The sequence below is a fragment of the Rhodanobacter umsongensis genome, assembly GCF_042654965.1.
Classification (GTDB): domain Bacteria; phylum Pseudomonadota; class Gammaproteobacteria; order Xanthomonadales; family Rhodanobacteraceae; genus Rhodanobacter; species Rhodanobacter umsongensis.
In genome coordinates this window covers 53,801-109,827 of sequence record NZ_JBHSMK010000005.1, presented here as the reverse complement: position 1 = coordinate 109,827, position 56,027 = coordinate 53,801, and the positions used below count along the sequence as shown (strand labels likewise).

Below are 56,027 nucleotides of genomic sequence, written 5' to 3'. Positions count from 1 at the left end.
GAAGGGGCTGGACTTCTGTCTCGCGCATGCCTGGGGCACGACGTCGGCCTGCGCCATTTTGCTGGCCGCTTCGCTGCTGCTTGTTCCGCGCATCGGCGCCGAGTTCATGCCGCAACTTGACGAAGGCGCGCTGTGGGTGCGCGCAACGATGCCTTACACCATTTCATTCGACGAGTCGGCGAAGATCGTGCCCAAGGTGCGTGACATCCTGCGCTCGTTTCCCGAAGTCACCACGGTCGCCTCCGAACACGGCAGGCCGGACGACGGCACCGATTCGACCGGCTTCTTCAACGCCGAGTTCTACGTAGGCCTCAAACCGTATTCGCAATGGACCGGCAGCTACCACGACAAGGCCGAACTCATTGCTGCGATCAACCGGAAGCTGCAATCGTTTCCCGGCATCATCTTCAACTACACACAGCCGGCCGAAGATGCGGTGGACGAGGCCGAGACCGGTTTGAAGAGCGCGCTGGCGGTGAAGGTGTTCGGCCCTGACCTCGGCACGCTGCAGCAGAAGGGCAAGGCGATCAAGCGCGTGCTGGAGAATGTGCGCGGCATCCGCGACGTGACCCTGGTGAAGGAACTCGGACAACCCAGCCTGAGCATCACGATCGACCGCGCCGCGATCGCCAGATACGGCCTGAACGTCGCCGACATCAACGGCCTGATCAGTACCGCCATCGGCGGAAGTGTGGCTACGCAAGTGGTGCAGGGCGAGAAGCAGTTCGATCTGGTCGTCCGCCTCGAGAAGCGTTACCGCGACAATCCGGAGGAAATCGGCAACATCCTGGTCGCGACACCCGCCGGGCAGCAGATTCCGCTGAAGGAACTGGCGGACATCGGGGTGACCAACGGCGCTTCCTTCATTTACCGGCAGGATAATTCTCGCTACATCGGCGTCCAGTTCTCGGTGGATGGGCGCGATCTGGCCGGGGCCGTGGAGGACGCCATCGCGCAGGTCGGCAAGAAGGTCGGCCTGCCGCAGGGCTACCGGCTGGACTGGGGCGGCGAATATTCCGAGTACACCGCTTCGCGCGCGCAGATGAACGTGATCCTGCCGCTGACGCTGTCGCTGATCTTCCTGTTGTTGTTCACTCTCTACAGCAACTTCAAGTTTCCATTCATCACCGTGCTCGGCGTGCTGCTGTCGGCGCCGGTGGGTGGCATCGTGGCGCTGTGGGTCACCGGCACGCCGTTCTCGGTATCTTCCGGGATCGGCTTCCTTGCCCTGTTCGGCGTCTCGGTACAGACCGCCGTCGTCTACATCTCCTATGTCAACGAACTGCGCCGCGGCGGGACTGCCCTCAACGAGGCGATCCGGGAAGGCGCGATCCTGCGCCTGCGTCCGATCATGATGACCGCACTGGTCGCGGCGCTGGGTCTGTTGCCGGCAGCGTTGGCCACCGGCGTCGGCACCGACACGCAGCGGCCGTTTGCTCTGGTCATCGTCAGCGGGTTGTTCACCCGGCTGCTGATCAGCATCTTCCTGATGCCGGCGCTGTATGCCCTGGTGGCGCGGCCGGATGATCGACTGGAAGTCTGAGTGGCCCACCCCTGGTCCGCCGGGATTTTGACGGTGGACGCAGCGCGTGGAGGGCTTGACATGCGTTCCTGCCATTGCAGCGGCGGCGCAGGTGTAGGACTATCGGCGCAGTTCTTCGGGGTGGACTGCTTCGTCTATGACGTCGCAGTTTCGATACGGTTTCAGGGGCATGATCCGTATGGGTGGGTTCTCCCCGTCGTTCCTGCCGATAGGAACGCCTGATTGCCAGAGGGTCGCCGGATGAAAGACGGATCACGACGGAACGTATGGCTGCGGCACGGCGCGATAGCGCTGGCGTACGCACTCGGGTATGTATTGCTGCGTCAGGTGTCTTGGTCGCACTGGGTGCTCTTCTCGGGCTACCGTCTGGCGGTGCTGCTGCTGGTGCCTTACCGCTACTGGCCGGCCTTGGTGGTCGGCGAGTTGGGCCCGGTGGCCTACGTCAGCTTCTCGTGCATCGAGACGTTTGGCTGGGTCTGGTCCAGCCTGATGCTGGTGCCGCCGATTGCCCTCGCCATGCCTGTGGTCAGGGCCTGTCGCGACCGACTGAACATGATCCCGGCCCGTGGTCCGGTGCGCATGGGGGCCGTGCTGATATGCACGTTGGCGGTGTCCGCATTGTGGACTTTCATGAACATGGCTGCCCTTTCGGTGGCCAAGGCTCCTTCCGGTTTTCCGCCGATCAACTATAGCGTTGAGGCTGCGCGGTGGTTCATTGGCAACTATCTGGGCATCCTGACCTTGGTCCCCCTGGTGTTGATGGTGTGGGAGGGCAGGGCGAAGCGGGCCGCATCATGGCGTATGGGCCTGGAGCGTGCGTTGCGCGGCCGCTTGGCAATTGAGGTGGCGGCCTTTGTGGTGCCGGCGCTGGCGCTGCTGGTATGGATCGGGCTGGAGGCGTCGGGCGAAGGATCCCGCCAGGTTGCGCGGATGCTGATGTTCCTGCCGGTGGTCTGGCTTGCGCTACGCCATGGCTGGCACGGTGCCGCCATCGGTGGCACGGTCGCCAGCGTCGCGGTGGTGCTGACCATGCCGGAGCTCTACGACACGTCGACGTTGCAGGCGGAAGTGTTCGTGGCATTCGCCGCCACCTCGATGTTGCTGTTCGGAAGCCGGATCGCAGTGCTGCACCAGCAAAAGGGGCAGGGGAGCGAACTTGCCGGCAGATCCCTCGACCTGGCCCGCCGCATCCAGGCGCAGTGTGAAGCGCAGCTGCGCCAGACATCGGTCGGGATCGAGCTGATCAGTGAAACCATTCATGCGACCGAAGAACTGATGTTCGAACGGCTGCGGCAGACGCGGGTGACGGTTGACCCCCGCGAATTCCGGCGGCGGACGACGGTTACCCGGGAGCAATTGTTCCAGTTGGCGGACGGCCTGAACCCGGTAACCCTGCGTGAGCATGGCCTGGTCGCCGCGCTGCGGAGGGGCGGCATTGCACGCGCCCTGAATACCCAACGTATCGGCTACTGGTGCGCGGCGCGCGGCGGCATCGATCAATTGTCGAGTCCCGTGCAACTCGCTCTGCATCGGCTGGTATCCGAGGCGATCACCTACTTGTGTTCCATCCACAGCGTGGGCGACCTTACGGTTCGGCTGCGCAGCGGGCGACATGCCGGCCGACGCTGGGCTGTGGTGCGGATCGATGCATTGTTCTCGGCGGACCCCGGGTTACGCGTGCGCGGCGGTCCGCTGCTTCACCGGCTGGCCGCCACCGGCCTGGGCATCGATGCCATCAGGGACCGCGCGGCTCTCTACGAGGGAACCGTGAAGGTACACGCCAGCGCACACGGCGAATGCATCAGTGCCATGGTCTACGATGACGAGGCCCGCTCGAAGGAATGGGCGGTGCCGGTCGACAGCACCACCCCGGAACTCTTCAGTTTCCGTTGACGTGCGTGCTGCACTCGACCGGATTGGTGCAGGTCGATATGGCCTGGAACATGACCGCGCCGCTGGTCTGCGGTGTGGCGGTCATCATCATCGTATCGTCCTGATAGACCGTGGCGCCCGGTGAGGTGGTGACGGAAGCATCCTGCGGCATGCGGAGATCCTGCGCGGCACTGCCCATCGGCAGCGGCAGGAAAACGTCACCCGCATTGGCCAAAGCCACCAGGACCTGGCCCGAGTTGTCGTTGACCTGGACGTACTTCACGCCGGACTTCACCCACGTATAGACGTGGTAACCGGGCATGCTGCTAACGTCGGGCGTATCGGTGGGCCATGCGCTGCCCAATCCGGCATCGGGCTGCTGCTGCGCCAGGACGGGCCCGGCGAATGCGAGCATCAGGCCGGCGAGCAACGTCGATCGAACGGCGAATCCATTTCCTTTCATGCGGGTATCCCCTTCGTTGTGGATGGTTGCCGCCCGAATGTAGCACCGTTGATCGCCAGCGGAATGTGTCCAGCGACATATCATTCGACCCGACATCGCACCACGCGACCACCGGCGACTCAGGTCGAGACTGCACCCAAAAACATTGAGCCCACTCGCGAAAGTGGGCTCAATGTTTGCTGTACATGGTGGCCGGGGACGGAATCGAACCGCCGACACGGGGATTTTCAATCCCCTGCTCTACCAACTGAGCTACCCGGCCGGAAATCTGGGAAACCAAGGCGCAGCCGCGAGGGTTGCGGATGGTGCGTGGAGCCGCGCATTAGACCGAATGCGCGGCGTTTCGTCAAGACTCGCCGCCCGGGGCGGTGAAGCCGGCGGCCTTGGCGAAGTCGCCGCCGAACAGGAATTTCTCCATCTCCTCGCCGAGGTATTTGCGCGCCTTCGGGTCGAGCGGGTTCAGCCGGTACTCGTTGATCAACGTGGTCTGATGGGCCAGCCACTGCTGCCAGGCGGGCTTGGATATCTCGGCGTAGATGCGCTGGCCGAGCGGGCCGGGCCAGGGGGCGAAGTCGAGGCCTTCGGCGTCGACGCCGAGCTTGGCGCAATGGATCGTACGGCTCATGGTTCGTGTCCTTGTCTACTGTCACATTCGGCGCTGGATGCGAAGTTTGCGTCATGCCTTCACCCAGCGTCGTTGATCTGCAGCAACAATGTTCGCACGGGCGCAGGCAGGCCGAGTGCGCCGATTTCGTCGGCGCTGCACCAGCGCAGGTGCGGATCGTCGGCGATACCGCGTTGCGCCTTCGCTCGATCGAACAGCAGCGGCTCGATGTTCAACCGATAGTGGCTGAACACATGGGTGAACGGGGCGAGGGCTTGCGCGTCGTCGATCTGCGCGTGCTGTTGCGCGATGCGCCACGCACCTTCGGGATCGGCGGCTTCAGGCAGGCTCCACAGACCGGACCAGACGCCTTGCGGGCCGCGGCGCTCCAGCAGCACCTGGCCCTGGTTGTCGCGCAGGACAAGCATCACGGTGGCGCGGGTCGGGATGGTCTTGCCGGGCTTGCGGCTGGGCAGCAGCGCGGTGAGATCGTCGCGGTACGCGACGCAGTCGCCGGCCAGCGGGCAATCGCCACAGCGCGGGCGCGAGCGCACACAGAGGGTGGCACCCAGATCCATGATCGCCTGGGTGTAGTCGGCCACGCGGCTGGTCGGCGTATGCGTGTCGGCATGCAGCCAAAGCTGCCTTTCCACCGCGCTTTCGCCGGGATGGCCGTGAATGCCGTGGTAGCGGGCCAGCACGCGTTTGACGTTGCCGTCGAGGATCGCGAAACGCAGCCCGTGCGCCTGTGCCAGGATTGCGCCGGCAGTGGAGCGGCCGACGCCGGGCAATGCATTCAACGCCTCGAAATCGCGCGGCAGCTCACCGCCATGTTGTTCGGTGCAGATCTGCGCGGCGCGGTGCAGGAAGCGCGCGCGGCGGTAGTAGCCGAGCCCTGACCACAGCGCCAGCACGGTGTCTTCATCGGCGGCGGCGAGATCGCGAAGCGTCGGCAGCGTGCGGATGAAGCGTTCGAAGTAGGCGATGACCGTGGCGACCTGGGTCTGTTGCAGCATCACCTCGGACAACCATACGCGGTAAGCGTCGCGCGGGTGCTGCCATGGCAGGTCCTTGCGGCCGTACTGGTCGTACCAGTGCAGCAGTCGAGTGGCCAGTGTTGCGCTCATCGGTTCTCCCGGGGCGCGACGAACCGCGATAAGCCGTTGCGTTTCATCTGTTCACCCTGAGCCTAGTCCATCGGGATCGAAGGGCCACCCTTCGACCTCGGTGAACGGCCTGGTTCGGGGTGGTAGTGCACCGTCACTTTTGTCCGGACGGCTGTTCGTCGGCGGCGGTCCTTGCCGGTGCTGCGGAGGTGCCGGCTGCCGCAGGCACATCGTCGCCGGCCTGCACAGCGAGCCCCTCGATGCTGATGCCGCCGATTTCCACCTTGGCGATTTCCGCATGGCCGCTGATGGGCGGCACGGCCAGCTGCGGTGCTTGTTCGTCGCCGAGCTGGCTCCACCAATGAGCCAGGGCCAGCGGCGGCAGGCGCAGATCGGCGTGGTTGCCGGGGCCGTCGAGTTTCAGGGCGAGCAGCAGCGGGCTGCCCTGGTTGGCCGGGGTCAACGTCAGCGATATATCGTACTGACCGGCATCGGCCTGATCGAGCTTGCCGGCAAGGCTGGCGGCGGCATCGGCGGCGCCATGCCAATGCGCGGTGCCGGTGAGCGCCAGCGTCATCGCGCTGCCTTGCGAAAGGTGCAGCGTGATGTTGTCCAGTTGCAGCGCATTGCCCTCGATGCGCGGCGTGGCGGACAGCCGCAGCCGCAGCGGCGTATTCGCCGCCGTGGTGGCGGACAGGCTCAGCGGAAACGGCTGGCCCGAGACCAGGCTGCCCGCCTCGAGCGAGACGTTGTCGAGCAGCACTTCATTGCCGCGCACCAGGCTGCCGCGGCTGATGCTGACGCCGGTGTCGATGCGCGGGATGTTCGGCGGTGTGCCGGCAGGCTGCGCAGGCAAGCCGCTCAGCCATTCCTGCAAGGCGTCCAGATCGACGCGTGGCGATTCGATCTGCAATTGCGAAATGACGGTCGGCCCGCCGAACAGCGTGTGCCATGGCAGTGCCAGTTGCCCACGCGCCGCCAGCAGGATCGGCACGTTGGCGCCCTCCGCATTCAGCGTGATGCCGTTCAGGTCGAGCGCCGGACGCGGAAACAGCGTCGGGCTGGCCGGGCTGGCCAGGTTCAGCTCCAGTCCGGCGGCACGCGCCTGGGTCTGCAGCATCCGGGTGAAGCGTTCGGGCTGCAGCAGCAGATAGACGGCTATAACGGCGGCCAGCACGACGGCCAGGGCGAGGCCGCCAAGTATCAGAAGGGTCAACCGCAATCGGCGCGACATCGGCTCAGCCTCGTCGTGGAGATTCAGTCATGTGCATGCCCGTGCCCACCGAGGCTGTCGGGCAGCAGGCCATCGACAAACGCCTCGGCCGCGAACACGCGCAGATCGGTGGCGGTTTCACCCAGCCCGACATAGCGGATCGGCAGGCCGAACTCGCGCGCCAGCGCGAACACGACGCCGCCCTTGGCCGTGCCGTCGAGCTTGGTCACGACCAGGCCGGTGACGCCGACGATCTGGCGGAACTGGCGCACCTGATTGACCGCGTTCTGGCCGGTCGTGCCGTCGATCACCATCAGCACTTCGTGCGGCGCATCGTTGTCGATCTTTCTCAGCACGCGGGCGATCTTGCCCAGTTCGTCCATCAGGCCACCCTGGGTGTGCAGGCGGCCCGCCGTGTCGGCTATCAGCACGTCGATGCCGCGTGAGCGCGCGGCCTGCAGCGCATCGAAGATCACGCTGGCGGCATCGGCATCCTGGCCTTGGGAGATCACTGGCACCTGGTTGCGCTCGCCCCAGGTTTTCAGCTGCTCGACGGCAGCGGCACGGAACGTGTCGCCCGCGGCCAGCATCACGGCATGGCGTTCGTCGCGCCAGCGACGGGCGAGTTTTCCGATGGTGGTGGTCTTGCCTGCACCGTTGATGCCGACGACGAGAACCACAAACGGGTGCCTGCCGCGTATATCCAGCGGTTGCTCGACCGGCGTGAGCAGGGCGATCAGTGCCTGGCGCAACGCTGCCAGCAAGGCGCCGGCATCGGCGAACTCGCGCTTGTGCATGCGCCGGCGCAGGTCCTCGACCAGCTCGCTGCTGGCTTCGATACCGACGTCGGCGGTGATCAGGGTGGTTTCGAGTTCGTCGAGCAGGTCATCGTCGAGCCTGGGATGGCGCACGAACAGCGTGCTCAGGCCGCGTGCGAAGGCATTGCCGGAGAGCCGTTCACGCCAGCTGCGCCTGGTTGCCGGCGGCTCGGTGCTGGCGGCAGGCTCGATGGATGGCGCGACGAAGCGTTCGGTGTCGGGTTGCGTCTCCAGGAGCGCGGGAATCTCCGACAGCGCCTCATGCAGCAACGGATCACCGCTTTCCGGCACGGCGGCGCCGGCGGGGGAGTTGGCGGTAGGCGGCTGCGGAGCGGTGCCGGCGGGCCCCGCTTCGGCAGGCTTCTTCTTCCAGAACTTGAGCATTGCGGCCGTGATTCAAAGACAATGGCGGCATGCTAACACCCCAACCTTTACCGCCCGCTGAGGGTCTGGCCGCAACGGTTGCCGCGTCGTGAGCAGTCGCCGCGATGCATCGCCCGGGCGCATCCGCATCATCGGTGGCAGCCTGCGCAATTCACGGCTCGACGTGCCGGATTCGCCGGGCCTGCGGCCGACCGCCGAGCGCGTGCGCGAGACGCTGTTCAACTGGCTGGCCCCGATGATCGAGGGTGCGCGCTGCCTCGACCTGTGCGCCGGTACCGGCGCACTCGGTATCGAGGCGTTGTCGCGCGGCGCGGCTGGCGTGCAGTTTGTCGAGCGCGACGCGCGTGCGGCGCAGGCGCTGCGCGACAACCTCATGCGGTTGAAAGCCAGCGCCGGCCAGGTGTCCGTGCAGGACGCGGCGCAGTTTCTGCAAGGTGCGCCGCAGCAGAATGAGCTGGTATTCCTCGATCCGCCGTTCGCGCTGCAGTTGTGGTCGCCGCTGGCCCGGCAACTGGAGCAGGGCGGCTGGCTGACCGCGCGGGCGTGGATTTACGTGGAGTCGCCTCGCCACGGCCCGCCGGAGCTGCCAGCCCACTGGCAGCTGCATCGAGAAGGCCATGCCGGCGAGGTACGCTTTGCGCTCTATCGGCGCGCGCTTCCGTTAAGCTAGGGTCATATCCACTGCCGCTTTCGTCTTGTGAGAAAACCTTTGGGCAACCCACGCCTGGCCGTCTATCCGGGGACTTTCGATCCGATCACCAACGGTCACACCGACCTGGTGACGCGCGCCGCCCACTTGTTCGATCGGGTAGTGGTAGCAGTGGCTGACAGTTCGAGCAAGGGGCCGGGCTTCAGCATCGGAGAACGGATCACGCTGGCGCGCATGGCGCTGGCCGATCTGCCCAACGTGGAAGTGCGCGGCTTCGATTGCCTGCTGGCCACGTTCGTCGAGGACCTCGGTGCAGGCGTGATCATCCGAGGCCTGCGCGCCGTGTCGGATTTCGAATACGAGTTCCAGCTTGCCAGCATGAACCGGCATCTGATTCCGCAGGCCGAGACGCTGTTCCTGACCCCGGCCGAGCAATACAGCTTCATTTCATCCTCGCTGGTGCGCGAGATCGGTCGCCTTGGCGGCGACATCTCGGGTTTCGTGCATCCGGCGGTACAGCAGGCCATGCGGCAGCGCTGGCAGAAAAGCCGTTCCGGCTCCAACAAGCAACCCGAAACCGAAGGTGATAACCATGCGTAAATTCGTTCTCATCGCTGCCCTTGCTCTGATCGCCACGCTGGCCCTGAGCGCTTGCGGCAAACACGGAGATGACCAGCAGGACGGCCAGCAGGCGGCGCAGCAGGCGCCCAAGCCGACCGATCCGGCAGATTCGAAGGGCTGGAACACCTACCTCGGCCAGATCGTTCAGAAGAACATGCAGGGCATGAGCGCCAACCAGCCGTACGCCTACATGGTGACGGCCGGCACCACCGACGAAGCCAAGGCGCAGAACGACCGCCAGTTGCAGAGCGTGCAGGACACCGTGGCGCGCGGCGTATTGCCGGGCAACCTGCTGGCCTTCGGTGGCCCGGACTCCAGCAAGACCGCCGACCTGGTCGTGGCGGCGTTCAAGGATGCCAAGCCCGGTTCGTTCAAGGACGTGATCGTGCTGTTCATCGGCGACAAGGCCGACGAACAGCGAGTCACCGACGCGCTGAAGCCGACGGGTGCCACCATCCGTTTCGTCGTCATGTAATCGTGGATTTGCCGCGCCGGTGGCACCGGCGCGGCGTTGCACTCTCGCCATCCGGTCGACAGGATGATCGATGCGCGAGTCCGCCCGCCGTGAAAGTCACCAGCACGCCGGCGCGCGCTCCCCAGGCGCCATCCCCCAGCATGTAGTATCGAGTTCCATGTCCCTGAAAATCCTCGACACCTGCGTCAATTGCGACGTCTGTGAGCCCGCCTGTCCGAACAAGGCCATCACGCTGGGTGAGGAGTTTTATGTGATCGACCCGGCGTTGTGCACCGAATGCGTCGGTCATCATGACGAGCCGCAGTGTGTGGTGGTGTGCCCGGTCGAGTGCATCATCAGTGATCCTGAGCACGTGGAATCGCCGGCTCAGCTCGATCTGAAGTACCGCCACCTGATGGCGAAGGAGTCCGCGGCATGAGGTTTCCCCTGACCTGGCGGCTGTCGCTGTCGCCTGTGCTGTTGAGCCTGCTGCTGGTCGCCGGGTCGGCGTTCGCGGCCGACGGCACACCGAAAGCGGCGGCGACGGTTCATCCGTCCCCGATGCAGCAGCGCCCTGGCCGCGCCGCCATCGCCAGCGCCAATTTCCTCGCCACGAATGCCGGTCATGAAGTGCTGGCCAGGGGCGGCAACGCGTTCGACGCGGCAATTGCCGTGGCCGCGACGTTGTCGGTAGTGGAACCGGAGAGCTCCGGCATCGGCGGCGGCTTCATGGCCGTACTGCATCGGGCAAAGGACGGCCATGACGTGTTCATCGACGCCCGCGAGATCGCGCCGGCGGCGGTCGATCGCAAGGACTATCTCCATGCGGATGGCAGCCCGAACCGCGATGCCGCGCTGAAGGGGCCGCTGTCGGCCGGCATTCCCGGCGAGCCGGCCGGGCTGGTGCTGATCGCCAGGCGCTATGGCCGGCTGCCTCTGCAGCAATCGCTGGCGCCGGCGATCCGCATCGCGCGCGACGGTTTTTTGCCGGACGCGCGCCTGCGCAACGCGATCGCCGAGCAGCACAAGGACTTGCAGCGCTGGCCCGCCTCGGCCGCGAAGTACTTGTCGAACGACAAGCCGCCGGCGGAAGGTGTGCTGTGGCGCGACCCGGAGCAGGCACGCACGTTGCAGATGATCGCCGCGCACGGCGATGACGGCTTTTACCGCGGCGAGACGGCGGCCAGGCTGGTGGCAGCGGTGAAGGCGGCCGGTGGCAACTGGACGCTGGCCGACCTGGCCAGCTACGAGGCGAAGGAGCGCGCGCCGATCGTCGTCAACTATCGCGGCTACCGCATCGTCACCGCGCCGCCGCCGTCGTCCGGCGGCGTGGCGATCGCCGAGATCCTCAACATCCTGTCCGGTTTCGAGCTGACCAGGATGGACCCGGCACAGCGCGTGCATTACATCGTCGAGGCGATGCGCCGCGCGTTCCGCGATCACAACGACTATCTGGGCGACCCTGATTTCGTGCAGATGCCGCTGGACATGTTGCTGTCGCCGTTCTACGCCGACGGCTTGCGTCAAGGCATCCTGCCCGACAAGGCCACGCCATCGTCGATGCTGCCCCGCGCCGAGGCCGCGGAACCGGGCATGCATACCACTCATTTCTCCATCATCGACGCCGACGGCAACATGGCGGCCATCACCTCCACGGTGAACTACACGATGGGGTCCACCTTCGTCGCCGCAGGCACCGGCGTGCTGCTGAACGACGAGATGGACGATTTCGCGCTGGTGCCGAACAAGCCCAACGTCTACGGCCTGCTCGGCAGTGCCGCCAATGCGCCCGAGGGCGGCAAGCGCATGCTGTCGTCGATGTCGCCCAGCATCGTGATCGGCGCCGACCGCGTCGCGGTGATCGGCTCGCCGGGCGGTTCCACCATCATCACCCAGGTGCTCGAAGGCATCCTGCATTTCGTCGATGGCGAGAGCGCGCAGCAGATCACCGCTCATAAACGCTTCCACCACCAATACCTGCCGGATGTGGTGAATGTGGAAGACGGGGCGTTCGACCCCGCCACCAGCGCCGCGCTGACGAAGATGGGCTACAAGCTCGAGCCGCGCGAACCGTGGGGTTTCATGAACGTGGTCACCTGGGACCGCAAGACCAACAAGCTCGACGCCGCCAGCGATCCGCGCCGGCCGTCGGGGTTGGGCAAGGTGCAGTAAGGTCAGGCCATGGAACTGTTCTCGCTACTCGGCAACTCGCAGCGACTTGATGGCGGCGCCATGTTCGGCAATGCGCCGAAGGCGCTGTGGTCGCGCTGGATCGAGCCGGATGCGGAGAATCGCATTCCGCTGGCCTGCCGTTGCCTGCTGGTGAAGGATCTGGATGGGCGCAACGTGCTGTTCGAGACCGGCATCGGTGCGTTCTTCGAGCCGGCGCTGCGCGAACGCTATGGCGTGGTCGAATCGCGGCACGTGCTGCTGGACTCGCTGGCCGAGGCCGGCCTGACCGATGCGGACATCGACGTGGTGGTGCTGTCGCACCTGCACTTCGACCATGCCGGCGGCCTGCTGGCGGCATGGGAGGAAGGCAAGCCGCTGCGGCTGCTGTTCCCGAACGCACGCTTCGTGGCGGGCGCGGAGCATTGGCGCCGCGCGCTGAAACCGCATCCGCGCGACCGCGCCTCGTTCGTGCCGGAACTGCAGCCGTTGCTGGAAGCCAGCGGCCGGCTGGAACTGGTCGAGGGCGAGTATTCGCGGACGCTGGGCGAGTCGGTGCGCTTCTTCTTCTCGGACGGCCATACGCCGGGGCTGATGCTGGCCGAGGTCGGCGGTGTGGTGTTCTGCGCCGACCTGATCCCAGGTCGTTTCTGGGTGCATCTGCCGATCACGATGGGTTACGACCGCTGGCCGGAGAAGCTCATCGACGAGAAGCGCACATTTCTGGAAGACAAGCTGGCCCGCGGCGTGCGGCTGTTCTTCACGCACGACCACGAATGCGCGCTGGCACGGATCACCCGCGACGAACGCGGGCGCTTCGGGACCGCCGACGAGCAGCGCACGCTGCACGGCACGCCACCGCCTGCGGCAGGGGAGGCCTGATGGGCCGGCGCAGGAGCGCATCCGTGCGCGGGCTGGCATCGAACATCATCGGCGCCCTGCTGGTGCTGGCCGGAGTCGGGCTGGTGGCGATGACTTCGCGCGCCTTGCTCAACTATCGAGCGGCCGCCACCCGCCATGGCGGCGAACTGATCAACCTGGGCACCGATGCCCAGCCGGAGGCCGGACAACATGGCTACATGGCGCGCATCGTCGCCACGCCGAGGGTGGTGGAGGCGCCGCGGGATCCGGAGTTCAATCTGCGCGTGAATACGCCGGTACTGACACGCCGTGTGGAGATGTTCCAATGGCGCGAAGTACGCATCGGCGACGGGGTGCACTACGAGCTCGACTGGGTCGACCGGCCGCTGGATGCCAGCCGCTTCCGTGAGCCGGCCGGGCACACCAACCCGGCCAGCTTCCCGATCAGCGGCAGGCAGTTCGATGCGGGCCTGGTGCAGGTGGGCGGGTTCAAGCTCGGCCCGGTGCTGCTGCACGCGCTGCCCGGTTCCGAGCTCGCCTTACCGGACCCGAAATCGCTGCCGGAGAATCTTGCGGCGAGCTTCAGCCGACAGGGGAATTATCTGGTCACCAGCTCCCATCCCGGCGACCCGCGCCTGGGCGATGTACGGGTGAGCTGGGAGGAGGTGCCGCTGCAGGAGGTCACCGTGGTTGGCCGTCTCGATGGCGACCGGCTGGTTGCTGCAACGGATGCGGCCGACGGCCGGGGCTACGACGTGCAGGTTGGCGACGTGCCGGTGCTGGACATGTTCCCGGATCTGCCGGAGCCGCCGGAGTTCGTGGCCGGCGCGCGCGTGCTGGCGGTACTGCTCGCGGCGCTGGGCGCGTTCGTGCTGCTTTCGCGGCAGCGCACCCGGCGCGACGCATTGCTGGCGCTGGGCCTTGGCGGGCTCAGCGTGGGCATCGTGGCGAGTGTGCTGTGGATCGGTGGCGACAGTCGGACCCTGGGCGGCTGGCTCGCGGTCGCGCTGCTCAGTTTTCTGCTCACGGTATGGCGGCTGCGCCGCCATCGTTGAGCGTCCGCCGGGACCGGTCAGTTCGCCTGCTTCTCGTTCGCCCCGGCGTAGACCTGATCGGCCCACTGTGTGGCTTCCAGATAGACGCCGGCCAACCGGTGGATACGCTGGGGAAGCACCCTCTCGCTGGTCAGCTCGCCTGCTTCCCACGCGATGATCTGATCGAGCAGCGGGCCGAACGGGCCTTCGCGTCGGGTGAGCGCATTGCTGATTTCCGGGACCAGCCGCAGATGGGTCAGCAGGAACTCCATCGGCGCGCACATCAAGGTGTCCAGCAGCGAGAACAGGCCGACCGTGAACGCCATCTCCGAATGCCCGCTGGGCATGCCGCTGGCCAGTTTCTCGCACATGTGCGCGCGGATCAGCGCAGCGCGCAGCAGCTCCGGCGGCCGGTCGTCCATGCTGCACATCGACATCGTGTCGATCCAGTTGCGCATGCGGGTGACGCCGAAGAAGATGGCCGCCTGCTGCACCGATTTCAGTTGCCGCGGCAACGCGAAGTAGGCCGAGTTGACGCAGCTGAGCAGCTTGTAGCTGAGCACCGCGTCGTCGCGGATGATGCTGCCCAGTTCCACCGGGCCGGGATTGCTTTCCTGCAACACGCGCATCAGCCGCAGCATGCTCAGCCGGTTGGCGGTGAGCACGGGCACCGCCACCGGTTGCGGGATCAGCAGGAAACGCCCCTGAATCGCCTGCAGAGGCAGTTCCAGGCAACGCTCGTAGGTTGGGTGATCGTTGACCTGACCGGCGACAACCCGGATGCCCCGCGTATGCAGATACTCGGCGCGCTCCTTCAATGCCTCCGGGGTCATCCGGCTGGCGTCCAGCCGCACCAGCTGCACCATGTGCAGCAGGTTCTGCAAGGGCAGGCTGCTTTCCAGATCGACATCGTTGGCGTCCAGCATGAACTGGCAACCGCGCTGCGCCATCTGCTGCAGGCGCTTCATCAGCGGCAGATCGGTGGCCACCCCCGGCTGCAACACCACGCCCAGGCGGGGCTGATGCAGCAGTACGTCGGAGTCTTCCGGCAGCAGTTCGGTGGGCAGGTTGAGGAACGCGCGGTTGCCGCGAACCAGCCGGGTCAGGGCGCCATCGGTGATGGTCGACAGTACGCTCTGCAGCAGATGCTGTTCGTCGCCGAGTTCACGATGAAAGACGATTTCGTAGGCAAACAGCTGGCGCTCGCGATCGAGCATCGGCACGCGCAGCACCGGCAGCGGGATCGATATCGGCAGCATTGCTCCGTCGCTGCCTGAAGCATTCCGAGCGGTGGACAAGGCGGGGGAGGCGTTTGAATTGCTCATGATCAGTCATCGCGATTAACGCGAAGGCGTGGCCGGAGGCCGCCTCGCAGTCAGTGGGAGGACCGTCTGCGCAGGCAGGCGGCGGTGCCGGCTTCTTCGAGATCTCATGTCATGCCGCCGCGAGCACTTGCGAGCGCAGATGGGTGCGCAACTCCCCGGAGCGGCCGTACAGTTCGCTTTCGCCGGCATGCCCGGTCAACACCGCCAGCGCCTGGCGCACCTGGGTCAGGCGCAGGTTGACCGCGCTGCCATTGCGCTGGTTGAGCAGGTGACACTCGCGCAGAGACACCACGATGCGCGCCCAGACAGGCTCCAGCGCGGCCGCGGCTTCGGGTTGCTCCCGGCCCAGCAGCTGGCGCTCGGCATCGAGTTGCTCCAGTTGCTGCATGATCGCCTGCTTGCGCGCACCGGCCTGATCCAGTGCCTCGCTGCTGGAGGTATCCAGCGCGGTGCGCTCGGCTTGCAACACCTGCCCGAGCTGCGCGACGGCCTGCTGCATGTCGTCCAGAACGGCCGCGAGCGCGGCGTTCAGTTCGTGCTGCAGCGGGCTGTTCATGCCTTGCCCGTGCTGCCGATCTGCTGCTCGAACGCAAGCAGGCGATCGGCGATGCGGCCGGCATCGACCTTGTAGCTGCCGTCGGCCAGCGCCTTGCGCACTTGCTCCACCCGATGCGGGTCCACCGCGGCGGTGTCGCCTGGACGCGCGGCCTCCTGCAGGGCCAGCGCCGAATCGGTCAGCCTGAGCTGGTCGTCCGATGTCGGCGCGGCAGCAGTGGAGCCCGCTGAAGCGGCGGCTGTCGTTGCCGAACCGCTGCCCGGGCCGTTGCTGGCTTGGGGAAACTTCGGCAAACCGTTATTGGATATGGTCGTATTCATGGGTCCGTTCTCGCTGGGGTGTGGCCCTGTAACTGTCAGATCGGCCGGTTTCGCGGAAACTTTAGTGGCAAAGGCAAAGAGTAATGCCGTCGACCCCGATTCGCCCGTGTTCATGGCAGGGCGACCACTACGCCGGGGGCGCTGACCATGGCATCGACCACCTTGCCGGAGCTTTCGTTGCGGACCCGCAGGCGGGCGCCGTTGTCGCCGCTGCCCAGCGCCACGCCGTCGGCGCGGACCTCGATGCCGTCAAGCCGCGCCACCATCTGTACGTGATCGCCGGCACGCACCATGCGGCGACCACCGAGCGTGCCGGGGCTGAGCACGCTGCCGCGGGCCACGGCTCGGGCCAGCGAACGGCCGGCAATCTGGTCCATGTTCTCGATGTAGCCATAACCGAGTCGGGTGACATCCCGCTCCTCGCCATGCACATCCGCGGCGCTGACGCCGTCGCCGCGCAAGAGGGGGCGGCTGGCTACCAGCACGGTCCTGAATACTTTTACCTGCAGCGGTACCCGCACCGTCCAGCCGCCATCCTGCGGACATTGCACCGGCACCGTCATGCGCGAAGAAGCCTGGGCGTCGGTGGCGACCCGCGCACGCAGCGGCTGCCGGCAGAGGGCCAGCTGCAGCCGCAGGTCGAGCGAGCCGGACGCGATCTCGATGCGGCTGCCGGGCATCGCGTAGTGCTCGCGCACGGCCTGTTCGGCCGCTGCGCGCACGCTGTCGAGCGACTGCGTCGCGCTGGCTGCGGCTGCGGGGGTGGCGCAGGATGCGCCGGGCCACAGCGTGGCGATCCCCATGACAACGGTAGCGGATCGCCAGGCCTTCATGCGTCGGCCAGCAGGCCGCCAAGCTGAACGAGCAGGGTTTCGCGGCCGGACTCGAGTTGCTGCGAAAGCTGGACCGCCTGCTCAAGCTGACCGTCGCACAGCAAGGTGACGAAGCGGCTGCCTTGTTCGCTCAGTTGCGCGCCGGTCTCGGTGAGGCCGCTGACGTCGCGCGCGCCCTGATGCAGCGCGGCGAGCCGGCCGATGCTGCGATTGATCGTGTGGGTATCGAACCAGCGACGATCCAGCGCGCCGGGCTCCAGCAGGGCCAGCTCCATGGCCTGGCGCAGGTTCAAGGCGGCCTCGCGCACAGTCAGGCTGAGGCTGGCCGGGTCGTTGCCGCTGACACCCTCCAGCCAGTCCAGCCCCAGCCGATGGGACAGCAGCGCAGCGCGATGCAGCGATTCGGCTTGGCGCCGCGCTTCGTTGCCGCGGCGCTGCAATGCGCCCAGCGCCGCCTGGGCCGCGGTGGCGCGCGCATGCTGCATGTCGTGCGTCTGTTGCAGCTTATGGATACGTTCGTTGGCGGTGCGCAACGCGGCGCTGCCTGCACCCAGCGTGGCGCCGGACTGGCCCACGCCAGCCTGCGCCCGCTCAAGTTGCTGCAGGCCGTGTTGTACGTCGCCGTCCAGCTGCAGCGAGAAATCGCCGATGGAGCCGGTGACGGTTTCGATCTCGGTGGTGGTGAGCGCGGTCTTCTCCGCCAGCTGCTTGACCTCATCGGCAACCACCGCAAAACCGCGGCCCGCCTCGCCGGCCCGGGCCGCCTCGATCGCCGCATTGAGCGCCACCAGATTGGTCTGGTGGGCAATCTCCTGGACCGCGCCGGTGAGCTTGCGGATCTGCGCGACCTGTTCGGCCAGCTTGCTCTGATTGCGATTCATCGCCGACAGCGCGCTGCGCAGCAGCCGCAGTTGGCCGTCCAGCTCGCTGACGGTGCCGGCGCCGGCCAGTCCGGCCTGGCTGGCCTGGTCCAGGTCGGCGCCGACCTGCTGCAATACCGTCGAGATACCGGCGCTGCCATCCGTCAAGCGATCGACACTGGCGCGGCTGTCGCCAGCGGCCTTGTCCAATGCGGCCTGTTCACGCGACAGCTGTTGCACCGCGCCCAGCACCAGGCTTTGCTGCTCCACGGTCTGCAGCGCCACCGAGCTGGGCGGGCGGCTGGCGACGCGGGCTAGCAGCGGCGCCAGCACCTGCGCGGCGCGCGGGTACTTGCGTCGCAATGCGGCGACCTGCGCGTCGTTGCCTGCGGCAGCAGCCTCGACCAGGGCGGCGAGATGCTGGTTCCAGATCAAGCTCATGGGGCGGAAGTCACCTTGTTATGGAGCGGGAGTGCAGAAGCTGCATCGTCAAAAACCTTCGAAACTTGAGGAAGCAAATCGCATGCCAGCCATTGGCTCGTGCCGCAGCAGGCAGGGGTGGTCGGGCCGGCCGGGCCGAGCCTGCGGGACGGTCGAGGGCGACCTGGCCGCAACCTTCTCCTGTGCGACGGGGAAAGGGACGCATGAGGCTCAAGCGCCTCGCATGGCGGCCGATAGCTTTCGCAGACAGTCGCTGCGGCGGCACCCATTCGAGGAGTCCGCATGGGCGGCACATTGCTGGAAAAGGTGGAACGACATACCCGGCTGGCCGGCCATAACCGCGTGGCGATGCTGCTGTTCCGACTGGGCGACGAGCAATTGTTCGGTATCAACGTGTTCAAGGTGCGCGAGGTGTCGCGGCGCCCGCCACTGGAGCGCATGCCGGGCGTGCACGAGTTGCTGGCCGGCAGCTGCGACTATCGCGGGCAGACCATCCCGGTGATCGACCTGGCGGCGGCGCTCGGCTATGCGCCGCTGCGCGATGTGGATTCGGCTCACCTAATGGTCACCGAGTTCAGCCGCTCGGTGCAGGGGTTCCTGGTGGCCGACCTGCAGCGCATGGTGCAGTGCGAAGGTGAAACGCTGACAGCACCACCCACGGCGCTGGGCTTCGGCGCACGGGTCAACGCGGTGACGCGGGTCGATGGTGCATTGCTCGCCGTGGTCGACGTGGAACATGTGCTGGCCAGCATCGATGCCGCGCCGGCGGAGCTGTCGATGCACATGCGGCGAGTTGCCGGTGCGCGCTCGCTGTCTCCCCGGCGGGTGATGGTGGTGGATGACTCGGTGATTGCCCGTCGCCGCCTGGTCAGCTTGTTCAAGCAGATGCATATCGAGTGCGTGGTGGCGAAGGACGGCCGCGAGGCGCTCGAGCGGCTACTCGATATGGCCGCCGCCGATCCCGCCGATGGGGTCAGGCTGGTGGTGTCCGACATCGAGATGCCGCGGCTGGACGGTTACGCACTGACTCGCGCCATTCGCGAGGCGCCGAGCCTGCGCCCGCTCAAGGTCGTGCTGCACAGTTCGCTCAGCGGCATGTTCAACGAGGCGATGGTGAAGGAGGTCAAGGCCGATCGCTTCGTGGCCAAATTCCAGCCGGACCTGCTGGCACAGGCGGTGCTGGAGCTGCTGCCGGAGCCGACCCCGGCAGACTGACGTCCGGGCGGCGCACCCCGTCTGGCGTCAACAATCCGTCTTTCGGCGCCACCGCGGCCATGGCGGTGCCGAAGGTTGCCGCGCCAGCCCAGTCCCGGCAAGGGTTTCCCCAGGGTGGCATGCAATTTGCCTCCGACTCCGTGCAGCAACGGCACGCGGAGCGAAGCAATGACCCTGACCCCTGACAACCTGTTCGGCATCCATACCCGTGCGCTGGATCTATGGCAGCGCCGCACCGAAGTGCTCGCCAACAACCTGGCCAACGCCGACACGCCTGGCTATCTGGCGCGCGACGTGGACTTCCGCAAGGTGCTGGCCGCCGCGGGCGGTGGTCCGGATGGCCTGCCATTGCAGGCCAGCACGCCCGGGCAGATCGGCACCGCCGGCCAGGCGGCGGATGCGCTGGCGTATCGCGTGCCGACCCAGCCGAGCATGGACGGCAATACCGTCGATGCCCAGGCCGAGCAGGCTGCCTTCGCCGCCAACGGCGTGCACTACCAGGCCAGCCTTTCATTCATTACCGCGCAGATCCGCATGCTGCGCACCGCCATCAGCGGGGGTCAGGGCTGATGTCTCTCTTCTCCATTTTCAACGTCGCCGGCTCCGGCATGGCGGCGCAGTCGCTGCGCTTGAACACGGTGGCCAGCAATCTGGCCAATGCCGACAGCGTGGCCAGTACGCCCGAGGGCGCCTACCGCTCGCGCGAGCCGCTGTTTGCCGCGGTGAAGAACCAGCAGGACAGCGGCAGCAATGCCGTGGGCGAAGGCGTGCAGGTGCTCGGTGTCACCGAGAGCCAGGCGGCCATTCCGAGCCGCTACGAGCCGGGCAACCCGCTGGCTGACGCGGACGGCTATGTCTACAGCAGCAACGTCAACCCGGTCGACGAGCTGGTCAACATGATCTCGGCCTCGCGTTCGTACCAGAACAACGTCGAGGTGATGAACTCGACGCGCCAGCTGATGCAGAAGACGCTGGACCTGGGCAAGTGAGGCGCGCCTGGGTGAAACCTGCACGGATCAACCATCGAAAGGCGAGGAACGTGGCATGAGTGACATGGCGATTGGCGGTCCCGCTTCGAACGCCGCAAAGGCGGCCAGCGCGGGCAAGGAAAAGACCCTAGGCCAGGCCGATTTCCTGAGCCTGCTGGTGCAGCAGATGCGCAACCAGGATCCGACCAAGCCGATGGATTCGTCGCAGATGGTCAGCCAGCTGGCGCAGATCAGCCAGGTCTCGGCCACGCAATCGCTGCAGACCTCGTTCGACAGTCTGAGCCAGTCGCTGCAGGGCAATCAGATGTTGCAGGCAAGCAGCATGGTCGGGCGCAGCGTGACGGTGCCTTCGGCCGCGGGTCAGCTGCAGGACGGCGGCCTGGACGGCGCGGTGAACGTGCCCGACGGCGGCGGCACCGTGCTGGTGCAGGTGACCGATGCCGCCGGCAACGTGCTGCGCACGCTGAACCTGGGTACGCCCGCGGCAGGCCTGGCGGCGTTCCACTGGGACGGCAAGGACGACGGGGGTACGGCGCTGGCCGCAGGCACCTACGGGCTCAAGGCGCAGGCCGGCAACGATGCCGTGGCGACCTATGTGAGCGGCAAGGTCAGCGGTGTGGGCATGACCGGCAGCGACGGCGCCTATCTGGATGTGGATGGTTTTGGTGGCGTCCTGCTGAGTCAGGTCGCGCAGATCAACTGATGGCCCCGCGGGGCTTCAATACAGAGGAATTACTCGAATGCCTTTCAACATTGCATTGAGCGGTCTCAACGCGGCCTCCTCGGATCTCGAGGTCACCGCCAACAACATCGCCAACACCGGCACCACCGGCTTCAAGGGCTCGCGTGCCCAGTTTGCCGAGCTGTTCAACGCTGCCGGTCCCAACCTCAGCGCCACCCAGATCGGCAGCGGCGTGCGGCTGACCAACGTGGCCCAGCAGTTCACCGCCGGCAGCGTCGAGACGACCAACAACAGCCTGGATTTCGCCATCAGCGGCGAGGGCTTCTTTACGCTGCACGACGGCAAGGGCTACTCGTACACGCGCGCCGGTGCCTTCCAGAAGAATCAGAACGGGTTCGTGACGAACGCCAACGGCCAGCGCCTGCAAGTATTTCCGGCCCTGTCCAATGGCACGTTCGACAGCAGCACGCTGACCGACCTGCAGCTGCTTGGCTCGCAGAATGCGGCCAAGGCCACCGGCGCCGTACAGATGGCGTTGAACCTTCCCTCCGATGCCGTGGCACCGGCCACCCCATTCGATCCGGTCAACGACCCCGCCAGCTACAACCAGTCCACCCCGTTCACCGCCTACGACTCGCTGGGCGCCACCCACAACGGCACCGTGTACTTCGTCAAGGACGCAGCCGCCAACGTGTGGAACGCGAACCTCTACGTCGATGGCGTTTCCACCGGCGCGTCGCAGCAGCTCACCTTCAACAGCAGCGGTGCGCTGGTTGCGCCGGCGAACGGCAAGCTGGCCTTTCCGGCGGTGTCGGTCAGCCCGGGCTCCGATCCCATGCAGCTCACCCTGGACATGAGCAAGGCGACCCAGTTCGGCAACACCTACGCCGCCAGCGCGATCAACCCGGATGGCTATCCGACCGGCATCCTGGCCAGCATCGACGTATCCAATCAGGGCGTGGTGCAGGCCAAGTACTCCAACGGCCAGACCACCTCGCTCGGCCAGCTGGCGATGGCGCAGTTCTCCAATGAGCAGGGCCTGCGCCAACTGGACAACACCAACTGGGCCGCATCCTATGACTCCGGCACGCCGATCATGGGTGCTGCCGGCAACGGCACGTTCGGCAGCGTGCAGGCCGGTGCGCTGGAGGCGTCCAACACGGCCGACCTCACCGCGCAGCTGGTCAACATGATCAAGGCGCAACGCAACTACCAGGCGAACGCGCAGGTGATCTCCACCGACAACCAGCTGACCCAGACCATCATCAACATCCGCAACTGACACGACGCGTGATCCCGGCGTGCCGGGATCAGCGCCACTGAGGTTTCATCATGGATCGTTCGCTCTATGTAGCCATGACCGGCGCCACGCAGATGATGCGCGAGCAGTCGGAGGTGGCGCACAACCTGGCCAACGCCGACACCGTCGGTTTCAAGGCGCAGCTGTCGGCCTTCCAGCCGCTGCCGGTGCAGGGGCCGGGCATGCCCACGCGGATCAACGGCGTGGCGCAAGGCCTGGGCGTGGACATGCGCGAGGGCGGCCAGGTCGAGACCGGTCGCGATCTGGATGTGGCGGTGCAGGGGCAGGGCTGGATCGCGGTGCAGGGCGCCGACGGCAGCGAAGGGTATACCCGTGCCGGCGAACTGCGGCTGACGCCGGACGGCCTGCTCACCGACTCCCGCGGCAACCTGGTGCTGGGCGACGGCGGCCCGATCAGCATCCCGCAGAGCACCCAGATGAACATCGGCGCCGACGGCACCGTATCGGTGGTGCCGATGGGGCAGTCCCCCGAAACCATCGCCGCGGTCGGCCGCATCAAGCTGGTCAATCCGGGCGCCGGCCGCCTTGCGCTGGGTAGCGACGGCCTGATGCACCTGAGCGATGGGGGCACCGCGGATGCCGATCCGGCGGTCACGCTGAAATCCGGCGTGCTCGAGTCCAGCAACGTCAATCCATCGCAGACGCTGGTGCAGATGATCCAGCTGTCGCGCCAGTACGAACTGCAGATCCGCTCCATCCACAGCGCCGACGAGAACGCGCAGTCAGCCTCGCGGCTGCTGCAGATGACCTGACCCTCGGTCAGCGCGATATTTCATAAAGACATCCAGACGTCCAAACGGAGTCCATCGACATGTTTTCATCCCTGTGGGTAGCCAAGACCGGCCTCGATGCGCAGCAGACGCGCATGGACGTGATCTCGAACAACCTGGCCAATGCCAACACCACCGGCTACAAGAGCGCGCGCGCGGCGTTCCAGGATCTGGTCTACCAGAACCTGCGTCAGCCAGGCAGCCAGACCACCGAGCAGACACAGTCGCCCTCGGGCCTGATGCTCGGCACCGGCGTCCGCGTGGTGGGCAGCGAAAAGCTGTTCACCCAGGGCAACATGGAGCAGACCGGGAACTCGCTGGACGTGGCCGTGCAGGGTCGCGGCTTCCTGCAGGTGACCATGCCCGACGGAACCATCGCCTACACCCGCGACGGCTCGCTGCATCTGGACCAGAACGGCCAGATCGTCACCGCCAACGGCTATGCGGTGGATCCGGCCGTCAGCGTTCCTGCCAACGCGCAGAGCATCACCATCGGCAGCGATGGCACCGTCAGCGTGAGCCTGCCGGGGCAGGCGGCGACGCAGCAGATCGGCACCGTGCAACTGGCCGACTTCATCAACCCTGCCGGCCTGCAGCCGAATGGCGACAACCTCTACCTGGAGACCGCCTCCAGCGGCTCGCCGCAGATCGGCCAGCCGGGCTTGAACGGCCTGGGCACGTTGTCGCAGGGCCAGCTGGAAGCCTCCAACGTCAACGTGGTCGAGCAGATGGTCGACATGATCGAAACCCAGCGCACCTACGAGATGAACTCCAAGGCGGTGTCCGCTGCCGACTCGATGCTGCAGTTCCTCACCAACAAGACATGAGTAATGCCGTGATGCCGAATCGCTACCGCTTGCCCCTGCTGTTGTGCGCGCTGGCCGCGCTGGCCGGTTGCGCCGGCGCGCCGCGCGCGCGCGACGCCGCCGAGTGGGCGCCGACGCCGCCGCTCGCGCAGCAGGTGGCACCCGCGCAGGCCGACGGCTCGATCTATCACGACTCGCAGAACATGGAGCTGTTTGCCGATCCGCGCGCGCATCGCGTCGGCGACATCCTCACCGTGGCGCTGGTGGAAAGCACCCAGGCCAGCAAGAAGGCCACCACCAGCACCAGCAAGACCGACAAGGCCAAGATCGCCTCGCCCACCATCCTGGGCCAGGGCCTGTCGATCGGCGGCAAGGTGGCCGACATCGGGCTGGACGGCGAGCGCAGCTTCGACGGCGCCGGATCCAGCAGCCAGAGCAACCAGCTCACCGGCCAGATCACCGTCACCGTGGCGCAGCGCCTGACCAACGGCAACCTGCTGGTGCGCGGCGAGAAATGGCTGACCATCAATCAGGGCCAGGAGCTGGTGCGCATCTCCGGCATCGTGCGTCCGCAGGACATCGGCCAGGACAACGTGGTGCCGTCCACCCGCGTCGCCGACGCGCGCATCAGCTACACCGGTCGCGGCACGCTGGCCGATGCAAACACCCGTGGCTGGCTGTCCCGGTTCTTCAACTCCAAGTGGATGCCGTTCTGATGAAGAACCAGCACAGCAGGCAGGCGCGACCGTCCTCGATACCCGAGTCCGTTTCCTCCACCGGGCCGGCGACGGTGCGTGTGAGCACGCCGGCTGCGGCCGCGCTGGTGGCCGATCCGCTTGATCCGCGCTCTTTCGCCGTGCGGCGCCGCGAGCAGATCCGGGCCGCAGTGCAACGCTGGCACGCGTTCGGTTCCACCGTGGCATTGTGCATGCTCGCGCTGCTGCTGGCGCCCACGCCGGCCCATGCCGACAAGATCCGCGACCTGGTGCAGGTGGCCGGCGTGCGCAGCAACCAGCTGATCGGCTACGGCCTGGTCGTGGGCCTGGACGGCTCGGGCGACCAGACCACGCAGGCGCCGTTCACCACCCAGAGCCTGGAGAACATGCTGCAGCAGTTCGGCATCACGGTGCCGGCGAACGCGCGGCCGCAGCTGAAGAACGCCGCGGCCGTGATGGTGACGGCGGAGCTGCCGCCGTTCGCCAAGCCGGGCCAGACCATCGACGTGACGGTCGCCTCGATCGGCAACGCCAAGAGCATCCGCGGCGGCCAGTTGCTGATGGCGCCGTTGCGCGGCGCCGACGGCAACGTCTACGCCGTGGCGCAAGGCAGTGTGGTGGTCGGCGGCGTCAGCGCCCAGGGCAAGAGCGGCTCCAGCGTGCAGGTCAATATTTCCGCCAGCGGGCGTATCCCCAACGGCGCCTCGGTGGAGCGCATCGTGGCCTCGTCGTTTGCCGGGGGCGGCGACCTGACGCTGAACCTCAATACCGCCGATTTCACCACGGCAACGCGGATCGCCGCAGCGGTCAACCAGGCCTACGGCGCCGGCACCGCGCAACCGCTCGACGGCGGTTCGGTGTCGGTGCGCGGGCCGCAGGATCCGGCGCAGAAGGTGGCATGGCTGGGTGCGATCCAGAACCTCGACGTGCAGCCGGGCGACGCGCCGGCCCGCATCGTGGTGAACTCGCGCACCGGCACCGTGGTGATCGGCTCGGATGTGCGAGTCACCGCTGCCGCGGTGGCGCATGGCGCGATCCAGGTCACCATCGGCGAGCAGGCACTGGTCAGCCAGCCGGCGCCCTTCAGCCGGGGGCAGACCGCGATCGTGCCGAGCAGCAGCGTGCAGATCAGCGAAGACGGCGCGCACATGTTCAAGTTCGGCCCGGGCGTGAGCCTGGACACCATCGTGCGTGCGGTGAACCAGGTCGGCGCCACGCCGAGCGACCTCATCTCGATCCTGCAGGCACTGAAGCAGGCTGGCGCGCTTCATGCAGATCTTGTCGTGATCTGATCCGGTGACGACATCATGACGCCCATCAACAGCGCATTGCCCGCCCTCGATACCTGGACCGAACTGTCCGGCTTCCAGCAGTTGCGCGCGCAGGCGCGCAGCGATGGCGGCAAGGGCGCGCTGCCGGCGGTGGCCAAGCAGTTCGAGGCGATCTTCACCCAGATGATGCTGAAGTCGATGCGCGACGCCAACGCCAGCATGGGCAGCGACATCGCAGGCAGCGAGCAGGTCAATTCCTATCGCGACATGTTCGACCAGCAGTTGTCGCTGAGCCTGGCCAACGGCCACAACGGCCTCGGCATCGCCAAGATGCTGGTGCGCCAGCTAGGCGGCAAACCGGATGCCGCCGCTGCCACCGCTGCCGATGCCAGCCAGGGGCTGCCGTTGTCCACGGCTGGCGTCCTCAATGCCAATGTCCGCGCCCTGCTGCAGCTCGGTGCCGACCGCACTGCGGCCGGCGGCGATGGCGCGGGTGATGCAGCCGGTGGTTTCGGCATGCCCGGCGTGCCGTCGACGGCCGATGCCGGTTCGTCATGGCGCCAGGCCCTCGATCGCATGGCCCAGGGTGCGCTGGAGGTGGCCGGCACGGCGGCGAAGCTGCTGCCGGGCGGCGACCCGGTGAATTTCGTTCGCGCGCTGGCGCCGCATGCGGCGGTGGCGGCGAAGCAGCTTGGCGTGTCGGTGCGCGCGCTGCTGGCGCAGGCGGCACTGGAAACCGGTTGGGGCAAACATCTGCCCAGCCATGGCGACGGCAGCAGCAGCAACAACCTGTTCGGCATCAAGGCCGGCGGCAGCTGGGGCGGCGACAAGGTCAGCGTGCCCACGCTGGAGTACGAGAACGGCGTGGCGGTGCGCAAGCGCGACCAGTTCCGTGCCTACGACTCGCCCTCCGAATCGTTCTCCGACTACGCCCGCCTGCTGGCCGGCAGCCCGCGCTATGCGCAGGCGCTGGGCCAGGGCGAGGACATCGCCGGCTTTGCGCGCGCACTGGTGCATGGCGGCTATGCGACCGACCCGTCGTACGTCGCCAAGATCACCGCGATCGCCAACAGCGCCCAGATGCGCGAGGCGCTGGCGGCACTCCGGCAGCCGGACGGGCTCAAGTGAACAGCCGTCCGGCCGTTACCGTTTCCACGTACCGCGCGATGCCGGCGGTACCCAGGGTGTTGAGGATGTTCCATGGCTGACATGCTTTCGACCGGCGTGTCCGGGCTGCTTGCCTCGCAGATCGGGCTCAGCACGGTGAGCCACAACGTGGCCAACGTGAACACCGACGGCTATAGCCGCCAGGTGGTGTCGTTCGGCGCCAGGTTGCCCGAAGGGCAGGGTGGCTACTACATCGGCACCGGCGTCAACACGGTGGCGGTCCAGCGCGCCTACAGCCAGTTCCTCAACAGCTCGCTGTGGTCGGCCAGTTCCGGGCACGGCCGCGCCAGCGCCATGGCCGGTCTCACCGGCCAGCTCAACAACCAGCTGTCCGGCGCCAGCAACCTCAGGACCTCGCTGGACAGCTTCTACGGCGCCGTGCAGGACATGGCCAATGCGCCATCCGATGCGGCCTCGCGCCAAGTCCTGCTCGCCCGCGCGGGCGGCCTGGCCACGACGTTTCGCGCGTTGTCCGGTCAGTTCAGCGCGCTGTCCGGCCAGGTGCAGCAGCAGGTCAGCGACGCGGTCGATTCCATCAACAGCGACAGCCAGTCGATCGCCAAATTGAACGGACTGATCCGTTCATCGGCGGCCACCGACGGCACGCCGCCGGCGGACCTGCTCGACCAGCGCGACGCGCTGGTGAAGAAACTGGCCGGCGAAGTCGGCGTGAGCGTGGTGCCGCAGAACGACAACACCATCAGCGTGTTCGTCGGCAACGGCCAGGCGCTGGTCACCGGCACCGAGGCGCACGCCCTCGGCACCGCGCCGAACATCTACGATGCCACCCGTCGCGAAGTGGTGGGTGCGGCATCGGGCAATGTGCTCAGCGGCCGCATCGGTGGAGGTACGCTGGGCGCGCTGCTGGATTTCCGCAGCAACGTGCTCGACCCGGCACAGGCCCAACTGGGCCGTACCGCGCAGGCGGTGGCCAGCGCGTTCAATGCGCAGCATGCGCAGGGCGTGGATCTGCAGGGCAAGGTTGGCGGCACGTTCTTCAACGTGGCCGGCCCCGCCGTGCAGGCGGCCACGACCAACAGCGGCAGCGGCACGCTGGACGCCAGCATCAGCGACATCGGCGCGCTGACCGGCAAGGATTACCTGCTGAGCTACGACGGCAGCAACTGGAGCATGCGCGACACCAACGGCGGCGCCGTTGCGCTCAGCGGCACCGGCACCAGCGCCGATCCGTTCAAGGCCGCTGGGCTGAGCCTGGTGGTGGGCGGCACGGCCAGCGCCGGCGACAGCTTCCGTGTGCAGCCCAGCCGCGGGGCCGCCGCCGGTTTTTCGATAGCGATCGACGACCCCGACAAGATCGCCGCCGCCGCGCCATTCACGGCCACGGCTGCCGCGGGCAACACCGGCACGGCTGCACCCAGCGTCAGCATCAGCGACGGCAGCAACGCCAATCTGTTCAACGCCAGCTCCATCGTGTTCAGCTCGCCCACCAGCTACAGCATCGACGGGGGCGCGGCGCAGGCCTTCACGCCCGGCCAGCCGATCGTGCACAACGGCTGGAGCATGCAGCTCAGCGGCGGCGCGCCGCAGGCCGGCGACAGTTTCAGCCTGCAAGCCAACAGCAACGCGCAGGGCGACAACAGCAATGCGCTGAAGCTGGGCAAGGTCGCCAATCTCGGCGTACTCGATGGTGGCGTCACCAGCGCCGGCCGCGCCTACAGCCAGCTCGTCAGCCAGGTCGGCAGCGCCGGCGCGCTGGCGAAGGACGAGCTGACCACGCAGACCGCGGTGTACAACCAGGCGATGAATTCGCAGCAAAGCGTGTCGGGCGTGAACCTCGACGAGGAGGCCGCCAACCTGGTGCGCTACCAGCAGGCCTACCAGGCATCGGCCCAGGTCATCAGTACCGCCAACAGCATATTCGGCGCGCTGCTCAGCGCCGTGCGGGGATAAGACATGCGCGTTTCCACCAGTTGGGTGCAGCAGCAATCCGTCGGCAGCATGATGGATCGCCAGAGCGACCTGTCCGATCTCAACACGCAGTTGAGCACCGGCAAGCGCATCAACCAGCCATCGGACGATCCGGTCGGTGCGGCGCGTGCGCTGGACCTATCGCATCTCACCGCCGATACCGCGCAGTACCAGCGCAACATAACTTCCGCCAATGCGCGGCTGGGTCTGGAAGACCAGAGCCTGTCGAACATCACCAACGTGCTCGGCCGTGTGCGCACGCTGCTGCTGCAGGCCGCCAATGGCAGCCAGAGCGACGATACCCGCGGCGACATTGCCGCCGAGATGGTGCAGCTGCGCCAGCAGTTGCTCGGCCAGGCCAATGGCAAGGACGGTCAGGGCGATTACATCTTCGCCGGCAATCGCACCGGCACCGAACCGTTTGCGTCGCAGAACGGCGTGAGCTATCTGGGCGACAACGGCCAGCGCATGGTCGCCGCCGGCGCGGGCCTGCAGGTGGCCACCGGGGATCCGGGCAGCGCCGTGTTCGTCGATATCCCCACTGGCAACGGCACCTTCGCCATCAGTGCCAACCCGGCCAACACCGGCACGGCGGTCGCCGGTTCGAGCAGCGTCAGCAATCCCAATGCCAGTCCGGCGGCGTGGGATGGCGGCAGCTACAGCATCGTGTTCACCGCTGCCAATGCGTACGAAGTGCGCGACGGCGGCGGCGCGGTGCTGGACAGCGGCAGTTACGACGCGACCGACGGCGGCAGCATCACTTTTCGCGGTGCGCAGGTGGCCTTCAGTGGCGCGCCCGCCGTGGGTGACACGTTCGCGCTGGGAGCGTCCGCCAAGCAGGACGTGTTCACCACGCTGGGCAACATCATCACCACGCTGCGCACGTCCAATGGCGGCGGCGCGCAGATGCAGAACAACATCAATACCCAGTTCGCGAATCTCGACCGGGCGATCGACAACATCACGCGCACGCGCGGCATGGTAGGCGCGCGCATGAATGCGCTCGATCAGCAGAGCGGGCTCAATGACGACCTGACGCTGCAGTACAAGAGCGCACTGTCGGATGTGCAGGACGTGAATTACTACGACGCGGTCAGCCAGCTCGGCGCGCAGACCACGGCGCTGCAGGCGGCGCAGCAGACGTTCACCAAGATCCAGGGTTCAAAGTTGTTCGACTATTTGCGTTGACAAGGCTCAAGTTTCGGTGTGGTGGGTCGAAACAGTTCACAAGGCGGATGCATTCAATGGTGAATCCCCGCCGGATTGTCTGAGCCGACTCACATCGGCACATCACCCCGATTCGGAGAATTCCCATGGTCATGAGTGTCAACACCAACATCAGCTCGCTGAATGCCCAGAAGAACCTGGCCACGTCGCAGAGCAAACTCGCCACCGCGATCGAGCGCCTGTCCTCGGGCATGCGCATCAACAGCGCGAAGGACGATGCCGCCGGCCTCGCCATCTCGACCCGCTTCACCACCCAGATCAACGGCCTGAACCAGGCAGTCAGCAATGCCAACGACGGCATCTCGCTGGCGCAGACCACCGAGTCGGCGCTGAACGAGGTGACCAACAACATGCAGCGCATCCGCACGCTGGCGGTGCAGTCGGCCAACGCCACCAACTCCGACAGCGATCGCGCCGCGCTCGACGCCGAAGTGCAGCAGCGCCTGGCGGAAATCACCCGTATTTCGACCCAGACCAGCTTCAACGGCCGCCACGTGCTCGACGGCAGCTTCGGCAACGCCGCGTTCCAGGTCGGCGCCAACGTCGGTGAAACGATTTCGGTCAACCTCAGCCAGGGCGCGCGTGCCGACCAGATGGGTTCGCTCGCCACCGGCACCGGCACCGCCGTAACCACCAACGCTTTGGTGGCCAGCAACCTGAAAATCCAGGTGGGCACCGGTGCGATCACCAATATCGCCGCTTCGGTGGCCGGCCCTTCAGCCGGCCAGGGCGCCGGCAGCGCGTACGCGAAAGCTGCAGCGATCAACGCGTCCAATGTTTCCGGTCTGACCGCCACGGCCAACAGCTCGGTCAGCGGCGCATTCACCAGCACCGGCGGTGCTGCCGGCAACACCTACGCGTTGAACATCAACGGCCAGGACATCTACGCCGCGGGCACGGATACCTCGGGCGCCGCGTTGACGGGTGACAAGGTGGTTGCGCAGATCAATGCCTACTCCACCCAGACCGGCGTGACCGCCGCCGTGGATGCGGGCGGCAACATGACCCTGTCGACTGTCGATGGCCGCGACATCAACGTCACCCAGACGCTGGGCGGCGGCGCCACGGGCGGCCTCGCCGCAGGCATGGTTGCGAATACCCACGGCACGCTTACGCTGAGTGCGGCATCCGCCATCACGTTCTCCGGTTCACAGTCGGCCGATATCGGCTTCTCGGCGAATATCGCGCTCGACACCACCAAGACCCTGGCCTCGGCGAACGTGCTGACCGTGGACGGCGCCAACTCCACGATCAACCGCATCGACGCGGCGCTGTCCACGGTCAGCGGCATGCGCAGCAACCTCGGCGCGGTGCAGAACCGCTTCAGCTCCACCATCGCCAACCTGCAGACCATCTCGCAGAACCTCAGCTCGTCGCGCAGCCAGATCCAGGATGCCGACTTCGCCGCGGAAACCGCGAACATGTCCAGCGCGAACATCCTGCAACAGGCCGGTGTCTCGGTGCTGGCGCAGGCCAACGCCTCCACCCAGAGCGTGTTGAAGCTGCTGGGCTAATAGCTCGACCCGAAGCGGCCGCCAGACCCGGCGGCCGCTTCCCCATTTCAAGGAACCCCACTCATGGCAATCACCGTAGGCTCCACCGCACCAACCACGGGCTTGCTTACTTCGATGGGTGTGGGTTCCGGGCTCGAGGTAGCCAGTCTGGTCGACAAGCTGGTGGCCGCCAAGAAGGCGCCGCAGCAGAACCAGATCACCAACCAGGCGGCCGCCGCCAATACCCAGCTTTCCGCGCTGGGCCAGATCGGCGCCGCGCTTTCCGCACTGCAGTCGGCGATGGCCTCGCTTACCGATGGCAGCGCGTTTGCCAGCCGCACCGTGACCAGCAGCGATACCACGGTGCTGGGCGCAGGCAGCGACGGCACCGCGGTCAACGGCAGCTACAACATCGTCGTCAGCCAGCTGGCCAGTGCAATGAAGGCCTCTTCCGGGGCATTCGCCAGCTCCACCGCCGCGGTGGGAACCGGCACGCTCGCCATCGAGGTGGCCGGCAAGTCGATGAGCCTCACGATCGATGGCAGCCACAATTCGCTCGCCGCGGTGCGCGACGCGATCAACAAAGCCAGCGACAATCCCGGCGTGTCGGCGACCATCGTCACCGGCACCGACGGAGCACATCTGGTGCTGAGCGGCACGAAGACCGGCGCGGCCAACGGTTTCAAGGTCAGCAGCAGCGGCGGCGACGGCGGTCTGGCGGCGTTGAACTACGACGTGGCTGCCCCGACCGGCAATGCGCTGAGCGTGATCAACGCGGCCAGCGATTCGAGTTACACCATCGACGGGCTTGCCGGCAACAGCGCGAGCAACACCACCAGCACGGCGATCGACGGACTGACGCTCAATCTCATCAAGGTGGGCAGCAGCACGCTGAGCGTGTCCGGCGATTCCTCCAAGGCCACCGGGGCGCTGACCAACCTGGTTAACACCTACAACAGTTTCGTCGGGATCTACCAGAACCTCACCAAGTACGATGCCACCAGCGGTACCGCCGGCGCGATGATCGGGGACGCCACGCTGAACAGCATCAACAGCACCTTGTCCAGCATCATCGGCGGCACCGCCAACGGCACGACGCTGTCGTCCATCGGCATATCGCTGCAGGTGGACGGCACCTTGAAACTGGACAGCGGCAAGCTGGCCGCGGCGCTGTCCGATGGCGGCAAGACCGTCGGCACCCTGTTCGCCGGCACCGCTGGGCTCGCCGCCAAACTGAACGGGTCGCTGAGCCACTGGGTCGGCGATTCCGGCTTGCTGGCAGGGCGCACCACCAGCCTCAGCCAGCAACTGAAAGATCTCTCGAACCAGCAGACCACGCTGAACAGCCGCATGGATGACCTCACCGCACGTTACCAGGCGCAGTTCACCGCGCTGGACACGTTGATGTCCAAGCTCAACAGCACCAGCAGCTATCTGCAGCAGCAGTTCGACGCGATCAACAACAGCAGCAAGAAGTAATCCGCGAAACCTCAAGGCAGGAGATCACGATCATGGGATTCGGCTACGGCGCAGGCGCCTACCAGCAGGTTCGTTCGCACGGCGGCGTGGAGTCGGCCGATCCGCATGGACTGATCACGCTGTTGATGGATGGCGCCCTGGAGCGCCTGGTGAAGGCCCGCGCGCACATGCTGCGCGGCGAAGTGGCTGCCAAGGGCGAAACGATCTCGCGCTGCATCGAGATCATCGGCGGATTGCGCGACAGCCTCGACCCCAAGGTCGACACGGCGATGGTCGAGCGGCTCGACTCGCTCTACGAATACATGAGCCGGCGCCTGCTGCAGGCCAACCTGCGCGACGACGCGGATATCCTCGACGAGGTCAGCGGCCTGCTGCAGCAGCTGCGCGACAGCTGGGTGCAGATCGCGCCGGTACCCGCTGCCCACGCGGTCGGTGCGTGACGATGACGCTGTCGCCGCCAGAAGCCCCGCTGCTGCAGGCACTCGCCATCACCCGCACGATGCTCGCCGCCGCGCAGGCCGGGGACTGGCAGCAGCTGTCTGCCCTGGAAGCCACGCGTGAGCCGCTGCTGCATCGCCAGCATCCGGCGGATGCGGCCAGCCACGCCCAGCTCGGCGAGGTTCTGGCGTACGATCGTGAACTGCAGGCGCTGGTGGGCCAGGCACGTGATGACGCCGCCCGGCAATGGCAACGTGAGAACGGGCGGGCACAGGCGATTGCCGCCTACGGACAGTCCTGATCCCGATCTGAGCTGCCGGTGGGAGCCGTCGCAAGTTGCGGTCCCACCCGCACGCCGCCCTGCATCGCCTCGGAAACTCCCCAGTCTGGCGGGTTCCGGTTCTTCAGCGGACACCGTGGAGTTGCACGATGAGTACCAGTCGGTGGGATGAGTTCGAGCAGCGCCTGAGCGTCGAGGAAAGCCTGCATGCCGATGGCGAGCCGCTCGCCTGGCCACCGCCGCCGGAACAGTTGCTGTGGCTGGCCGAACGCAATGCGAACACGCTGGCGGCGATTGCCGCGCTGGAGGAGCGCCGCGCCGACCTGGCCGAGGACGACAGCCCCTTGATGCAGGAGATGCTGCGGATGGACGCCAAGCTCACTGCATTGGTGGACATCGTCAACCAGTTGCTGGTGCCCGCCAGCACATTGCCGCCGCGCCGGACCGTGCGCTTCAACGCGATCGGCGCGTTGCTGCCGCGCGATCTGGCGCCCGTCGGCGACGCGATGCTGCTGCGTCTGCGCTTCGACCTGTGCCGCAGTCTGCCGCTGGAACTGCCGGCGAAAACGGAATGTCGATTCGACGATGGTCGAGTATTCGTGATGTTCACGTCGCTGGGCGATGTGCTGGGTGACGCAATTGAACGGCTGATATTTCGCCATCACCGACGCAAAGTGGCAGAGGCGCGCCAGCTGTCTGATTGAGCTGTGAATCGGTGCGAATCGAGTCGACATTTGCTCTGTGATGCAGTTCGCATAACCACGCATTGCCGTGAAGTTCTTTTGACAGGCGTCACGTATGGCGCCCGCGCTCAGTCACACCACCGGCTCCGTCCAATCCCTCAATGTTTCATGCGGTTACAGCAAACCGCCACGTCTGCTCGGCGGCCATCGCGACGGGCGCTTTCCGGCATGTGACGTTTTGCCGTCGCGAAGTTCAGGAAAACTGGCCCTCTTATTGCTCATGGTTCATCAGGCCGGCGACGGAAAGTCGGCATCGATGAAAGGTGATCCCGCCGGAAGCATGGGATTTGCCATACGTGCAATACGGAGAAACCGATGCAAAAGTTCGACTTCCTGGTGATCGAGTCCGACGAGACGCGTGTGCACTCCGTGCTCTCGGCGCTGCATTTCCTGGGTTACCGGCCGCAACATGGTGCCGCCTGCAGCGGGGCCGACGATGCCAGCCATGCCTGGCGTGCCGTGTACATCGGCGGCATCGACGACCCGGTCGAAGCCGAGCGCCAGTTCTCCCTGCTCGGCGCAACCGCCGCCCACATCCCGGTGCTGCTGGCCGAAGATTCTCCGTGGGCCGGGCGCTTCAGCGCGCCGACCTCGCCGTTCGCCACGCGCATCGCCACGCTGGCCTTTCCGCTGCGCTACGAAAAAATGGCCGAAGCCATGCGCAACATCTATGCACGCCTGCTTGGCGGCCAGTCCAGCGGCTTGCGCTTCGTCGGCAACTCCGCGCCGATGGTTCGCGTCAACGCGCTGATCCGCCAGGTCGCTCCGTTCGATTCCAGCGTGCTGGTGCTGGGCGAGTCGGGCACCGGCAAGGAGATGGTGGCGCGCGCGATCCATGAAAGTTCGCCGCGCCGCGACAAGCCGTTCGTCGCCATCAATTGCGGCGCGATACCGGCCGAGCTGCTGGAGAGCGAGCTGTTTGGTCACGAGAAGGGTGCTTTCACCGGCGCGATCACGTCGCGCAAGGGCCGCTTCGAAATGGCCGAGGGTGGCACCCTGTTTCTCGACGAGATCGGCGACATGAGCCTGCCGATGCAGGTGAAGCTGCTGCGCGTGCTGCAGGAGCGCGCCTACGAGCGGGTCGGCGGCAACAAGACCCAGCGCTGCGACGTCCGCATCATCGCGGCTACGCACCGCAACCTGGAGCAGTCGATCGCTCACGACCAGTTTCGCGAAGACCTGTTCTACCGCCTCAGCGTATTCCCGCTGGAACTGCCCTCGCTGCGCGAGCGGCTGGAAGACCTGCCGCCGCTGATCACCGAATTCAACCAGCGGCTGGCCCGTCGCGGCCTGGGCGTGGTGCGCTTCAGCGCCGGCGCGATGCAGTCGCTGCGGGCGCATGCGTGGCCGGGCAATGTGCGCGAGCTTTCCAACCTGGTCGAGCGCATGGCGATCCTGTTCCCGCATGGCGAAGTCCGCAGCAGCGACCTGCCGGAAAAATATCGTGGCCAGCACGCCGGGGACGAAGTCCATGGCGCGGCACTGCTGGCGCTGATGGGCGATGAACTGCATGTGGGTGAGGGCGTGTTGCACCCCGTGGCCGAATCGCTGCGCATGCTCCCCGAGCAGGGACTCGACCTGAAGGATCACCTGGCCGACATCGAGGTGGGCCTGATCCGCCAGGCGCTCGACGCCACCGGCGGCGTGGTGGCGCATGCTGCGCGCCTGCTGCACATGCAGCGCACCACGCTGGTGGAAAAGCTGCGCAAGTACGGCTTGCAGAACAGTCTGGCGGCCTAGTTCGCAGATGGGCAATGCGGGATGGCGAGCGGCGTGCCGCACATCTTCGGAGGGTCTCTCCCGCAGCGCGCCTTCTGCTCCATACCCATGGCACGGCTCGTGCTTTTACCCCTGTAAACCCGACACGCGCCGGGATTCCGTCATGAGGCATTCGTCATGAGTCAACCGACATGAGCACCATCGACGTCAACAACCTGCTGTCCCAGATGCGCCAGATGACGGCGCAGGTGCGGCCGCCGGAAACGGCGTTCAAGGCAGCGCCGGTCAGCGCGCAGCCCGACTTCTCCGCCTTGCTCAAGCAATCCATTTCCGCGGTGGGCCGCAGCCAGATGGAGGCGGGCAACATGGCGGCGAGTTTCGAACGCGGCGACCCCGGCGCGGACCTTGGCCGCACGATGATCGCGGTGCAGAAGGCGGATCTCTCGCTGCGCACCATGGTCGAGGTGCGCAACAAGCTGGTCGATGCGTACAAGGACATCATGAACATGCCGGTCTGACGCGTTCGCGTCGACCTCGACTCCGCCCTTAGCAAACGAGCAGCACCATGGCCGACAACGCCATCGCGACGACCGGCAACAACGGTTCGCGCCTGGACCCCTTCAAGCAGATCGCGCGCAATCCGGCGACGCGCCAGCTGGTGCTGCTGGTGGCGGTCGCCGCGGCGGTGGCCCTGGGCGTGGCGGTGGTGCTGTGGTCGCGCGGGCCGAACTACGGCTTGCTGTACGCGGGGCTGGAACAAAAGGACGCATCGGCGATCACGCAGGAACTGCAGGCGACCAACACGCCTTACCAGCTGAGCAACGACGGCTCCTCGATCATGGCGCCGGCCGCCGATCTGGCGGCGCTGCGGCTCAAGCTGGCCAGCAAGGGGCTGCCGCAGGGCAGCGCCGCCAGCAGCGCGCTGCCGGCCACCGATTCCCCGTTCGGCATGAGCGACCTGGCCGAGCGCACCCGCTATCAGCAACTGCTGGAGACCGATCTGGGCGCCACCATCGGCGGCCTGCAGTCGGTGCGCGCCGCGCGCGTGCATCTGGCCTTGCCCAAGCCCTCGGCCTTCATTCGCGACAATCGCGCCGCCAGCGCCTCGGTGCTGGTCACGCTGTACCCGGGCCGCCAGCTCGATGCGGGCCAGGTGGCGGCGATCGTGCATCTGGTGGCGGCCAGCGTGCCGGACCTGGACGCGAGCCAGGTCTCTGTGATCGATCAGCAAGGCCAGTTGCTGACCACGGATCCGGACAGTCCCGGCGCGGTCGGCGACAACCGCCTGCGCATGGCCACGCGCATCGAGAACACCTACGCCCAGCGCATCGAGGAGCTGCTGACGCCGCTGGTCGGTCCGGGCCGGGTGCGCGCGCAGGTCTATGCGGATCTGGATTTCAGCCAGAGTGAAAAAGCCACCGAAACCTTCGGCCACGATCATCCGTCGTTGCGCAGCGAGCAGACCAGCAGCGAGCAGCGCGGTGGCGCCGCGGCCGCAGGCGGCGTACCGGGGGCGCTGAGCAACCAGCCGCCGACCCTGGTGGCGCAGCCCACCGCGGCCAAGCCGGATGCGGGAAAAACGGCGACGGCAACGACCGGCTCGACCACCACCGCAACGGCCTCCACGGGCGACAGCTCCAGCAGCGCCACACGCAACTACGAACTTGACCGCACCATCAGCCACGTCAGCGACCCGGCCGGGCGGCTGGCCCGTCTCACCGTGGCGGTCGTGCTGGACGACAAGCTGGTCAACCCCGCGGCGGACCCGGCCAGCAGTTCATCCGCCCCGACCAAGAGCGTGCCCTTCACCGCGCAGGAACTGCAGCGCCTCACCGAGCTGACCAAGAACGCGGTCGGCTTCAGCGCCACCCGCGGTGACAGCGTCAGCGTGGTCAACCAGGCATTCCACCACGGCCCGGTGCCCGATGCGCTGCCCGAAACGCCGCTGTGGGAGCGTCCGGGCGCGATGGATCTGATCAAGCAGGGACTGGGCGTGCTGATCGCGCTACTGGTGGCGTTCGGCCTGCTGCGTCCGTTGCTGAAAGGGCTGGCGCGCGGCGAGACCGCCTCGCGCGCCTTGCCGGCGCCGATGCCCAAGATCTCGGTGCGCGTCGACGACGAACCGGCGGCCAATGAACCGGCGCGGCTCTCGGCCATGCCGGCGCTGGCCTACGAGCAACGCATCGGGCAGGCGCGACGGATGGTCGGCGAGAACTCCAAACAGGTGGCGCAGGTCGTGAAGAACTGGGTGAGTGAAGATGGCAATTAATCGTTCCGATGCGCCCATCAATGGCGCGCAGCGCGCAGCCATCCTGCTGCTGACGCTGGGCGAGCAGGATGCCGCCGAGGTGCTCAAGCACCTCAGTGCGCGCGACGTGCAGGCGGTCGGCACCGCGATGGCGGCGCTTTCCAGCGTGTCGCGCGAGCACGTCGAACACGCGCTGGACAAGCTCAACGAAGACATGGGCCGGCAAACCTCGCTGGGCGTGGGTACCGAGGAATACATCCGCAAGATCCTGGTCAACGCGCTGGGCGAGAACAAGGCAGGCGGCCTGATCGACCGCATCCTGCTCGGCCGCAGCAGCAAGGGCCTCGAATCGCTGAAGTGGATGGAGAGCCGTGCCATCGCCGAGATGATCAACCAGGAACATCCGCAGATCATCGCGCTGGTGCTGGCGCACCTCGAGCCGGACCAGGCGGCCGAGGTGATCGGCTACCTGCCGCTGCGCGTGCGTTCCGATGCGGTGATGCGCATCGCCACGCTGGACGGCGTGCAGCCGCATGCGCTGAACGAACTGGACGAGATCATGGAGCGCCAGTTTTCCGGCAACAACAAGAAGCTCAAGTCCGCCAACGTCGGCGGACTCAAGGCGGCGGCCGACATCCTCAACGCGATGGAAGGCAGCCGCGAGGCGGAACTGATGACCGCCATCCGCAGCCACGACGACGCCCTGGGCGGACGCATCGAGGATTTGATGTTCGTGTTCGAGGACCTGGCCGAGCTGGACGACCGCGGCATGCAGACGCTGCTTCGCGAGGTGCCCTCGGGCACCCTGATCACCGCCTTGAAGGGCGCCGAGCCAGAGGTGCGCGAAAAGATCTTCGCCAACATGTCCAAGCGCGCCGCCGACATGATGCGCGACGACCTGGAAGTGAAGGGGCCGGTGCGCCTGAGCGAGGTCGACGCCGCGCAGAAGGAGGTGCTGGGGATCGCCCGCAAACTCTCCGATGCCGGCCAGCTCAGCCTCGCCGCCGGCGGGGATGAATTCGTCTGATGGCCACCGCGATCCACATGGCACAGGATTTCCAGCGCTGGGAACTGCCCAACGTGGGTACCCAGCCGACGGCGGCGAAGGCGGCCAATACTACCTCGCCGCAGCCGACCGTGCACGAACTGGCGGCGCTCGAAGAACAGGCACGTGAAGAGGGTTATGCCGCCGGCCGCGCCGAGGGCAAGGCGGTGGCGCAACAGCAGTTGCGCGAGCGCATGGCGCAGCTCGATGCGTTGTACGAAGCCGCCGCGCGGCCGCTGCAGATACTCGACGAACAGACCGGGCAGGAACTGGCCCGGCTGGCGACCATCGTGGCCAGCCGGGTGATCGCCAGCGAGCTGAAGCTGGCGCCCGAACTGATCGCCAGGGCCGTGCGCCAGGCGGCCGGTGCGCTGCCCGCCGCTACCCGCGAGTTGCGCGTGCACGTGCACCCCGATGACCTGGCGCTGCTGCAGGAGCTCGGCGCGGCGGAAAGCCACTGGCAGCTGTTGGCCGACCCCGCACTGGCGCGCGGCGACTGCCAGCTGGAAAGCGCACGCTCGCGGCTCGACGCGCGGGTGGAAACCCGCCTGGCGGCGATCATCGATGCCGTGCTGGGCGAGGGTGCGGAGCCCGCAGGAGCCGATGCGTGAGCGTGGACGTCACCGACGTCGCACGGCTTGCGCGCTGGCAGCAGCAGATCGCGCGGGGGCGTGTGCGGGCCGAACTGGCGCACACGCTGACCGTGGAAGGCAGCCTGCGCCGTGTGGTCGGCCTCACCCTCGAAGCGGAAGGCTGCGAGGCTGCACTGGGTGCGCGTTGCCTGGTCGATACGGCTGACGGCGCCAAGCTGGAAACCGAGGTGGTCGGCTTTGCCGACGAGCGCCTGCTGCTGATGCCGGTGGGCGACATGCACGGTGTGCTGCCGAATGCGCGGGTTCGCCCATGCGCGCAGGGCGGCGGACTGCCTGTCGGCCGGCAATTGCTTGGCCGGGTGATCGGTGCCGATGGCGTGCCGCTGGACGGCCTCGGCCCGCTGGATTCGGACGAGCATGCCGCGCTCAAGCGCGAGCCGATCAACCCGATGGCGCGCAAGCCGATCGACGCGCCGCTGGACGTCGGCGTGCGCGCGATCAACGCATTGCTTACCGTGGGGCGCGGCCAGCGACTGGGCCTGTTCGCCGGTTCCGGCGTGGGCAAGTCGACCTTGCTCGGCATGATGACGCGCTACACCAACGCCGACGTGGTGGTGGTCGGGCTGATCGGCGAGCGCGGCCGCGAAGTGAAGGAATTTGTCGAGCAGACGCTGGGCGAGGAGGGCCGCCGGCGCGCGGTGATCGTCGCCGCCCCGGCCGATGCGCCGCCGCTGAAACGACTGCGCGGCGCGCAGTACGCCACCGCGATCGCCGAATGGTTCCGCGATCGCGGCATGCGCGTATTGCTGCTGATGGATTCGCTGACCCGCTACGCCCAGGCGCAGCGCGAGATCGCGCTGGCGATCGGCGAGCCGCCGGCGACCAAGGGTTACCCGCCATCGGTCTTCGCGATGATGCCGGCGCTGGTCGAACGCGCCGGCAACGATGCCGAAGGGCGCGGCTCGATCACGGCGTTCTACACCGTGCTCACCGAGGGTGACGATTACCGCCACGATCCGATCGCCGATGCCGCGCGCGCCATTCTGGACGGCCATATCGTGCTCTCGCGCGATCTGGCCGAGGCAGGCCATTACCCGGCCATCGACATCGAGGCCTCGATCAGCCGCGTGATGCCGGCGGTAGTGACGCGCGAGCATCTGCGCTCGGCGCAACGGTTTCGCCAGGTCTATTCCGCCTACCGCCAGCAGCGCGATCTGATCGCCGTGGGCGCGTACCAGAAGGGCTCCGACCCGCAGGTCGATCAGGCGATCGAGATGTGGCCGCAACTGCGCGCGTTCCTGCAACAGGAAGTGGACGAACCGATGACGCTCGAAGTGGCCGTCGCCAACCTCGCGCTGCTTGCCGGACAGGTAGCCGGATGAGTTCGCGCGCCAACAAACTGCAGCCGGCGGTGGACCAGGCCAGGCAGCGCAGCGAAGACGCCCTGGCGAAGCTGGCCACACAGCAGCAGTTGCTGGCCAAGGCCGAGCACCAGCTCGGCGAGCTGCGGCGCTATCGACAGGAATACGCGGCCACCGGCGCTGCCGCACTGAGCGTGACCGCGCTGCTCAACCGGCAGACATTCATCGAACGGATCGACCAGGCGATCGTGCAGCAGACCGCCGAGATCGCCCGCCAGAACCGCCAGCTGGCGCTGGTGCGGGATCACTGGAAACAGACCCATGCGCGCGAAAGCGCGCTCGACAGCGTCGTCGCGCAGCATCGCGAGCATGAGCGCCGCGCCGAGGATCGGCAGGAGCAGGCCGATGCCGACGAGCGCATGCAATACCGGCGGCCGCGATGAGCGCCCCGGCCCGGTGGCCGCCGTACGACCCGCATCCATTCCTCGCGTGCGCACCGCTGCCCACCGCCCGCCCGTGTCCCGAAGGAGCCATTGCACCATGACCGCCCACGCCATTGCCTCCACCCCGACCGTGCCGCCGCCGGCAACGCGCAGCACGCCCCCCGGCAGCGCGCCGGAACCGGCTGCGCCGGGTCATTTCGACCATCAGCTGCATGCCGCCCGACAGCGCCACGCGCCACGTGATCCCGAGCCCTCGCCGATGGGGCCGAATGCGCGCGAAACGGGTGCGAAAGAGCATCCGTCAGGCCAGCGCGAGACCGATGCGGCGAAGACCGCCGACGCTCAGGCACCGGCTTCGGCCACGTCCACGACCGCGCCATCGACGCCGCCGGCCGCCGAAGCCGCCCAGGCCAGCGCGCCCGATGCGAAGGCGCCGACCGATAAGGTCGACGCGGACGACCACGCGGCGTCGGCGCTGGCCGGCGCCATGCTGGCGTTGATCGGACCGCAGGTGGCCAATGTGCTGCGGCCTGCCGCTGCGGCGGCGGCCCGGACTGCCGGCGTGCTGGCGCAGGCCGGCAAGACCGTGGCGACCGACGCCAGCGCAGCCATGTTGCTGCAGCTCGGCGATCCCGCCGGCGCGGCCGTGGCGACCGCCAACCCGACGCCTGCCGCGGTGGCCGGCTTGCTGGCAACCTCGGACAGCCTGCTGCCGATTGCCAGGATGAACAAGGATGCCTCATTGGCCGACGCGACGCCGACCGGCGCCTTGCCCGCTCCGGCGACCCCCGCTGCGCCGACTGCGCCGACCGGGTTGCCGCTGCCATCGCCGGTGGGCAGCCAGACATTCGCCCAGGATCTGGGCCAGCAGGTGGCGTGGCTCGGTGGCCAGGGCATCAAGCAGGCCCGGATCCGGCTGCATCCGGAAGAACTGGGCTCGCTCGACGTAAAGGTCAGCGTGACGCACGGGCGCGTCGACGTGGTGTTCAGCGCGCAGCATCCCGCTGCCGTGGCGGCCGTGCAGCAAAGCCTGCCGCAGCTCGATCACATGCTGGCCCAGCACGGACTTTCGCTGGGCCACGCCGAAGTGGGGCAGCACGATCGCGGCGACCGTCACGGACGCAGCGGCGACGCAGGCACGGCCGCCGTGGACGAAGCCGGCGAGATCCATGCCGTCAACCTGACGACATCGCTGGCTCAGGTCGGTCTGCTCGACGCGTTTGCCTGACCCTTCGCGGCGCGCGGGTCGCGCCGCGCCAGATCGCGTCCGCCCTCTCCGCCACGGGCCGGATCGCGGGCGGCAAGCCGCATGGCTGGTTTCGTTCGGCCGCGCCGTGACGCCGCTCCGACGGGCGTCAAGAAAGTGCCGCCCGCCCCGCCCGGTTCATGGACGACCGCCGCGAAACCCAGCAGCAGCAACATCTTTCATCGATGGCACACGGATTGCATTCACTAGCTTGGCGCGGAGTCAGACGCGCCTCCCATCAGCTGAGCGCGCAGTCGGCGCGCCGGCCCACCAGTGAAGGATGAAGTTTCGATGGTCGACGAAGAACAACCCGACGCGGTGTCGGACGCTCCGGTGCAGCGTCGCAGCCGCATGCCGCTGGTGATCGGTGTGCTGGCGGTGTTGGCCGCACTGGGTACCGGCGGATACCTGTGGCAGTCACGCCACGCTGCCCATGGGACGGCCGGCAAGACCGCCGCGGCGGATCTCGGCAAGGCCGAACTGTACCTGCCGCTGGAACCCGCCTTCGTGGTGAATTTTCGCGACAACGACTCGCTGCGCTATCTGCAGGTGGGGGTCACCCTGATGTCGCACGATCCCGAAGCGATCAACGTGGCCAAGGCCGCCGATCCGGTACTCCGCGACGGTCTGGTGGCGCTCTTCAGCAACCAGAACTTCTCGATCATCAGCGACGCCGCCGGCCGCCAGAAGCTGCAGCAGCAGGCGCTTGCCACGGTGCGCAAGGTCGTCCAGGCGCGGCTCGGCCGTCCCGGCATCGACGCGCTGTACTTCACCAGTTTCGTGATGCAGTGATGGGGACGCCACGGCCATGAGCGACCTGCTTTCCCAGGACGAGATCGACGCGCTGCTCGATGGCGTCACCGGCGGCTCGGTCAGTACCGGCAACGACGCGCCGCTGCCGGCCGATGCGGTGATCTCCTACGACTTCACCCAGCAGGACCGCATCGTGCGCGGTCGCCTGCCCACGCTGGAAATGGTCAACGACCGGTTTGCGCGCTTCTTCCGCACGGCCATCTTCAGCGTGCTGCGCAAGACCTGCGAGGTCTCGGTGCTGGGCGTGAAGATGGTCAAGTTTGCCGAGTACGTGCATGGGTTGGCGGTGCCGAGCAACCTCAACCTGGTGCGCATCAAGCCGCTGCGCGGCACCGCGCTGGTTCTGTTCGAGCCGCGCCTGGTGTTCACCGTGATCGACAATTTCTTCGGCGGCGATGGCCGCTTCCACGCGCGCATCGAGGGTCGCGATTTCACCGCGACCGAGAACCGCGTGATCCAGATCATGCTGGACGCGCTGTTCGGCGCGATGTCCGAGGCGTGGGCGCCGGTGCTCGACCTGCAGTTTGAATATCTGAGTTCGGAAATCAACCCGCAGTTCGCCAACATCGTCAGCCCGACCGAGACGGTGGTGGTGTCGCGCTTCCACGTCGAACTCGACGGCGGCGGCGGCGACATCAACCTGACCCTGCCGTACGCGATGGTCGAGCCGATCCGCAACCTGCTCGACGCCGGCGTGCAGAGCGACCGCGTCGATCGCGACGACCGCTGGGCCGAGATGCTGCACGAGGAAGTGCTCGATGCGGAGGTGGGCCTGAGCTCGCTGCTGCTGGAGGCGCAACTGAGTCTCGGCGAGTTCCTGCATCTGCGGCCGGGCGATGTGATTCCCGTACAGCTGCCCGAGCTGGCCACCGTCTACGCCGAGGACGTACCGGTATTTCGCGGCAGCTACGGCCAGTCCAACGGTCGCAACGCCGTACGTTTCCATGTCCAGGCTGGCCGGCGCGAAAGGCGCACGGCCAGCGATCATTCCCGAGAGAAGACCCCCGCATGAGCCAGTCCACCGATAGTACCTTCGCCGATGCCGGCGAGCGTGTCCAGTTCGATCCGTTGCAAGGCGCCGCCGGCGACGGCGGTGACGTCAACCTCGACATGATTCTCGATGTGCCGGTGACCCTGGCGATGGAAGTCGGGCGCACCCGCATCAGCATCCGCAACCTGCTGCAGCTCAACCAAGGGTCGGTGGTGGAACTGGACCGCTCCGCCGGCGAGCCGCTGGACGTGTTCGTCAACGGCACCCTGGTCGCGCATGGCGAGGTGGTGGTGATCAACGAGAAGTTCGGCATCCGCCTGACCGACGTGATCAGCCCGGCCGAACGCGTACGCAAGCTGCGCTGATGGGCACGCTTGCCCTCATGCTCGCGGCGGCACCGGCGGCCGCGCCGGAGTTCAACGCCGCCGGCGAACTGGTACGCGTGGTGCTGAGCCTGCTCGGCATCATCGGCCTGATCCTGGCGGCCGGCTGGCTGACCCGGCGCATGCAGCGCCGCCACGGCGTGGCCGGGCGCCGAATCCGTTGCGTGGAATCGTTTGCGGTGGGCGCGCGCGACCGGCTGCTGTTGCTGGATGCCGACGGCAAGCGCCTGCTGATCGGCATGGGGCCGGGCGGCATGCGCACGCTGCATGTCTACGACGGCGCGCCGGCCGAACCGGTGGAACCGCCGGCCGCCGCGCCGCTCCCTGCGTTCGGCGAACTGCTGGCACGCTGGAAGCACGGCGCATGAGGACGTGGCGCTGGATCTTCGCGGCCTTGCTGCTGTTGCCGCTGGCGGCACTGGCGGCACCGCCGCCCGGCATCCCGCTGGTGAACGTGCAGAACGTGCCTGGCGGTGGCCAGAGCTGGACGATGTCGCTGCAGGTGCTGGCGCTGATGACGGCGCTGACGCTGCTGCCGGCGATCGCGCTGATGATGACCTCGTTCACCCGCATCATCATCGTGCTCGGCTTCCTGCGCCAGGCGCTGGGCACGCAGTCGACCCCGCCGAACCAGGTATTGCTGGGGCTGGCGCTGTTCCTCACGCTGTTCGTGATGTCGCCGGTGCTGACGCGCTCCTACGATGACGGCGTGAAACCCTATATGGACGGCCAGATCGCCGCCGAGCAGGCGCTGCCGGCGGCCTCGGCGCCGTTCAAGCGCTTCATGCTCGACCAGACCCGCGAGGCCGACCTGCAGCTGTTCACCCGGCTGGCGAAGGAAAAGCCCTATGCCAGCAAGGCCGACGTGCCGTTCAAGGTGGCCATGCCGGCGTTCCTCACCAGCGAGTTGAAGACCGCGTTCCAGATGGGCTTCCTGCTGTTCATCCCGTTCCTGATCATCGACCTGGTGGTGGCCAGCGTGCTGATGTCGATGGGCATGATGATGGTCTCGCCGATGATCATCTCGCTGCCATTCAAGATCATGCTGTTCGTGCTGGTCGATGGATGGACGCTGCTGCTGGGGACGCTGGCGGGGAGTTTCTACACATGAGCACGCTCCCCGTGACGGCAGCCTTTGTGGAAGCGGCTTCAGCCGCGATGCTTTTGGTATGGCGTGGTGAAGTACGGCAGAGCGAAAAGCTTTCGTCCTCCTTCGGAGGGCGAGTCACTTTTCTCTTGCGTGGCCAAGAGAAAAGTAACCAAAAGAGAAGGCCACCCCGCTTGGCGCTTGCCGGGCTCCTGCCCGGCAAGTCCGTGAGTCGGGGCCGGGCTTTTCGATCGGACTCCTGTCCGAGCGAAAAGGAGCCGACATCCCTGTCGACTCCCGCTGCGCGGCCTGTCGACCCCGCCTCACCGCCGCACAGGGGCCCCGGTAGAGCGGCGGGCCATCCTGGCCCGCACTCGGTGCGCAGCGGCTGCGCCGCTGCGAAAGCGGAAGAGCGTGTGGCTTTGTCGGTCCCGCAAAACTCCGTTCTCCCTGAGCGTAGCTCGCGTCAGCGAGCGGAGTCGAAGGGTGATGCTGCGAAGATCCTTCGACTCCAGCCTTGCGGCCTACGCTCAGGGCGAACGAGGAGAGTCCTGGCTGATTTTGTAACGGCTCCGGGCGGTGCGTGTAGGAGCCCGCTTGCGGGCGATGCTTTTGGTTCTGATCGGGCTCTTCCCGGAGTGCGCGCAGGATGCGCGCCGCTCTACCGGGGCCCCTGTGCGGCGGTGAGGGACGGACGACAGGCCCGAAGGGTGATCGGCAGGGATGCCGATCATTTTTCGCCAGGGCATGGCGAGGGCATGGATGCCCGAGTTGAGGCAACGCAGGAGCGGTTGCCCGATGCCCTGTCGAAAAACCCGGCCGGCGCTCACGGACTTGCCGGGCATGGATGCCCGGCAAGCGCCAAGCGGGGTGGCCTTTCTCTTTGGTTATCTCTCTCTTTGGCCACGCAAAGAGAAAGTAACTCGGTCGCCGCAGGCGATCGACTGCTCTTCGCTCTGGAGACAGCAAAAGCATCGCGATTGAAGTCGCTCCTACAGACGAGCGGGTGCGCAGGCATCGCCGGAGTCGCACCATGACCCCCGAATCCATCATGGAAATCGGCCAGCACGCGCTCTACGTGGCGATGCTGGTGGCCGCGCCGTTGTTGCTGACCGCGCTGGCGGTCGGCTTGCTGGTGGGCGTGATCCAGGCGGCCACGCAGATCAACGAAATGACCTTGAGCTTCATCCCGAAACTGATCGCGATGGCGCTGGTGGCGCTGATCACCGGGCCGTGGATGCTGCGGCTGCTGGTGCAGTACACCACCCAGTTGATCGAGAGCCTGCCGGGCGCCGTCAGATGACTTCGCTGGACCTGGCGCAACTGCCGATGTGGCTAGGCAGCCTGTTCTGGGCGATGGGCCGAGTGACGGGCCTGTGCCTGGTGGCGCCGGTGTTCAGCGCCACCGTGATCTCGGTGCGGATCCGGATTGGATTGGTGGTGGTGCTGACCCTGGTGCTCGCGCCGCTGGCGCCGGCCACGATCGATCCGCTGAGTGGCGATGGCGTGGCGACCATGGCGGGGCAGGTGTTGGTCGGTGCCGCGGTGGGGTTCGTGTTGAAGCTGGTGTTCGAGGCGGTGTCCTTTGGCGGTGAGCTGGTGGCGCAAAGCATGAGCCTGGGTTTTGCCGAGGTGGTCAACCCGCAGGCCGGCGGCAGTTCCACCGTGTTGAGCCAGTTCTACCTGCTGCTGGTGACCCTGCTGTTTGTCGCGATGGACGGCCATCTGCGCCTGATCGCGTTGCTGGCCGACAGCTTCCACAGCCTGCCGCCAGGAATGCCGGCGATCAACGCCAACGCGCTGCATGCGGTGGTCGGCTTCGGCGGAGAGCTGTTCTCCGGCGCGGTGCGCGTCGCGCTGCCGGCGATGACGTCGCTGCTGGTGGTGAACATCGGCTTTGCCGCGATCAGTCGTGCGGCGCCGTCGATGAATCTCTTTGCCGTCGGTTTCCCGATCACCGTCTCGCTGGGTTTCATCGCGCTATGGCTGGCGTTGCGCAGCCTGCCGGGGGCGTTCGAGGCGCTGCAGAACGACGCCTGGTCGATGATGCGCAACCTGCTGGGGAGCTGACGCCGATGTCGGACGACAGCGACCAGGAAAAAACCGAAGAACCCAGCGAAAAAAAGCTGCGCGAATCGCGCGAGAAGGGCGAGGTTCCGCGATCGCGCGACCTGTCCGGTGCGATCGTGGTGCTGGCCGGCGTGGCGGCGCTGATGAACGGCGGCGAGCGCGCGTTCCTGCACGCGCGGCGGATCTTCTCGCTGGGGCTGGGCTACTCGCGCGAGGCACTGTTCTCCGACGTGTTGCCCGGACGCACGCTGCATGCGGCGATGAGCGAGGCGCTGAGCCTGTTCGCGCCGGTGGCGGTGGCCACCATGCTGGCCACGCTGGCCGCGCCGCTGTTGCTGGGCGGGCTGAATTTCAGCGCGCAGGCGCTGCAGCCGAAGTTCGAGCGGCTCGACCCGATCAAGGGGCTGGGCCGCATTTTCGCCATGCGCGGGCTGGTCGAGCTGGGCAAGGCGTTGCTCAAGTTGATCTTCATCGGCGCGGTGCTGTTGTTGCTGCTGCGCCACTGGCAGGACGAGCTGCAGGCGACCGGCCGCGGCTCGGTGGTGGCGGGGATCGCGCAGTCGATCGGCCTGCTTGGCCGCGCCGCGTTGTGGTTCGGTTCGATGCTGGCGCTGATCGGCGGCATCGATGCCCTGTACCAGAAGTTCGACCACGCCAAGAACCTGCGCATGACCAAGCAGGAGATCAAGGACGAGATGAAGGAGAGCGAAGGTAACCCCGAGATGAAGGGGCGCATTCGCCAGGTACAGCAGGCGCAATCGCGGCGGCGGATGATGGAGGAACTGCCCAGGGCTGACGTGGTGGTGGTCAACCCGACCCACTTTGCCGTGGCCCTGCGCTACGACGACGGCCGCATGGGCGCGCCGCGGGTGATCGCCAAGGGCGTCGACGTGCTGGCCCAGCAGATCCGCCTGGTGGCAGGCAGTCATCGCATCCCGATGGTCGAGTCGCCGCCGTTGGCACGCGCCTTGTATGCAACCACTGAACTGGGTCGCGAGATCCCCGCTGCGCTGTATGTGGCGGTGGCCCAGGTCCTGGCCTACGTCTACCAGCTGAAGCAGGCCGCGGCGCAGGGCGAGACACCACCGGCAGCGCCAACCCCCGAGGTCGATCCCGAGCTGATGGGGCCTTACCGCGAATAACGACGAGTCAAATCCATGACGGGTGCAGACGTACTAGGCAACTTCAAACACCTGGCGCGACGTGGCGTTGGCGCGCCGGTGATGTTGCTGGTGATGCTGGCGATGCTGATGTTGCCGCTGCCGCCGTTCCTGCTCGACATGCTGTTCAGCTTCAACATCGCGCTGTCTCTGGTGATCCTGCTGGCGGTGGTCTACGTGATGCGCCCGCTGGAGTTCGCCGCATTTCCCACCGTGGTGCTGATGGCGACCCTGCTGCGGCTGGCGCTGAACATCGCCTCCACCCGCGTGGTGCTGCTGCACGGGCATGACGGCCCCGGCGCCGCCGGCAAGGTGATCGAGGCATTCGGCGAGTTCGTCATCGGCGGCAACTTCGCGGTCGGCCTGGTGGTGTTCGCGATCATCACCATCATCAACTTCGTGGTGATCACCAAGGGCGCCACCCGCGTGTCCGAAGTGACCGCGCGGTTCACCCTCGATGCCATGCCCGGCAAGCAGATGGCGATTGACGCCGACCTCAATGCCGGCCTGCTGACCCAGGAACAGGCGCGCGAGCGCCGCCAGGAAGTACGCGAGGAAGCGGACTTCTACGGCTCGATGGACGGCGCCTCCAAGTTCGTGCGCGGCGACGCCACCGCCGGCATCCTGATCCTGATCATCAACATCGTCGGCGGCTTCTTCGTCGGCGTGATGCAGCACGGCCTGTCCGCCGGCGAGGCGGCCAAGACCTATACCCTGCTGACCATCGGCGACGGCCTGGTGGCGCAGGTGCCGGCGCTGATGCTGTCGGTGGCCGCGGCGATCATCGTCACCCGCGTATCGAAGTCGCAGGACATGGGCAAGCAGGTGATCGGCCAGGTGTTCGGCCAGCCGCGCGCGCTCGGCGTGGCGGCGGCGGTGCTGATCGTGATGGGAGTGATCCCCGGCATGCCCAACGTGGCGTTCCTGCTGCTCGGCGCGGCCTGCGCCGGCGCGGCATGGATGCTGCTGAAGCGCGAGCGCGATACCCGCGCCAGGCTGGCGGAGTCGATCGCCGAGAAGCCGGTCGCCACGGCGCCGACCGAGCGGCTGGAGCTGGGCTGGGAGGATGTGGCCAGCGTCGATCCGCTGGGCCTGGAAGTGGGCTACCGGCTGATTCCGCTGGTCGACGTGCACCAGGGCGGCGAGCTGATGGGGCGGATCAAGTCGGTGCGCCGCAAGCTGTCGCAGGAACTGGGCTTCCTGGTGCCGGCGGTGCATATCCGCGACAACCTCGACCTCGGCCCGAACACCTACCGGATCACCCTGATGGGCGTGCCGATGGGCGAGGCCGAGGTGCACAACGAGCGCCTGATGGCGATCAACCCGGGCCAGGTGCACGGCACCTTGCAGGGCATCGCCACGCAGGACCCGGCGTTCGGGCTGGAGGCGGTGTGGATCGAAAGCGGGCAGCGCGAGCTGGCGCAGAGCTACGGCTATACCGTGGTCGATCCGGCCACGGTGATCGCCACCCATCTGTCGCACATCCTGCAGGGCCATGCGCACGAGCTGCTCAGCCACCAGGACGTGCAGCAGTTGCTGGACCGGCTCGCCGCCACCGCGCCGAAGCTGGTCGAGGACCTGGTGCCCAAGCGGCTGTCGCTGGGCGTGGTGGTCAAGGTGCTGCAGAACCTGCTGGCCGAGCGGGTGCCGATCCGCAACATGCGCAGCATCGTCGAATCCTTGGCGGAGCACGCGGCGCAGAGTCAGGATCCCGGCGTTCTGACCGCCGCCGTGCGCGTGGCGCTGGGCCGGCAGATCCTGCAGGAGATCACCGGGCTGGGCACCGAGCTGCCGGTGATCACGCTGGCGCCGGAGCTCGAACAGATCCTGCTCGGCTCGCTCGCCAGTGGCGGCGGAGTGGCTGGTGCCGCGGTGGAACCGGGCCTGGCCGACCGCCTGCAACAGAGCGTGGCCGACGCCGCGCGCCGGCAGGAATTGAGCGGGGAACCCGCGGTGCTGCTGGTCGCGCCGCTGTTGCGGCCATGGCTCGCGCGATTCACTCGCCACGTGGCACAGAACCTGCACGTACTCGCTTACAACGAAGTGCCCGACAACCGTCGGGTGCGTTTGGTACAGGCCTTGGGTCGGTAGACCCAGCAAGGGATCGTTCGATGAAAAGCCCGGAGTCGAAAGAGCAAATGACGCTGCGGTCTGGCAGCGCATCCGATCGTGACGATTCCCCTTTCGCGATTCCCCTTTCCGGCTGGCGGAGCAAGCAATGAAGATCAAACGATTTGTGGCCGCCGACATGCGTCAGGCGATGCGCGAAGTCCGCGAGGAGCAGGGGCCCGAAGCGGTGATCCTGTCCACCCGGCGCATGGAGGACGGCATCGAGGTCATCGCCGCCATCGACTACGACGAAGCGCTGATGCGCGAGGCATCGCGCCATGGCGCGACGGCCGCGGAGACACCCCCGGCCGACAAGGACGACACGGCGCCGCGGCAGGTTCACGTCGCGGCGGCCGGGCCCGTCGCGCGCACGCCGCGCAGGTCCGCCGCGCCCCCCGTGGCAGTGGCGGTCGAGCCGCCGGGCATGCGGCCGCTGATGGAGCGGGCAGCGCAGGACACCGCACAGCTGCGCAGCGAATTGGGCAGCATGCGCGAGATGCTGGAGATGCAGCTGTCGAGCCTGGCCTGGAATGACCTGGAGCGGCGCCAGCCGCTGCGCGCGCGCGTGCTTCGCGAGATGACCCGCCTGGGCATCGAGGCCGATGTAGCGCGTGCGCTGGTGGACGAACTGCCCGACCCGATCAACGCCGAGCAGGCGCGCTACCTGCCGCTGGGCATGCTCAGCCGCCACCTGGCGGTGAGCGGGCGTGGCTTGTCCGGCGATGATCGCGGCGTCACCGCGCTGGTCGGTCCCACCGGCGTGGGCAAGACCACCACGATCGCCAAGCTGGCGGCGCGCGCCGTGATGCGCCACGGCGCCGACCAGGTGGCGCTGGTGAGCACCGATCACTACCGCATCGGTGCCGCGGCCCAGCTGGAACATTACGGGCGGCTGCTCGGCGTGCGCGTCTATCCGGCCTACGATGCGGAAAGCCTGCGCAAGGTGCTGGAGATGCTGCGCAGCCGCCACACCGTGCTGATCGACACCGCCGGCGTCGCCGGCAGCGACCCGCGGCTCAACCAGCAAGTGGAGATCCTGGCCGATGCCAGCGACCTGCGCGCCTGCCTGGTGCTGGCGGCCAATGCGCAATCGCAGTCGCTGGACGATGCAGTGCGCGCCTACCTGCCGCTGAAGCCGCATGCCTGCATCCTGACCAAGCTCGACGAGGCGCCGAACCTGGGAGGCGCGTTGTCGGTGCTGATCCGCCACCGGCTGCCACTGGACTACACCACCGACGGCCAGCGCGTGCCCGAGGACATCGCCACGGCGGATGCGCGCGTACTGGTTTGCCGTGCCGCGCAGTCGCTGAAAAGCCACGTGCCCGACGACGGCCTGATGGCCGAGCGCTTCGGCCTTGCCGTGGCAAGCGCATGAGCGGAGTACTTGCCATGGATCAGGCTTCGGGACTGAAGCAGATGCTGTCCAACATGGTCGGCCACATCGCGCCGACGGCGGCAGTGTCCGGCGATCATCAGGCCAGCAGCCTGCTGACCGCCGCGCCGGCGCAGCGCCACTGCCGCGCGATTGCGGTGGCCGGCGGCAAGGGCGGCGTCGGCAAGAGCACCGTGGCGGTGAACCTGGGCATGTCGCTGTCGATGTCCGGCCGCGACGTGATGCTGCTGGATGCCGACATGGGGCTGGCCAATGTCGACGTGATGCTGGGCCTCACGCCATCGCGCCACATCGGGCACCTGCTCGATGGCGACTGTACGCTGGAAGAATTGCTGCTGCCGGCGCCGCGCGGCCTCCAGGTGGTGCCGGCCGGCTCCGGCACGCGCCGGCTGGCGCAGCTGAACAATGGCGAGCACGCGGCGATCATCCGCGCGTTCGATGAACTGGCACGGCCGCCGGAGTTCCTGCTGGTGGACACCGCCGCTGGCCTGTCGGACAACGTGACGATGTTTGCCGCGGCGGCCTCCGAAGTGATCCTGGTGGTCTGTGACGAACCCGCCTCGCTGACCGACGCCTACGGGTTGACCAAGGTGCTCAGCCGCGATTTCGGCGTGCGTCGCATCCGCATGGTCGCCAACATGGTGCGCAACGAAGGCGACGCGCGGGCGTTGCACCAGAAGCTCGCGCGGGTCAGCGACCGCTTCCTCGACGTGGTGATCGATTTCAGTGGATGGGTGCCGCACGACGAGCGTCTGCGCCAGGCCATCCGCAGGCAATGCGCGGTCGTCGACCTGTGGCCTTCGAGCCAGTCGGCACTGGCATTCAAGAAAATGGCCGGTGCGGTCGATAAATGGGCGGAACCCGACCGCACAGGTCTCGACCGGATCGCCTTCTTTGGTGGCCGGATCGCACCGGCCGATGGGGTCCCGAGATGAGTGTGGCTTCGGAGTATCTGCAACTCTCCCGCGAGAGTGCCGACGAACTGGTACGTCGGCACGCGCCGCTGGTCCGGCGGATCGCCTATCACCTGATGGGGCGATTGCCGGCCAGCGTCGACGTGGGTGACCTTATCCAGGCGGGAATGATCGGTTTGCTGGAAGCGTCGCGCCACTTTGCCCACGATCGGGGGGCCAGCTTCGAGACGTATGCGGGCATCCGCATCCGTGGCGCGATGCTGGACGAATTGCGCCGTACCGACTGGACGCCGCGCTCGGTGCACCGCAAGACCCGCGAGGTGGCCGAAGTCATCCGCCAGATCGAGACCGAGACCGGTGCCGAGGCGGACGATGCGGAAGTCATAAGGCGGCTCGGGATCAGCGCGGAGGAGTACCACCAGGTCCTCGCCGATGCCTCCTGCGTGCGCCTGCTCAGCCTGACTGCCTCGGATGACAACGAGGAAAGCGGGGTGCTCGACGTGGTCGACGAAAGCGGCCTGAGCCCCTCCGAGAACATCGAACGCGACGGCATGCGCGAGGCGTTGGCCGAGGCGATCGGCGGTCTGCCGGAGCGCGAGCAGCTCGTGATGTCGCTGTACTACGAGCAGGAGTTGAACCTGAAAGAGATCGGCGCCGTGCTGGGCGTAAGCGAGTCACGCGTGTGCCAGATCCACGGACAGGCGGTCATCCGGCTTCGTGCACGACTCACCGGCTGGCGCAGTTGATCCAGTAATCCCCTACATCCCCGCGGCCGGACCTCGGCCTGTACCGCACGTGGAGAAAGCGTTTGGACAAGAACATGAAAATCCTGGTGGTGGACGATTTTTCCACCATGCGCCGGATCGTCCGCAACCTGCTGGTCGAGCTGGGTTTCAGCAACCCGCTGATCCAGGAGGCCGACGACGGCGAGAACGCGCTGGTGCTGCTGCGCAGCCAGCCGTTCGACCTGGTGGTGACCGACTGGAACATGCCGAACATGACCGGCATCGACCTGCTGCGCGCGATCCGTGCGGAGGAGTCGCTGAAAGGCATGCCGGTGCTGATGGTCACGGCCGAGAACAACCGCGACCAGATCATCGCCGCCGCGCAGGCCGGCGTGAACGGCTACATCGTCAAGCCGTTCACCGCGGTCACCCTCAAGGAAAAGCTCACCAAGATCTTCGAACGGATCGCCGCCAGCGGAGTCAGCGCATGAACCTCATTTCCCCCCTCGCCGCCGACGACACGCTGCCCACCGAACTGCGCGAGCTGCTCAACAGCCCCGACGGCCCCGCCTTCGAACAGGCGCTGGACGTGATGGTGCGCCAGCGCGAGCAGCGGCTGTTCCGCGCGCTCGGCCAGCTGGCCCGCGACCTGCACGACGCGGTGCGGCGGCTCGGCGGCGAACTGACCCAGGAAGGCGTGCCCGGCATCGTGGCCGACGCGCGCCAGCACCTGCAGGACGCGCTGGAGATGAGCGCGCAGGCCGCGCATCGCAGCCTCGACTTTGCCGAGCGCATGCGGCCCCAGGCCGAATCGCTGATGAGCAATGCCGGCCAGGTGCTCGAATGGACGAACGGCAACGATGCCGCCGCCGTGCTGGCGCGCGAGGCGATGGCCTTCGCCGGCAACTGCCGCGACGGGCTGGCCGACATGGTGCTGGCGCAGTCGTGGCAGGACCTCACCGGGCAGCGCATCAAGAAGGTCGCCAGCTTCATCGGCACGGTCGAATCCTCGCTGCTGGAACTGGTGCGGCTGACCGGCGCGTTGGCCGGCAGCGAGGCGCCGGCCAGTGCGGTC

58 protein-coding genes and 1 tRNA gene (2 of these 59 running past the window's edge) are annotated in these 56,027 nt (G+C 67.0%); 48 read left to right on the top strand and 11 right to left on the bottom strand.

Translation table 11 applies throughout. From position 1 onward, the window contains the following. Positions 1-1,543, top strand: partial view of an efflux RND transporter permease subunit gene (locus ACFPME_RS09745; RefSeq protein WP_377304642.1) — the end only. It extends 1,583 nt beyond the left edge of the window; the window shows 1,543 of its 3,126 coding nt (coding positions 1,584-3,126); the start codon falls outside the window, past its left edge; the stop codon is at positions 1,541-1,543. A 240-nt stretch (positions 1,544-1,783) separates the two neighbouring features. Beyond that, positions 1,784-3,436, top strand: a complete 1,653-nt coding sequence (locus ACFPME_RS09740) for an MASE1 domain-containing protein (protein WP_377304640.1) — start codon at positions 1,784-1,786, stop codon at positions 3,434-3,436. Here ACFPME_RS09740 and ACFPME_RS09735 read toward each other — a convergent pair. The 6 genes from ACFPME_RS09735 to ftsY all read right to left on the bottom strand — a co-directional run bounded on the left by ACFPME_RS09735 (position 3,423) and on the right by ftsY (position 8,003). After that, a complete protein-coding gene (locus tag ACFPME_RS09735; protein WP_377304638.1) occupies positions 3,423-3,845 on the bottom strand; it encodes a hypothetical protein in 423 nt (140 codons plus the stop codon). The genes ACFPME_RS09740 and ACFPME_RS09735 overlap by 14 nt on opposite strands. A 219-nt stretch (positions 3,846-4,064) precedes the next feature. After that, a tRNA-Phe gene (locus tag ACFPME_RS09730) sits at positions 4,065-4,140 on the bottom strand. Between the two features lie 84 nt (positions 4,141-4,224). Next, positions 4,225-4,503: an oxidative damage protection protein gene (locus ACFPME_RS09725; RefSeq protein WP_377304636.1), complete on the bottom strand. Its 279-nt coding sequence runs from the start codon at positions 4,501-4,503 to the stop codon at positions 4,225-4,227. 59 nt (positions 4,504-4,562) lie between these two features. Beyond that, positions 4,563-5,609 (bottom strand): A/G-specific adenine glycosylase, encoded by a 1,047-nt coding sequence (mutY, locus tag ACFPME_RS09720; protein ID WP_377304634.1) that lies wholly within the window; start codon positions 5,607-5,609, stop codon positions 4,563-4,565. A 133-nt stretch (positions 5,610-5,742) separates the two neighbouring features. Further along, on the bottom strand, positions 5,743-6,822 hold the full coding sequence (locus ACFPME_RS09715; RefSeq protein WP_377304632.1) for an AsmA family protein: 1,080 nt from the start codon (positions 6,820-6,822) through the stop codon (positions 5,743-5,745). Between the two features lie 23 nt (positions 6,823-6,845). Then, positions 6,846-8,003, bottom strand: coding sequence for a signal recognition particle-docking protein FtsY (ftsY, locus tag ACFPME_RS09710; RefSeq protein WP_377304630.1), 1,158 nt, complete (start codon positions 8,001-8,003; stop codon positions 6,846-6,848). A gap of 88 nt (positions 8,004-8,091) precedes the next feature. Between ftsY and rsmD the strand changes: the two genes are divergently transcribed. The 7 genes from rsmD (at position 8,092) to ACFPME_RS09675 (ending at position 13,812) form a co-directional block, all read left to right on the top strand. Beyond that, on the top strand, positions 8,092-8,673 hold the full coding sequence (rsmD, locus tag ACFPME_RS09705) for a 16S rRNA (guanine(966)-N(2))-methyltransferase RsmD (protein WP_377304627.1): 582 nt from the start codon (positions 8,092-8,094) through the stop codon (positions 8,671-8,673). Positions 8,674-8,712: 39 nt separating this feature from the next. After that, positions 8,713-9,252 carry a pantetheine-phosphate adenylyltransferase gene (coaD, locus tag ACFPME_RS09700; protein WP_377304625.1) on the top strand — a complete coding sequence of 180 codons (540 nt, stop codon included), beginning with the start codon at positions 8,713-8,715 and terminating at the stop codon, positions 9,250-9,252. After that, the gene (locus tag ACFPME_RS09695; RefSeq protein ID WP_377304623.1) at positions 9,245-9,748 is read left to right on the top strand and encodes a hypothetical protein; all 504 of its coding nucleotides are present in this window, start codon (positions 9,245-9,247) and stop codon (positions 9,746-9,748) included. Before coaD ends, ACFPME_RS09695 begins: the two co-directional genes overlap by 8 nt. Before the next feature lie 157 nt (positions 9,749-9,905). After that, the gene (locus tag ACFPME_RS09690; RefSeq protein WP_377304621.1) at positions 9,906-10,166 is read left to right on the top strand and encodes a YfhL family 4Fe-4S dicluster ferredoxin; all 261 of its coding nucleotides are present in this window, start codon (positions 9,906-9,908) and stop codon (positions 10,164-10,166) included. Next, positions 10,163-11,899: a gamma-glutamyltransferase gene (gene ggt, locus ACFPME_RS09685; protein ID WP_377304619.1), complete on the top strand. Its 1,737-nt coding sequence runs from the start codon at positions 10,163-10,165 to the stop codon at positions 11,897-11,899. Before ACFPME_RS09690 ends, ggt begins: the two co-directional genes overlap by 4 nt. 9 nt (positions 11,900-11,908) lie before the next feature. Continuing rightward, a complete protein-coding gene (locus tag ACFPME_RS09680) occupies positions 11,909-12,778 on the top strand; it encodes an MBL fold metallo-hydrolase (RefSeq protein ID WP_377304617.1) in 870 nt (289 codons plus the stop codon). Beyond that, the gene (locus tag ACFPME_RS09675; protein WP_377304615.1) at positions 12,778-13,812 is read left to right on the top strand and encodes a TMEM43 family protein; all 1,035 of its coding nucleotides are present in this window, start codon (positions 12,778-12,780) and stop codon (positions 13,810-13,812) included. The genes ACFPME_RS09680 and ACFPME_RS09675 overlap by 1 nt, the downstream gene beginning before the upstream one ends. A 17-nt stretch (positions 13,813-13,829) precedes the next feature. On the opposite strand, the gene ACFPME_RS09670 is transcribed toward ACFPME_RS09675, so the two are convergent. The 5 genes from ACFPME_RS09670 to ACFPME_RS09650 form a co-directional block, all read right to left on the bottom strand. After that, complete coding sequence (locus tag ACFPME_RS09670; protein WP_377304613.1) at positions 13,830-15,050, bottom strand: EAL and HDOD domain-containing protein; 1,221 nt, start codon at positions 15,048-15,050, stop codon at positions 13,830-13,832. Positions 15,051-15,225: 175 nt separating this feature from the next. Continuing rightward, on the bottom strand, positions 15,226-15,672 hold the full coding sequence (locus ACFPME_RS09665; protein WP_377304611.1) for a flagella synthesis protein FlgN: 447 nt from the start codon (positions 15,670-15,672) through the stop codon (positions 15,226-15,228). Beyond that, a complete protein-coding gene (gene flgM, locus ACFPME_RS09660; RefSeq protein ID WP_377304609.1) occupies positions 15,669-15,992 on the bottom strand; it encodes a flagellar biosynthesis anti-sigma factor FlgM in 324 nt (107 codons plus the stop codon). The genes ACFPME_RS09665 and flgM overlap by 4 nt, the downstream gene beginning before the upstream one ends. Before the next feature lie 110 nt (positions 15,993-16,102). Then, a complete protein-coding gene (gene flgA / locus ACFPME_RS09655; protein WP_377304607.1) occupies positions 16,103-16,825 on the bottom strand; it encodes a flagellar basal body P-ring formation chaperone FlgA in 723 nt (240 codons plus the stop codon). After that, positions 16,822-18,126 (bottom strand): methyl-accepting chemotaxis protein, encoded by a 1,305-nt coding sequence (locus ACFPME_RS09650; protein WP_377304605.1) that lies wholly within the window; start codon positions 18,124-18,126, stop codon positions 16,822-16,824. Before ACFPME_RS09650 ends, flgA begins: the two co-directional genes overlap by 4 nt. 282 nt (positions 18,127-18,408) lie before the next feature. Between ACFPME_RS09650 and ACFPME_RS09645 the strand changes: the two genes are divergently transcribed. The 39 genes from ACFPME_RS09645 to ACFPME_RS09455 all read left to right on the top strand — a co-directional run. Continuing rightward, on the top strand, positions 18,409-19,341 hold the full coding sequence (locus ACFPME_RS09645; RefSeq protein ID WP_377304603.1) for a chemotaxis protein: 933 nt from the start codon (positions 18,409-18,411) through the stop codon (positions 19,339-19,341). A gap of 168 nt (positions 19,342-19,509) precedes the next feature. After that, positions 19,510-19,911, top strand: a complete 402-nt coding sequence (gene flgB / locus ACFPME_RS09640) for a flagellar basal body rod protein FlgB (RefSeq protein WP_377304601.1) — start codon at positions 19,510-19,512, stop codon at positions 19,909-19,911. After that, on the top strand, positions 19,911-20,330 hold the full coding sequence (flgC, locus tag ACFPME_RS09635; protein ID WP_377304599.1) for a flagellar basal body rod protein FlgC: 420 nt from the start codon (positions 19,911-19,913) through the stop codon (positions 20,328-20,330). The genes flgB and flgC overlap by 1 nt, the downstream gene beginning before the upstream one ends. 55 nt (positions 20,331-20,385) lie before the next feature. Continuing rightward, entirely contained in the window at positions 20,386-21,033 is a 648-nt protein-coding gene (locus ACFPME_RS09630) for a flagellar hook assembly protein FlgD (RefSeq protein WP_377304596.1), read from the top strand. A 37-nt stretch (positions 21,034-21,070) separates the two neighbouring features. Then, on the top strand, positions 21,071-22,294 hold the full coding sequence (gene flgE, locus ACFPME_RS09625) for a flagellar hook protein FlgE (RefSeq protein ID WP_377304594.1): 1,224 nt from the start codon (positions 21,071-21,073) through the stop codon (positions 22,292-22,294). 50 nt (positions 22,295-22,344) lie between these two features. Continuing rightward, entirely contained in the window at positions 22,345-23,085 is a 741-nt protein-coding gene (gene flgF, locus ACFPME_RS09620) for a flagellar basal-body rod protein FlgF (RefSeq protein ID WP_377304592.1), read from the top strand. Positions 23,086-23,144: 59 nt separating this feature from the next. Beyond that, positions 23,145-23,930, top strand: a complete 786-nt coding sequence (gene flgG, locus ACFPME_RS09615) for a flagellar basal-body rod protein FlgG (RefSeq protein WP_377304590.1) — start codon at positions 23,145-23,147, stop codon at positions 23,928-23,930. Beyond that, positions 23,927-24,625: a flagellar basal body L-ring protein FlgH gene (flgH, locus tag ACFPME_RS09610; RefSeq protein ID WP_377304588.1), complete on the top strand. Its 699-nt coding sequence runs from the start codon at positions 23,927-23,929 to the stop codon at positions 24,623-24,625. The genes flgG and flgH overlap by 4 nt, the downstream gene beginning before the upstream one ends. Before the next feature lie 212 nt (positions 24,626-24,837). Further along, positions 24,838-25,917, top strand: a complete 1,080-nt coding sequence (locus tag ACFPME_RS09605; protein ID WP_377305407.1) for a flagellar basal body P-ring protein FlgI — start codon at positions 24,838-24,840, stop codon at positions 25,915-25,917. Positions 25,918-25,932: 15 nt separating this feature from the next. Further along, on the top strand, positions 25,933-27,024 hold the full coding sequence (gene flgJ / locus ACFPME_RS09600) for a flagellar assembly peptidoglycan hydrolase FlgJ (protein ID WP_377304586.1): 1,092 nt from the start codon (positions 25,933-25,935) through the stop codon (positions 27,022-27,024). Between the two features lie 72 nt (positions 27,025-27,096). After that, positions 27,097-28,974, top strand: a complete 1,878-nt coding sequence (gene flgK / locus ACFPME_RS09595; RefSeq protein WP_377304584.1) for a flagellar hook-associated protein FlgK — start codon at positions 27,097-27,099, stop codon at positions 28,972-28,974. 3 nt (positions 28,975-28,977) lie between these two features. Next, positions 28,978-30,180 carry a flagellar hook-associated protein FlgL gene (gene flgL, locus ACFPME_RS09590; RefSeq protein ID WP_377304582.1) on the top strand — a complete coding sequence of 401 codons (1,203 nt, stop codon included), beginning with the start codon at positions 28,978-28,980 and terminating at the stop codon, positions 30,178-30,180. A 125-nt stretch (positions 30,181-30,305) separates the two neighbouring features. Next, positions 30,306-31,733, top strand: a complete 1,428-nt coding sequence (locus ACFPME_RS09585; protein ID WP_377304580.1) for a flagellin N-terminal helical domain-containing protein — start codon at positions 30,306-30,308, stop codon at positions 31,731-31,733. 63 nt (positions 31,734-31,796) lie between these two features. Then, on the top strand, positions 31,797-33,191 hold the full coding sequence (fliD, locus tag ACFPME_RS09580) for a flagellar filament capping protein FliD (protein ID WP_377304578.1): 1,395 nt from the start codon (positions 31,797-31,799) through the stop codon (positions 33,189-33,191). Positions 33,192-33,223: 32 nt separating this feature from the next. Then, positions 33,224-33,631: a flagellar export chaperone FliS gene (gene fliS / locus ACFPME_RS09575; RefSeq protein ID WP_377304576.1), complete on the top strand. Its 408-nt coding sequence runs from the start codon at positions 33,224-33,226 to the stop codon at positions 33,629-33,631. Between the two features lie 2 nt (positions 33,632-33,633). Then, positions 33,634-33,930, top strand: a complete 297-nt coding sequence (gene fliT, locus ACFPME_RS09570) for a flagellar protein FliT (RefSeq protein ID WP_377304574.1) — start codon at positions 33,634-33,636, stop codon at positions 33,928-33,930. A gap of 128 nt (positions 33,931-34,058) precedes the next feature. Beyond that, positions 34,059-34,613, top strand: coding sequence for a PilZ domain-containing protein (locus ACFPME_RS09565; protein WP_377304572.1), 555 nt, complete (start codon positions 34,059-34,061; stop codon positions 34,611-34,613). 354 nt (positions 34,614-34,967) lie between these two features. Then, positions 34,968-36,392, top strand: coding sequence for a sigma-54 dependent transcriptional regulator (locus ACFPME_RS09560; RefSeq protein WP_377304570.1), 1,425 nt, complete (start codon positions 34,968-34,970; stop codon positions 36,390-36,392). Positions 36,393-36,562: 170 nt separating this feature from the next. After that, positions 36,563-36,889, top strand: coding sequence for a flagellar hook-basal body complex protein FliE (fliE, locus tag ACFPME_RS09555; protein WP_377304568.1), 327 nt, complete (start codon positions 36,563-36,565; stop codon positions 36,887-36,889). Positions 36,890-36,936: 47 nt separating this feature from the next. After that, a complete protein-coding gene (fliF, locus tag ACFPME_RS09550; protein ID WP_377304566.1) occupies positions 36,937-38,640 on the top strand; it encodes a flagellar basal-body MS-ring/collar protein FliF in 1,704 nt (567 codons plus the stop codon). A gap of 16 nt (positions 38,641-38,656) precedes the next feature. Next, positions 38,657-39,646 (top strand): flagellar motor switch protein FliG, encoded by a 990-nt coding sequence (gene fliG / locus ACFPME_RS09545; protein ID WP_377305405.1) that lies wholly within the window; start codon positions 38,657-38,659, stop codon positions 39,644-39,646. Next, complete coding sequence (locus ACFPME_RS09540) at positions 39,646-40,275, top strand: FliH/SctL family protein (RefSeq protein WP_377304564.1); 630 nt, start codon at positions 39,646-39,648, stop codon at positions 40,273-40,275. Before fliG ends, ACFPME_RS09540 begins: the two co-directional genes overlap by 1 nt. After that, positions 40,272-41,639 (top strand): flagellar protein export ATPase FliI, encoded by a 1,368-nt coding sequence (gene fliI, locus ACFPME_RS09535; protein WP_377304562.1) that lies wholly within the window; start codon positions 40,272-40,274, stop codon positions 41,637-41,639. The genes ACFPME_RS09540 and fliI overlap by 4 nt, the downstream gene beginning before the upstream one ends. Further along, positions 41,636-42,061, top strand: coding sequence for a flagellar export protein FliJ (gene fliJ, locus ACFPME_RS09530; protein ID WP_377304559.1), 426 nt, complete (start codon positions 41,636-41,638; stop codon positions 42,059-42,061). Before fliI ends, fliJ begins: the two co-directional genes overlap by 4 nt. Positions 42,062-42,158: 97 nt before the next feature. Next, on the top strand, positions 42,159-43,289 hold the full coding sequence (locus ACFPME_RS09525; RefSeq protein ID WP_377304557.1) for a flagellar hook-length control protein FliK: 1,131 nt from the start codon (positions 42,159-42,161) through the stop codon (positions 43,287-43,289). Between the two features lie 309 nt (positions 43,290-43,598). Beyond that, on the top strand, positions 43,599-44,099 hold the full coding sequence (locus ACFPME_RS09520) for a flagellar basal body-associated FliL family protein (RefSeq protein WP_377304555.1): 501 nt from the start codon (positions 43,599-43,601) through the stop codon (positions 44,097-44,099). A gap of 16 nt (positions 44,100-44,115) precedes the next feature. Continuing rightward, the gene (fliM, locus tag ACFPME_RS09515; protein WP_377304553.1) at positions 44,116-45,132 is read left to right on the top strand and encodes a flagellar motor switch protein FliM; all 1,017 of its coding nucleotides are present in this window, start codon (positions 44,116-44,118) and stop codon (positions 45,130-45,132) included. Further along, on the top strand, positions 45,129-45,476 hold the full coding sequence (gene fliN / locus ACFPME_RS09510) for a flagellar motor switch protein FliN (RefSeq protein WP_377304550.1): 348 nt from the start codon (positions 45,129-45,131) through the stop codon (positions 45,474-45,476). The genes fliM and fliN overlap by 4 nt, the downstream gene beginning before the upstream one ends. Next, on the top strand, positions 45,476-45,862 hold the full coding sequence (locus tag ACFPME_RS09505; RefSeq protein WP_377304548.1) for a FliO/MopB family protein: 387 nt from the start codon (positions 45,476-45,478) through the stop codon (positions 45,860-45,862). Before fliN ends, ACFPME_RS09505 begins: the two co-directional genes overlap by 1 nt. Next, the gene (gene fliP, locus ACFPME_RS09500) at positions 45,859-46,605 is read left to right on the top strand and encodes a flagellar type III secretion system pore protein FliP (protein ID WP_377304546.1); all 747 of its coding nucleotides are present in this window, start codon (positions 45,859-45,861) and stop codon (positions 46,603-46,605) included. Before ACFPME_RS09505 ends, fliP begins: the two co-directional genes overlap by 4 nt. A gap of 1,009 nt (positions 46,606-47,614) precedes the next feature. After that, positions 47,615-47,884 carry a flagellar biosynthesis protein FliQ gene (gene fliQ / locus ACFPME_RS09495; protein ID WP_140653449.1) on the top strand — a complete coding sequence of 90 codons (270 nt, stop codon included), beginning with the start codon at positions 47,615-47,617 and terminating at the stop codon, positions 47,882-47,884. Next, positions 47,881-48,651: a flagellar biosynthetic protein FliR gene (gene fliR, locus ACFPME_RS09490; protein WP_377304543.1), complete on the top strand. Its 771-nt coding sequence runs from the start codon at positions 47,881-47,883 to the stop codon at positions 48,649-48,651. The genes fliQ and fliR overlap by 4 nt, the downstream gene beginning before the upstream one ends. 5 nt (positions 48,652-48,656) lie before the next feature. Then, a complete protein-coding gene (flhB, locus tag ACFPME_RS09485) occupies positions 48,657-49,793 on the top strand; it encodes a flagellar biosynthesis protein FlhB (RefSeq protein WP_377304541.1) in 1,137 nt (378 codons plus the stop codon). Between the two features lie 15 nt (positions 49,794-49,808). Next, entirely contained in the window at positions 49,809-51,902 is a 2,094-nt protein-coding gene (flhA, locus tag ACFPME_RS09480) for a flagellar biosynthesis protein FlhA (RefSeq protein ID WP_377304539.1), read from the top strand. 127 nt (positions 51,903-52,029) lie between these two features. Next, positions 52,030-53,295 (top strand): flagellar biosynthesis protein FlhF, encoded by a 1,266-nt coding sequence (gene flhF, locus ACFPME_RS09475; protein WP_377304537.1) that lies wholly within the window; start codon positions 52,030-52,032, stop codon positions 53,293-53,295. 14 nt (positions 53,296-53,309) lie between these two features. Beyond that, a complete protein-coding gene (locus ACFPME_RS09470) occupies positions 53,310-54,248 on the top strand; it encodes a MinD/ParA family protein (RefSeq protein ID WP_377304535.1) in 939 nt (312 codons plus the stop codon). Beyond that, complete coding sequence (locus ACFPME_RS09465; protein WP_377304533.1) at positions 54,245-54,973, top strand: RNA polymerase sigma factor FliA; 729 nt, start codon at positions 54,245-54,247, stop codon at positions 54,971-54,973. The genes ACFPME_RS09470 and ACFPME_RS09465 overlap by 4 nt, the downstream gene beginning before the upstream one ends. A gap of 62 nt (positions 54,974-55,035) precedes the next feature. Next, the gene (locus tag ACFPME_RS09460; RefSeq protein WP_343853047.1) at positions 55,036-55,443 is read left to right on the top strand and encodes a chemotaxis response regulator CheY; all 408 of its coding nucleotides are present in this window, start codon (positions 55,036-55,038) and stop codon (positions 55,441-55,443) included. Then, positions 55,440-56,027, top strand: partial view of a protein phosphatase CheZ gene (locus tag ACFPME_RS09455; protein ID WP_377304530.1) — the 5' portion only. 54 nt of this gene lie beyond the right edge of the window; 588 of the gene's 642 nt are visible here — the first part of the coding sequence; its start codon is at positions 55,440-55,442; the stop codon falls past the right edge of the window. Before ACFPME_RS09460 ends, ACFPME_RS09455 begins: the two co-directional genes overlap by 4 nt.

Coding starts and splice junctions, on each gene's coding strand:
- ACFPME_RS09740 (WP_377304640.1), top strand. CDS start 1,784: ATGAAAGACGGATCACGACGGAACGTATGGCTGCGGCACGGCGCGATA.
- ACFPME_RS09725 (WP_377304636.1), bottom strand. CDS start 4,503: ATGAGCCGTACGATCCATTGCGCCAAGCTCGGCGTCGACGCCGAAGGC.
- mutY (WP_377304634.1), bottom strand. CDS start 5,609: ATGAGCGCAACACTGGCCACTCGACTGCTGCACTGGTACGACCAGTAC.
- ACFPME_RS09715 (WP_377304632.1), bottom strand. CDS start 6,822: ATGTCGCGCCGATTGCGGTTGACCCTTCTGATACTTGGCGGCCTCGCC.
- ftsY (WP_377304630.1), bottom strand. CDS start 8,003: ATGCTCAAGTTCTGGAAGAAGAAGCCTGCCGAAGCGGGGCCCGCCGGC.
- ACFPME_RS09695 (WP_377304623.1), top strand. CDS start 9,245: ATGCGTAAATTCGTTCTCATCGCTGCCCTTGCTCTGATCGCCACGCTG.
- ACFPME_RS09690 (WP_377304621.1), top strand. CDS start 9,906: ATGTCCCTGAAAATCCTCGACACCTGCGTCAATTGCGACGTCTGTGAG.
- ggt (WP_377304619.1), top strand. CDS start 10,163: ATGAGGTTTCCCCTGACCTGGCGGCTGTCGCTGTCGCCTGTGCTGTTG.
- ACFPME_RS09680 (WP_377304617.1), top strand. CDS start 11,909: ATGGAACTGTTCTCGCTACTCGGCAACTCGCAGCGACTTGATGGCGGC.
- ACFPME_RS09675 (WP_377304615.1), top strand. CDS start 12,778: ATGGGCCGGCGCAGGAGCGCATCCGTGCGCGGGCTGGCATCGAACATC.
- ACFPME_RS09670 (WP_377304613.1), bottom strand. CDS start 15,050: ATGCTGCCGATATCGATCCCGCTGCCGGTGCTGCGCGTGCCGATGCTC.
- ACFPME_RS09665 (WP_377304611.1), bottom strand. CDS start 15,672: ATGAACAGCCCGCTGCAGCACGAACTGAACGCCGCGCTCGCGGCCGTT.
- flgM (WP_377304609.1), bottom strand. CDS start 15,992: ATGAATACGACCATATCCAATAACGGTTTGCCGAAGTTTCCCCAAGCC.
- flgA (WP_377304607.1), bottom strand. CDS start 16,825: ATGAAGGCCTGGCGATCCGCTACCGTTGTCATGGGGATCGCCACGCTG.
- ACFPME_RS09650 (WP_377304605.1), bottom strand. CDS start 18,126: ATGAGCTTGATCTGGAACCAGCATCTCGCCGCCCTGGTCGAGGCTGCT.
- ACFPME_RS09645 (WP_377304603.1), top strand. CDS start 18,409: ATGGGCGGCACATTGCTGGAAAAGGTGGAACGACATACCCGGCTGGCC.
- flgB (WP_377304601.1), top strand. CDS start 19,510: ATGACCCTGACCCCTGACAACCTGTTCGGCATCCATACCCGTGCGCTG.
- flgC (WP_377304599.1), top strand. CDS start 19,911: ATGTCTCTCTTCTCCATTTTCAACGTCGCCGGCTCCGGCATGGCGGCG.
- ACFPME_RS09630 (WP_377304596.1), top strand. CDS start 20,386: ATGAGTGACATGGCGATTGGCGGTCCCGCTTCGAACGCCGCAAAGGCG.
- flgE (WP_377304594.1), top strand. CDS start 21,071: ATGCCTTTCAACATTGCATTGAGCGGTCTCAACGCGGCCTCCTCGGAT.
- flgF (WP_377304592.1), top strand. CDS start 22,345: ATGGATCGTTCGCTCTATGTAGCCATGACCGGCGCCACGCAGATGATG.
- flgG (WP_377304590.1), top strand. CDS start 23,145: ATGTTTTCATCCCTGTGGGTAGCCAAGACCGGCCTCGATGCGCAGCAG.
- flgH (WP_377304588.1), top strand. CDS start 23,927: ATGAGTAATGCCGTGATGCCGAATCGCTACCGCTTGCCCCTGCTGTTG.
- ACFPME_RS09605 (WP_377305407.1), top strand. CDS start 24,838: ATGCTCGCGCTGCTGCTGGCGCCCACGCCGGCCCATGCCGACAAGATC.
- flgJ (WP_377304586.1), top strand. CDS start 25,933: ATGACGCCCATCAACAGCGCATTGCCCGCCCTCGATACCTGGACCGAA.
- flgK (WP_377304584.1), top strand. CDS start 27,097: ATGGCTGACATGCTTTCGACCGGCGTGTCCGGGCTGCTTGCCTCGCAG.
- flgL (WP_377304582.1), top strand. CDS start 28,978: ATGCGCGTTTCCACCAGTTGGGTGCAGCAGCAATCCGTCGGCAGCATG.
- ACFPME_RS09585 (WP_377304580.1), top strand. CDS start 30,306: ATGGTCATGAGTGTCAACACCAACATCAGCTCGCTGAATGCCCAGAAG.
- fliD (WP_377304578.1), top strand. CDS start 31,797: ATGGCAATCACCGTAGGCTCCACCGCACCAACCACGGGCTTGCTTACT.
- fliS (WP_377304576.1), top strand. CDS start 33,224: ATGGGATTCGGCTACGGCGCAGGCGCCTACCAGCAGGTTCGTTCGCAC.
- fliT (WP_377304574.1), top strand. CDS start 33,634: ATGACGCTGTCGCCGCCAGAAGCCCCGCTGCTGCAGGCACTCGCCATC.
- ACFPME_RS09565 (WP_377304572.1), top strand. CDS start 34,059: ATGAGTACCAGTCGGTGGGATGAGTTCGAGCAGCGCCTGAGCGTCGAG.
- ACFPME_RS09560 (WP_377304570.1), top strand. CDS start 34,968: ATGCAAAAGTTCGACTTCCTGGTGATCGAGTCCGACGAGACGCGTGTG.
- fliE (WP_377304568.1), top strand. CDS start 36,563: ATGAGCACCATCGACGTCAACAACCTGCTGTCCCAGATGCGCCAGATG.
- fliF (WP_377304566.1), top strand. CDS start 36,937: ATGGCCGACAACGCCATCGCGACGACCGGCAACAACGGTTCGCGCCTG.
- ACFPME_RS09540 (WP_377304564.1), top strand. CDS start 39,646: ATGGCCACCGCGATCCACATGGCACAGGATTTCCAGCGCTGGGAACTG.
- fliJ (WP_377304559.1), top strand. CDS start 41,636: ATGAGTTCGCGCGCCAACAAACTGCAGCCGGCGGTGGACCAGGCCAGG.
- ACFPME_RS09525 (WP_377304557.1), top strand. CDS start 42,159: ATGACCGCCCACGCCATTGCCTCCACCCCGACCGTGCCGCCGCCGGCA.
- ACFPME_RS09520 (WP_377304555.1), top strand. CDS start 43,599: ATGGTCGACGAAGAACAACCCGACGCGGTGTCGGACGCTCCGGTGCAG.
- fliM (WP_377304553.1), top strand. CDS start 44,116: ATGAGCGACCTGCTTTCCCAGGACGAGATCGACGCGCTGCTCGATGGC.
- fliN (WP_377304550.1), top strand. CDS start 45,129: ATGAGCCAGTCCACCGATAGTACCTTCGCCGATGCCGGCGAGCGTGTC.
- ACFPME_RS09505 (WP_377304548.1), top strand. CDS start 45,476: ATGGGCACGCTTGCCCTCATGCTCGCGGCGGCACCGGCGGCCGCGCCG.
- fliP (WP_377304546.1), top strand. CDS start 45,859: ATGAGGACGTGGCGCTGGATCTTCGCGGCCTTGCTGCTGTTGCCGCTG.
- fliQ (WP_140653449.1), top strand. CDS start 47,615: ATGACCCCCGAATCCATCATGGAAATCGGCCAGCACGCGCTCTACGTG.
- fliR (WP_377304543.1), top strand. CDS start 47,881: ATGACTTCGCTGGACCTGGCGCAACTGCCGATGTGGCTAGGCAGCCTG.
- flhB (WP_377304541.1), top strand. CDS start 48,657: ATGTCGGACGACAGCGACCAGGAAAAAACCGAAGAACCCAGCGAAAAA.
- flhA (WP_377304539.1), top strand. CDS start 49,809: ATGACGGGTGCAGACGTACTAGGCAACTTCAAACACCTGGCGCGACGT.
- flhF (WP_377304537.1), top strand. CDS start 52,030: ATGAAGATCAAACGATTTGTGGCCGCCGACATGCGTCAGGCGATGCGC.
- ACFPME_RS09470 (WP_377304535.1), top strand. CDS start 53,310: ATGGATCAGGCTTCGGGACTGAAGCAGATGCTGTCCAACATGGTCGGC.
- ACFPME_RS09465 (WP_377304533.1), top strand. CDS start 54,245: ATGAGTGTGGCTTCGGAGTATCTGCAACTCTCCCGCGAGAGTGCCGAC.